Here is a 57,671-nt window from a genome sequence, read left to right as displayed (position 1 = left end):
ACGGTTTGTATTTCGATGATAGCAGGCCAGGTTGGTTGCGGGGCTTGTTGCTGCAGGCGGTCCGAGCGGATGGCATCCCCGGTGGTTCAGCTCGTGCGGCAGGTCTTGATTCTGAGGATGCTGTAAACGGGACAATTTCCGACCGCGGCCGTGAGTAGGAAAACAAGAGCAATCGCGATCATCAGCCAATGCAAGACATCGCTTGCGGCGAATGCCGATCCAAAGGCGATGCCCAAGAGAATGATTGCGGCAAATACGCGAATGCCGCGATCAATGGTTCCCATATTTCTTTGCATGTGGTGCTCCTTGATGGAAATCCGAGAAAGCAAACAGTCGCATGACCTGCGGCCGGTATTCGGTGACTTCGTCACCGTCCGGTGACATTGTTCTTGCGGTCGGGTCACACAGAGCGGACGAGTTGTTCCAAAGCCTCCCGTCCCAGCAGACGTAATTCGCCTCGTAACTGTTCGATCCAGCCGCGGCGATGGAACTCCGAGAGCGTTCGCGAGATCACCTCGCGTGCTGTTCCAAGTTCTGAGGCGAGAACCGCGTGAGTGGCATGAACAAGCCCGTCATTATCGGCAAGCTCCAGAAGCCGGGCCGCGAGGCGAACGTCCATGCGCTGAAACACGATGTCGTCAATCAGGGTGAACAGATCGGTGATCCGGCGGGAATAGGCGGTGAAGACGAATTCCCTGAAAATGGGCGAGCGCGCTACGAGCTCGTCGAAAACCTTTCGCGGGATTGCTGCCGCAGTCACTTCCGTTTCCGCAATTCCCTCGGCGGAATAGTTTTCGAATGCGAGCATGCAGGCGGTGGTCAACACGCAGCTTTCGCCGGCATGAACCCGGTAAAGAAGCACTTCGCGCCCGGTTGCCGAGTGATGCTGAACACGCACCGTGCCTTCCAGCAGCAAGAGGAGATTGTCTGCTGTCTGGCCAGGTTCGAAGATCCGGGTGCCGGCCGGAACCGAGACGATCCTGCTTCCGCTTGTCAGATCCGCCCGGATGTCAGCAGGAAGTCCCCTCAACCCCTGAAACCGGTCGATCCAGTTGTCTGCAAGATTGTTCATGATGCGTCGCCCTCTTCCTATACAGACATTTTGCACGGCGGTGCCGCCGCCGTGCAACTCCAATAGCAATCATTGCGAGCGGCTCGTTAGAGTGCGCGGGTCGAAAAATACCAGTCTTTGGTCTGAAAGCCCTCGGTCAGACGTGCTTCTGCCGCATCCGTCGTCTGGGGGGTGGGCACGATAACATCCTCGCCCGGCTTCCAGTTCTCGGGTGTCGCCACCTTGTGCACGTCGGAAGTCTGAAGCGCCTGGATCAGGCGGAAGAATTCATCGACGGAGCGGCCGTTGGTCATGGGGTAATAGACCATTGCCCGCAGAATTCCTTCCGGATCGATAATGAAGGTCGCCCGGACGGCCTGTGTGTCGGATGCGCCGGGCTGGATCATGCCGAACGCCTGCGCCACCTTCATGTCGAGATCGGCGATGATCGGAAACGGAATTGTGACGTCAAATGTTTCCTTGATCGAGCGGACCCAGGCGATGTGGGCGTAGTGACTGTCAATGGAAAGTCCCAACAACTCCGTGTTCAGATTGGCGAAGTCTTCAGCCCGGCGGGCGAAGGCGGTGAATTCGGTCGTGCATACCGGGGTGAAGTCGGCAGGGTGCGAGAAAAGGATCAGCCATTTGCCACGGTAGTCCGAGAGGGATTTCGTTCCGTGGGTCGTCAGAGCGCAGAAGTCGGGAGCCGGCTCGTTAAGGCGCGGCAGACCGACACTACGATCGTTCGAGGCAGGGGTTTCAGCAGACATCGATAGGCTCCTTGAGTGGTTGCCTGCCAAAAGTACGAACTTGATCGTTATATTGGAAATTGATTTACTGCTAACCTGTTATTCAAAAAAACGATCAGAGAATGACCACGATAAGACAACTTCGTTTCCTCGCGGCACTTGCCGAAACGAGAAATTTCTCCCGCGCGGCTGAACTGTGTCATGTCACGCAATCGACGCTTTCAAACGGCTTGAAGGAACTTGAAGACAGGCTGGGCGTGCAGGTGGCGGAGCGGAGCAAGCATTCTGTCATGATGACGGAGGTCGGCGAGGATCTCGCGGAGCGAGCGCGCGACGTGCTTACCCAGGTGAAAGATTTTGAAGACCGCGCCCGTCAAGAGGCCGATGCCGGAACGACGCAGCTACGGCTGGGTGTGATCCCGACCGTGGGGCCTTTTCTCATGCCTAGAGCCATGCCGCTGCTTCGCAAGGCGTATCCGCAAACGAGGCTATATTTGCGGGAGGAACTGACAGACTCGCTCGTCGCCGGACTGATCGATGGGCGGCTCGATCTGATCCTGATTGCACTTCCCTATGACCTGCCGCCTCAGGTCGCGACCAGAGAACTTTTTCAAGACGGCTATCGTCTCGCCGCCCCGTTGAGCCATCCCCTGGCGAACCGCAACACGCTCACAGGGGACGACTTGTCCGGACGGCAGCTGCTTCTTCTCGAACGCGGGCATTGCCTTCAGCGTCACGCGCTGTCCAGCTTTCCGGAAGTCCGGCTCGATGAAGATCAGAGTTTTGCGGCCACCAGCCTTCCGACGCTCGTGGCAATGGTGGAGGAAGGCCTGGGTATTACCCTGTTACCCCAGCTCGCCCTGGATGCCGGTGCTGCAAAGGGGCACGCACTGAGCCTGTCCGAGCTGCCCGGCGCGTGTCCGCGCCGGGTAACTTTGGCGTGGCGCAAATCCTCCGCACAGAGCGATCTTTATTGTCGGATAGGCGATCACCTGCGCGAAGCCAGGGACCATCTGCGAAAGGCCGCTTCAAGGTGAGGGAGCAGCGCCACCGGACAAACCTGCTTCAAAAGCTGAGTACGCGCGTACCGTCAGCCATCAACCGCGCTGCCATTTCGTCGGGCTTTGCCACACCGACACCTTCAAGCAGGACTGACGCGTCTTCCCCGCGGCCAGGCAGGTAAATCGCACAGACCTCGACCGAGGTCCCGGTTTTCTGACGGATTGCCTGCATGAGCCCCTGGGGGCTCATGTCTCGTGGGGGCTGGCCGGAGGTTGCGCTCTCCGGAGCGTTGCGCAGTGCAATGTCTCCCGCCGGTCCGCAGAGCAGGATGTGTGCTTCGGCACCCTGTTGCGCCGCCTGCATTGTCAGCACCATTGCCATCAGTTGGGTCTGAGGCTCGGCCGAGGTTACCACGGTCACGAGTTTCTTCGCCTCCTGCGCTGTAACGGCCGTTGTTGTTGCGACGCAGATTACGGCGACTGTGAGGGCACGGGTCAGGAACTTCATTGGGCTTCCTTTCAGGATCATTCGGGTTGGCAGATTTCCCGCGCCAGGGCGGCACGGATGGTTCGGACAATCAGCGCCGCGATGGTGAGAATCAGAAGCGTCAGCAAGGTCCAGCCGATCATGCGGTGTGGTGCGGAGCTATCGAGTGAAGCAAAGCGGAAGCTGGCTGTGGTCATTGCGGCCAGAGGGAATGACAGGGCCCAGAACGGCAGTGCAAACGGTAGCCTCAATAGCGCGGGGGCCTGGATCGCAACAAGTGCGGTAAAGAAGTAACCGATGTTCAGCAGCAGCCGGGCCGGCGCATCCACGGCGCCGTCCGACAGTTGGATCCAGGCGAGAAAGGCAACAGCGGGTGGAGCGATCAGGATCACGAGGGTCGGACGCAGTTTGCCGGGAAGCGGATCGTGAAAAATGAGCCGGTTGAAGACAAGTGTCAGCAACACGATCCAGAAGACAATTCCGACCGAGAAGAAGTACCAGCTCGCCTCGATATGGCCCAACGGGACACCGGCGAGCGGAACAACAACATTGCCCACCGCTGGTATGAACCAGGCCGGGGAGAGCTGGCCCGGGCCGAAGGCGCGATGAGAGATCCAGGTGGTCACCACAACAAGCGTCAAGACCGCCTGCGCCGACGCACCGACAATCCAGACGATGTTGGCTGCCGCGGGGTACAGGTCACGCAGGAAAGTCGCAAACAGCAGCAGCGAGATTGCAGTCGCCGGAAAAAAGGCGAGCCTTACCGGATGGTTCCACTCTGCGGCAACGGACTCAGGATGGCGCAGTGCCTTGAGCAGGTACATCGCCGCAAGAAACACCATGACCGCGAAAGCGGACCAGCCGACAGCCGAGGCCGCCCAGACAACGCCGCTGGCGCGCAACGCCAGAGCCAGACCGAACAGCCCCATCGTAACGCCGAAGATGCTGATCGGGAAATGTTCCAGTCGTGACGGCAGCGCCGTCTGTCCGGTATCGGCAGTCATGGTTTTCCAGCTCTGCGGTTATTCGGAATGATCTTCGCCAAAGTCGACCAGCTTGGCGCTGTAGGTTTTCTCGCCAAGCCGTTCGATCAGGTCGAGCTGGAGCTCGAGCCATCCCTTGTGACCTTCTTCGTCCAGCACGATCTTTTCAAAGAGAGTGCGTGTACCGATGTCTCCGGTCTCCCCGGCGAGCTGAGCTCCCCTTGTGTACCAGGCAATCGCTTCCTCCTCGTCGGCAAGGTCGGCCTTGAACATGTCCGGGAGGGTTTCGGCCTTTGCCGGGGTCTTGTCGAAGCCGAGTTCGGGGGTGGCCTTGAGATACATCAGTCGCTCGATGAAGAGGTCGGAATGGCCCAGCTCTTCCGTCATTTCTTCGCGCATCTGAGCCGCGAGCTTGGTCAGTCCCCAGTCTTCCAGCGTATGTGCGTGCAATTGGTATTGGTGGGCCGCGGTTAGTTCCATTTTCACCGCGCGTTGCAGGAATTCCACGATCTTGTCGTTCGACATGATGATCTCCGTTCAGTTTGCAGATGCCGCATGATGATGCATGTCATCGGTATTGGCAGGTTCTGGATGGGTGTTTCGAGTGCGGTCGCTTCCGACCAAGGCCTCAAGCGTGTAGACGAGAATGCCCATGCCAATTGCTCCGACCGCAGCGACGCAAAACAGTACGATCAAATCCACCGGTCCGCCAAGGTCGGACAAATGAGAGTGTGTCATGAACAGGATGAACCAGACTGCTGAGACCGCTCCAAAAGGCATGGAAATCTGAGCGAGCAAGAACTTTTTCCAGCTTACTGAACGGTCACGGATCAGCACGTAGAGGTAGGCGAGCGTTACCGCAACGGCGAGGGCTACCAGGGTCCAGAACAGGCCGCGGCCGAAGATTTCCTCGAACACCGCGATGAGGGTTAGGGGGGTAAGGTCTTTCATGATTGTTCTCCTCAGGCCTCTCCGCGGAGCATGGCGTTATAAGTCGCCTTGAGTGCCACCTCCTTCATCAGCCAGCTGATCCAGAGCTCTTCAAGCGGGGCGATTACACCTGGGAAGGACGGAACAAGATTGTCCTGATAGTCGAACTCAACCAGCATGGCGCGACCAATCCGGGTGATGAGTGGACAGGAGGTGTAGCCGTTGTAGGTTTCGGTTCCCTCGCGGCCCTCGATGGCGGCGGTGAGATGATCTTCGACCACCGGCACCTGCCACTTCACGCTGGCGGCGGTCTTGCCCTTCGGCACGCCGGCCACATCACCAAGCGCAAAGACCTCCGGGTATCTCAGGTGGCGCAAGGTTGCCTGATCGACTTCGACCCAGCCCTGGTCCGTCCACCGGTCTACCCACGAAAGCCCTGAGTTCCTGATGAAGTCTGGTGCCCTTTGCGGCGGAATGACGTGGATGTAGTCGTAGTCGATTTCCTGCTGCCCGGTTTCCGTTGCAAATACCGCGCGTTTTGAGCCAGGGTCGATCGCAGTCAGCGTGCTGTTGAGCAGCGTATCGACACCGCGATCCTCGAACAGCATGCGGACTTTTTCCGCCACGATCGGCACGCCGAACAGGGAGGATTGCGGGGCGGCATAGAGCATGTTGACCTTTCCAGCATTTCCCGCGCGGCGGGCAATGTCGTCGATCAGGAACGTGTGCTTCAGGGGAGCGCCTGCACATTTCATTTCCGTCGCAGGCCGCGTGAAGATGCCGGTGCCACCTTCTTCGGTAAAACGTTGCGCGGCCTTCCAGGTGCGTGCGGCATCAGCCGGTCCGCCATAGAGAGCCCCGATGCCGTTCTCGCCGATAAGATCGGCGGAAAAACCCTCGATGGCGCCGTAATCAAGCACGAGGCCCGGCGCGAGGATGAGCCAGTCGTAGCCGATGACCGTCCCGTTCTCGGTAGAGACGGTTTTTGCCTCACCGTCGACGGCGGCCACCCGTTCGCTAACCCACACGATGTTGTCCGGAAGCCAACGGGCTTCGTCCGACGCGACGTAATCCGCAGGCTTCAGCCCCGTCGCCACGAGCGTCAACCCGGGTTGATAAAGATGGGTGGTCCTTGGATCGATGATTGTAATATTTGCACCGTCCAACCGCCGCACCAGACGATTGGCGAGGGCAGTACCAGCTGCCCCGGCCCCGACGATGACGATGCGCGCCTTTGTTGCGATCGGTTTGGGGGCTGCTTCACTGCCGGCCAGCGGTGCGGCTGCCATGCCGCCCGAAAGGGCCGCAAGCGACAGGAATTCTCTCCGGTTCATCGTTTTCGCTCCCTTTTGAAGATGCCGAAACCAGCGCCTTCACTTGTCATTGCCATTTTACGCGACAGACGGAATGCATTTGGTTGGGTCTGTGGCGCTGGCGTTATTCGGCCGGAAGCTTGCTCGTCGCATTGCCGCTCAGGCGCTGCGGCAATGCAAATGCGACGACAACGAAAACTGCGCCAAGTGCAATACCCAGAAGATCGCCCTGAACCGACAAGATGCCTTCATAGGCAGAGCCGGGGACTGAGCCGAGCGTGACCTTGCCGCCAGCAATGTCATCAAGCAGTCCGGAGGCCTTCCATAGTGGATAGGTCAGCATGTAAGTGGCCGCACCGAACAGCCCGCCGGCTATATAAATCAGTGCATCCTTGCGACCGGTAGCAGCTGCACCGACGGCGGTGCCCGGACAATAACCGGCAGCGGCCCAACCAACACCGAGCAGCAGTCCGCCGATAAAGACGCCTGCATAGGCTGCCTTGACCGACATGTGGCCGACATCCACAAGCCCGAGCATCTGGCCGCCGAACATCAGGATCGAACCGGTTCCGATGGCCAGAAGGATGGTTTTCATAAGGTTCAGGCGCCGCAATGTCAGCATGCCGGTGATGACATTGGGATTGGTGGCCCCGATCCGGTCCAGGACGAAGCCGAACCCGGCGCCGATTGCAATGGCGAGCACGAGGGTCATCGGTCAATCCTCCCTGTACATGAAGAGTGCTGTGGGAACGGCTGCGAGAAAGGCGCCAAGAGCGAAGATGTAACCCGACAGAGCGGTCTGCATCATGCCACTCATCATGTGTCCGGAAGTGCAGCCACCGGCGAGCCGCGCGCCGTAAAGCACGATGAAGCCCCCGGCGAAGGCCACCGCGTAGCGCTTCCACGGCGTGTCGCCGAAGTTGGCCCGCCAGACTGCAGGCAGACGGCGCTCCTGCCTTCCGATGCCGCCCTTGAGCAGCGTGGAGACGAACGCGCCCGCTGCCATGGCCAGCACAAAAACAAAACTGTAATTCAACGGGTTTGCGGCATTGCCGGCATATTTACCGTTCGACTTGGCCATGTAGGCATTCGTCGATGTGTAGCCGTCTTCGGTTTTCGTGATGAAATCGGGCGAAACAGCATCAGCAACGATTGCGTCGAGGATCACGAACTGCGTGCTCACCCCGATGGGTTTCACCAGAAGCACAGCGGCAAAGAAGACCGCACCGAGCAGGACGCCACCTAGTCTCCAGTCCAAGGTCATACCGACAACTCCTTTGGTATCGAGCCCGCTATCAAAGCGGAGCGTTTCGCACACCTTGGCATGTCATGACTGGATCACACGGTGACTTCGTCACCAACGGACAAGAGATTCCTGTCTTCGAATGCTCTCTCCTTCGCATTGACAGCCGATGGAAGGGGCGGTGTGAAAGGCCGGCCTCCTCACCTTTACCCCTGAACGGCCGGCGGGCGTTCCTCGTGCTCGTCGGCAAGCACACGATCGCGCTGCAGTTCGAGCCACATCGCGTTCATCACGGCAAAAATAGCTGCGAGCGGCAGACCCAGTAGCCAGGCGAAGTACCACATGGTTTTTCTCCTTGTCTCAGTAGAGGGTGTCCGAGTTTCCAGTGACGTCCGCTTCGGTGACCTTGCCCCAGAGCACCTTGTAGACCCACGCGGTGTAGGCCAGGATCAGCGGCATGAAGATCACCGTGACCACCAGCATGATGAAAAGCGTCTGGTGCGAGGACGAACTGTCCCAGACCGTCAGCGAAGAGTTCGGATGCAGCGATGACGGCAGGATGAACGGAAACATCGTCAAGCCAACGGTCGAGATTGCTCCAAAAATACCGAGTTTAGACCAGAGCAGCGTCGAGATCTCGCGTTCGGAACGAAGACCGCGCACAGCCATGATCATGCCTGCGAACCCCAGCAAAGGAGCAACAGTGATCCACGGCCTTGCCAGATAGGCGGAAAGCCATGTTCCCGTCCGCTGAACTTCGGAATAGAGCGGATTCGACGGTCCGTCACGCACGATTTCCCCTGTGAGAGAATACCCCTCGATTTCAAGGAACAACCACAGCCCGGAAATCCCGAAGCCCGCAATCGTCATCACCCCGGTTCCCGAACCGATGTTTCGCGCCCGTTCGGCTACCTTGCCCTCCGCCTTCAACGACAGCCACGCTGCACCGTGGGTGATCAGCATGGTGAGCGACACGATGCCCGTGAGCAGTGCAAAGGGGTTCAAAAGTCCGAAGAACTTGCCGTAGTAACTGCCCTCGTAGCGAGAGAAGAGGTCGGGTGTCAGCTCGAACGGCACGCCTTGCAGGACGTTTCCGACCGCGACCCCAAAGATGAGGGCCGGCACCGTACCGCCAACGAACAAAGCCCAATCCCAGCTGTTTCGCCAGGTGGCGCTTTCACGTTTGGACCGGTACTTGAATGCTACGGGACGCAGGATGAGCGCTGCCAGAACCGCGAACATCGCTAGATAGAATCCGGAAAAGCTGACTGCATAAAGCGGTGGCCACGCGGCGAAAATCGCTCCACCGCCGAGAATGAACCAGACCTGATTTCCCTCCCAGACAGGGCCGACGGTGTTGATGACGATACGCCGTTCGACATCCGTTCTACCGACAAAGGGAAGCAGTGCGCCCACACCCATGTCGAAGCCGTCCGTAAGCGCGAAACCGATCAGCAGGACACCGAGAAGCAGCCACCAGATGAGGCGAAGCGTGTCGTAGGGCAGAAGTTCATATAGGATCATGACAGTCACTCCGCAGGGGTTGCAAACGGCACCTGGCCGTCATGAGTACGCAAGCGGTGTTCGTGGCGAGCGTCCCAGACTTCCGTCTCTTCGACGTCCTGATAAGGGCCTTTGCGGATGTATTTCAGCATCAGGCTCATCTCGATCACAAAGAGGATCGAGTAGAAGGTCACGAACCCGACCAGGGTCAGCAGCACGTCCTGAATGCTCAGGTGGCTGACGGAGAGCGCCGTTGGAAGAACGCCGTCCACCGTCCAGGGCTGGCGGCCATATTCGGCAACGAACCAACCGAGTTCGGCGGCAATCCAGGGTGCGGGGATGATCGCCACGGCGAGCCGCAGCGCCCAACGAGGATAGCTCTGCTGGCAGAAAGACGAGCGCCAGAAGAAGTAGACCATGACACCGATAAAGGCGAAGCCGAGACCGACCATGACGCGGAAGGACCAGAACAGCGGTGCAACGCCGGGAATGGTGTCTTCGGCTGCCCGGGCGATATCCTCGGGCATGGCGTCCCTCGGATCATCCATGTAGCGAAGCAGAAGGAATGCAAATCCCAGGTTACCGGAATTTTCCTCGAAGACCTCGCGCACCTGCGGGGCTGTCTCGGACCTTTGTTCGCGAATGGTCATGAGCGCATCATAGGCGGCAATTCCGCTCTCAATCCGCTTCGCGGCCTCGGCGACCAAGTCATTTATGCCCGGAATTTCCTCCGTGAGCGAACGGGTCCCGATGAGACCCATGACCCAGGGGATCTCGATGGCATAATGTGTTTCACGCGCTTCCTGGTCGGGCAATCCGATCAGATTGAAGGGGGCTGGCGCCTCATGGGTTTCCCACATGCCCTCCATCGCGGCGAGCTTCATGCGCTGCGTGTGACTGGCCGAATAGCCGGATTCGTCCCCGAGCACGACGACGGAGAGAGCCGATGCCAATCCGAAGGATGCCGCAACCGTGATCGAACGGCGCGCCATCGGCATGTACCTGCCCTTGAGCAGGTACCAAGCGGAAACGCCGAGCACGAAGACCGAAGCAGTGACATAGCCAGCGGAGACGGTGTGGACGAATTTTGCCTGGGCAACCTCGTTGAAGACCACTTCGAAAAACGAAGTCATTTCCATGCGCATTGTATCGGGATTGAACCGCGCCCCAACCGGGTTCTGCATCCAGCCATTGGCAATGAGGATCCAGAGAGCGGAGAAGTTGGACCCGATTGCAACCAGCCAGGTAACCGTCAGATGCCCGACCCTGGACAGCTTGTCCCATCCAAAGAAGAAGAGCCCGACGAAGGTGGCTTCCAGGAAGAAGGCCATGAGCCCCTCGATCGCGAGTGGTGCTCCGAAGATGTCCCCGACATAGTGGCTGTAATAGCTCCAGTTCATGCCGAACTGGAATTCCATGGTGATGCCGGTCGCGACGCCAAGGACGAAGTTGATACCGAACAAAGTTCCCCAGAATTTTGTCATCTGCCGCCAGATCGGTCGGCCGGTCATGACATAGACGGTCTCCATGATCGCGACCAGGATCGACAGCCCCAGCGTCAGCGGCACGAAGAGGAAGTGATACATCGCCGTCATCGCGAATTGCAGGCGTGACAGCTCGACGATATCGAGATCCATCTCGTGTTCTCCTCAGTTTACGCGCCTCCGCTCCGCAGAAATTTAAACGAGCAGAAGGCAGGTCTGAGGTTCGCTATCATGTGGGGCGCCGAGAGTTTAGTGACTTGGTCACCAAACCCGAGTGGATGGTTTGTTTCCTGCCGAATTTAGTGGCAAGCGAGAGGGGCCTGCGGCTTTAATACCCATGTGGAAGGGTTCCCAGTGACAAGGACAGAGAGCCTCGCATGCGCATAGCTGTTCTTAAGGTTTCAGCCGAAGCTGCAACAGCTCAGCAAAAGTGGTACTTCTTCCAGCCCAAATTTTCGAATTGGCCTATTTTGCCACTAAAACGCGCAACGTTACATTTGTCTGCTTTCAGAAACTTCATCTGAAGCCTTAAACGTCCAATTTCGAGGCGCGAAGCGGTCAATACGTCACCGCCTTGCGAATGACCGCTCTGGGCCGTTTGTTCCATTTGATCGAAAGTCCGAAAGGTCCGCACAGCCGTCGTTCGCATCTAAAGTGATCTGGGCCAGATGATTGCAATTCCGTTGCAAATAATCTGATTTCAGTCGCAGCCAATGTGAGTTTGCTGCCCCGGATAGATGCATCTAATTCGAGCGGGAATCCGGGATGTTTGCAATCCGAGCCGCGGATAAATGCAAGTCGCTACAGCTAACAGCTCCCCCCACATTCTGGATCTTTCAAAGCACGTTGACCTTCTCTCGTCGTGCCCCTTCCCCATTACTGACTCAAAGCGAAAACTATGAATATCACTGCCTTTCCGCGCCGCCCTAAAAGCCCCAAGCCCCCTGAAACAAAAACTTGGTGTGTGCCGGTAAACTTCGTCTTCGATGACGGCACCGAACTTTCCCTTCGCCTGGCTGAAAAGTCGGTCCAGTCTTTGGAAAACCGCCTTTGGTCCGAAGACAATGAGAGGCACTTTGTCATCTTCCAGACTGTCGAAGAGGTTGTTGCGCTCAATGCCCGGCGCTTGACGCATTGGACGCCCGATATGGAAGAACTCAGCATCGTTGAGTACGCGGAACGACAAGAAGAAGATGAGGACGAACCGGAGCCGGTTTCGGTTCACTGCGCCAACCTGGCCGGACCAATCCAACTCTGGTGTGTAGAGGAAAAGGAAGGCGACGAAAGGGAGCCGGTTCGAACCGCAATGATCGATCTGGACGATGCAGACAGCCTAGGCCAGCCGTTCTTGAGGGTCACGGATTCCAGCTTGCAGCCGCATTATTTCCGGACAAACAGCTTGCTCCTGTTTCGGGTTCCACAGTGGATCATTCCAGACTTCACCGACTGACCCGCCCATCCCGCAAGGGGGGCGATCCATCCGCGTAGCCCATTGCTAGGACCCACGCACGCTGACCCGGTTGAGGAAGACGGAACAAAGAAGGGTGAAAGTTGGACAGAGGACAACGAAATTGCGCTCTGTTCCGACTTCGGCTCAATCATTGCTGATGCACTGCGATTGAACGGACTCACAAACGCCTACAAACATGCCGTACACGCGCGACGTTGTGCATGCCGTCGCCCGTTTTCAATATTGTTTCATCTGTACGTCGCTTAAAGTGCGCGTCATGCGTTGCGCGATAGTTTTGGATATGTTTTTGCAAAACTTGCATTCGTCGTGCGCATGCTGCACGTTTAAATGCAGAGACGCCGGAAGTGCGAATTCCGACGTCTCCATTGATCAACTTAACCAGGTGATCGTGGTAGAGACGCTGATATGGATTGTGTATCCGTTCGGCGTCTTTTCCATTTTGAATTCCAGCTTAATCGGTAGCATCATTTGTCTACCTCCTTTCTAGTTAGCTGGATCTACAGTTCCTATTCCAAAGCACCTCCTTTCTTCTGACATGACAGCGCCTATTGTGGGGGGTCTTCTGTTTTTCTCAAAGCGGTTTGCCGTCGATGTCGACGATTTCCACCGCTTGCATAGAGCCAAAGTCCAAGATTTTTCCAAACCTTGGGGAAAAGTGCCCGCGATAATGAGCTTAGTATTGGGTTTTGGTGATTGTAACGGTCGAAAAACTTGCGCCACTACACATCGAGGCGTTCAACAGTTTTCATCCATGATCATTCTCATACAGAGCTTTGCTCTCACCAGAACAACGCAATCAGGAGTTTCCTGCCCTGTCGTGGCAGAATACGAGCAACGAGCGGCTTCAAGAGCTATTGTTTGAATCACCTATGACGGAATTAGCCGTGCGTTTTTCGGTGAGTGAAACCGCGATCCGCAAGCGCGTGAAAAGTGCCGGGCTCTCGGTACCGCCGCGCGGGCATTGGCTTAAAAAAGAATAGCGTTCAAACATGATCCCGGCACGGTGGTCGCACCGATCTGCGCGGCCCTCGTGCCAAACTCCCCGAAAAGAAAATCGAAACCGATGATCCGCATTCTAGTCGCCCTCGCCCTTTGCCTCGCTGTTGTCCCCGCCCATGCGGACGAGTGGACCAGTCCGGTTTCGCGCGTGATCGACGGCGATACTTTCTTGCTCTCGCGGCCGCTGGTTCGAATCCGCCTGTGCGGGGTCGATACACCAGAGCGCGGGCAGCGCGGCTACCGCGAAGCGACGCAGTATGTCAAAGCCCTTGTTGCCGATAGAAAGGTGCAGTGTCGAACGGTCGGCGACGGAACACCCTGCGACAGCCGTTCCCGCAAGAGGTCCTATGACCGCTTTGTGGCTCAATGCTTCGTTGACGGTCAGGACATTGCGATGAAGCTTGTTCAGTCCGGCCACGCCTGCGCCTGGCCGCGCTACTCCGGCAAGCATTATCTGCGGCAATCGAGCTGCGTCCGGTAGCTCACTCCAAGCGAAAAGCGCGTACCTCACGACACCAGGCCATGCAGGGATTTGTGGAGGTGCAATTTGCCCTCCCCTGCCCTGTCGATCATGGCGCGGAAGTATCCACCTGGGGATGCGATTTGTTCGGGATCGCGCAAGGCTTTTTCAGCAACGACGACAAGACAAGCGGCGGCCAGGAATTTTCCCTGTCGTTCGACGGCATTTTGATATCCGGCCGGACTGAGGCCGATCAAAATCCGCAGGTGATCCGCGGCCTGACACAGCCGTGACCAGTCGGAGAACGAAAGCCCGATTTCACTTTGCACCTGGGTACAGGCTGCCTGAATGAGACCGATGGAAACTCCATCGAGGTTCGTTTCCGGTAATTTGCCTCCCGCCGACCTTGCCGCTTGCGGTTTAGGCGGTTGCAGTTCTGTGCGCCCGCCGCAAGGCTCTCTTTCAAGAGCCATTTCAACGGCGAAGCCGTTGTCAGCTGATAGATTAGTGTCTTGCTCGTTAGAGCAAGTCCGCTTGTTATTACTTCTTTGAGAGTCGGTTTGGGTTGTAATAGATAATGGGCTGACATCAATGTCACCCGCGCATGACATGTTATCGTTTGATTTACCGGAGTTGGTTTCATGGAGGGCCAGAGCTTCTTCATAAAGGCTCCTCACCATCTCGGCCCGCTCTGCCAAGGTCACCTGATCGCGTTTGACGACACTCTGCGCACTCGTGAAAAAGTCGTGAAACGATGCAGGATCCGCTTCCGCCATGTCGGCGATAGCGCGTGAAAGCCGCGTGATGGTGCGCTTTGCTTCCTGCTCGGCCTTGAGACGGCGCTGAAAGGCATCTGCCTGTTGCTTGAAGGCCTCCAGATTGAAACACGCCGGGGTGAAGTCCAGGCCATAGGCTTGCTCGGCCTCTCCTGCCCGGCCGCGATATACGAAACGCCGCCCTGTAGGGCTGTCACGGTAAGCGAGGATTCCCGCCTCGACGAGTTTCTTCAGGCACCGTGTGACCGTGCGCGTGGTTTTTCGGGTGTAGTCTGCAAGTCGCTGGTTGGAGATCGCCACGACGGGACGCCGCCCGGCCTTGAAGTCATCGCCCTGGACGAGCCCCAAAAGGATATCGAGCACGTGGTAGGCTGTTCCGTCGATGCCAAGCGCCGGCGCAACGCGCTTGAGAACCAGCGAAACATCCTTTTTCAAAACTGCAGGTCTATCGTCCTGGGCGGCCAAATGAGCGCTTGCAAGGACTCCTGCAGAAACTTTGCGAAAGCTCGCAATCTGCTGAGCAGTGGACATAAGTCCCCCTTCCCCGGAAACGAACCAACGCAACCGGACCTATGGAATTTGGTTGGGAGACAGGCAAAAAGACGCAATAAATCGTGCTCTGTTACGAGACAGAACTTGCCTTGCGTCACAAGTGATTCTAAAATCTTAGCTGCTAGACCGAGATTTTAGGCACCTATGCCTATCTCAATTAGGACCCGCCCTTGTGGCGGGTTCTTTTCGTCTTAGACTTCCTCGTTGCTTTCCCCTCCCCTCTCCAAGTTCTCGAATTCGGTTATCAGCGCCGAAATTCTCTCTTCGACGAAATTCGCGAATTTCGGCTCGCTCTTGACGTTGATGGTAATTTTCATCGCAATCGAAGATCGCTCGATATTCCCGTAGGAACGAGTAGTCGACTGGATCGGCGTTTTCGATGGTTTGAGAGTAGCCGTTCTGGCTTTGTCCGCCTTTTCTGCAGCACGCATCGCCAAATCGAAGCGCTTGTTCGAGTCCGCGTTTATCCAGATTTCGTGACTTGGCAATCCCCGGACAGCCTCGACAATTGACGCCTTACGAGTGCCTTTTTCAATAAGCTGTCCGAACGATTCCCACCTGGTTCGCCCAATTTTTGGTGCCGGTCCGATGGAAATACAGATATCTCTCGGAACTTGTCCGGCAATCGCCGTCATCTTGGAGATAATCGTCTCGTTACCCACACCAACGGATTCAGCAATCACCTTCCGGCTGTAACCAGCTTGCGTTAGGGCCTGCGCATACATCGCTTGTTCAATGAAGCTAAGGTTCTTCCGCTCATTGTTCTCCAAACCCTGCGCGACGATAAGCTGTTCGTCCGAAAGGTCTTCAACAAACGCCCTGACTTTGCGGCCCAGAACTTTGGCCGCTTTGTTCCTTCTTGCACCGTATGCAAGCTGGTAGGCACCATCTACGTCGGGGTGTGGCCGAACCAGGATTGGCAGTTTCTGTCCGGAAGCCTCCATCGAGGCCACCAAACTTTGAAACTGAGGATCATCCTCGGTCCATTCCATTCGATCCGGAATCAAGGACGCTAGTACTAGATCAGGGTCTAACTCATGTACTTTTGATTTTTTGAGTTCTTCCTTGAGACTAAGGTTGTCCTTCTCAATACTCGCGAAGCTTGCCTGCAGCGCTTTGGTTGGAGCCGTTGTCATCGACTTTTCGGTCGATTTTTCGTTCGCCGCCTGCTTGGCGAGCGCTTCGGGATCAACCTGGCCGAACATGCCGGCCAGCTTCTTCGCCCTGGTGGAAGCTTTTGAGCTGGTCATTTGCGGCCCCAGACTTTCAGGATTTCACCGTAAATCTCTTTATTCGCTGCATTCACAGCTTCGATCGCACGAATATAGGTATCTCGGCTAACGGCCCCGCGTTCCAATTCATAAAGTGTCTTATTCTCAAGACCTGCGTTTGTTATAGCGGTCGTCTCCAGAACGGCAGACGTCAAAACGCTTTCGCCAAACAGTGAACGAAGCAAGGCGGCAATGTTAACTTGAGGCACGTCGTGAGGAACGTGTCGCGTCAGTAGAAATCGCAGGAAGTCATGATCAACTGACGCACCGAAGTGAGCCATCTGTTCGAGCATTTCGTCCAGCATATAGAGAAACTGGTTCATACTCGCGACGTCTATCATTGCTGATTGAACCGGTATGATGAGACCAGTTGCTGCATACACTGCGTTCAAGGTCAAATACGACAACTGCGGCGGAGCATCGATCACCACAACATCATACTTGTCTTCCACGCTTCGAAGCGATGTCGCAAGACGGCGTATAAAGTATTCGTCGCCTAGGAAGTTGTTGCTGACAATTGCTGCGGGTGTCTCATAGTCAAAGTACTGAAGCTCGCTCTGACCAGGAACGATATCCAATCCTGCGAAATACGTAGGGCGTATCACTTCCGGGAGAGTGCGTCGCTCTTCATCATACCGCAGCACCGCAAAGACCGTTTCATTGTCGCCCACCTCCAGAACAGGCTGCACGCCAAGCATCTCAGTCAGGCTAGCCTGCGTGTCCAGATCGATCGCCAACACTCTGAGGCCTTGCAACGCAAGAAACTGAGCCAGGTGCAGCGCGGTTGTTGTCTTGGCGCACCCACCCTTGAAGTTAGCAATAGCGACAACCTGCATCTTGTCGCCATCGCGGCGCTGTGGATCGAAAGACGTGGCCTGCGAGGGACGACGCTCCGCCAGGAACTTCCGCAATTCATTGATCTGCTCAAGAGAATATATGCGCCTGTTGCCTTCGGAGCGGTCCGGCATCGGCCCCTCCCCGTCCAATGACATTTGTCGTAGAGTTGCAGGCGAAATACCGACAAGATCGGCAACTTCGGACGATGAAAACGAGCGAAGCTGCTTTCGCGCTTCTGGTGGATAGTTAAGTTGCCAATTGTTTTTGATTTGCGTGCTTAGCAACGCTGAGAAACGAGAGATCTGCCCTCGCGTGCTGTTGGGGTCCAAAGTCTCCTCAACCTCGACGGTTTCGGTCATGTCTTTAAGCTCCGACGCAAAAAAGTGCGTTTTCTGGAAAAAAGTGTCGATTACGAAAAAGAATGAAATAACGATTCCTGTCAATGCGTTTTTGGTTAACGTCCATTAACTTTCTGAGTCAATTCAACCAGTTAAAATGCGCGTCATTAAAACAAAGGCCCATTCACAGACACACCCGCGGGTCACAAATTTCGATCCTCAGCAGCCTCTTCGCACGGCGTGACAGATGTCACGGACCTAACCAACTGAGAGACAACACACTTTTTTCCGACCTCGTTATGGACAGGTTTTCTGCGGCAAAAATTCTGCACAAAGCTTCGGCCAAATCCCGGAACATGAGCGCAGGAGACATGCCTCATTTTTCTGAGTTTTACGCATTCGAGATCGTGACCTTAGCTCCAAGAGCCCTGGCAAAAGGGCATCGCGCGCCGGACTGCAAGCCTAGAATGCGACGATTCGCACGATCTTCGTCCTCACTCGACACGTCGAAAACGTGTCCTCCGGCAGAGTCTCCATCGTTTCCGCGTTCTCATGTTCAAAGGTGATCGGCACGAGTGCAACGAGGGTCGCGGGGCCTGGATGGCCGTTTCTGCCGAGCAGCGAGCGCGCCGCCTTCATGTGCTTGCGCACCTGGGAAAACGGCGGGTTCATGATGATGCGCGGAAACTCAATTCGGCCCCTGACGCGCTCCGCATATTCCAAAAAGCATTCCTCAAATACGGCAACACCCAAGCGGCGAACAGTGCGGGCAAGTTTATGGTGGCGCTCCACTGCGCAGATCTCATTTGGACTATGGCCGCTGTCCAGCAGCGCGGATACGAGCGCGCCCGTGCCTGCGCTCGGCTCAAGCGTGCTTAAGTCGCCAGGTCGACCGAGATAGTCGACCATGCGGGCCGCGACATCTGTGGGCGTCACGTGGCATTCGCTGGCCCGATCAATCACAAGCGGATCTTGGATTTCACGGACTTCTGGAATTGCCCCACTGTTGCGACGCTGGACCGGAATAAACATGGGTTTGTTGGGGCGGCTATAGACTGACTTCTTCATGACTGGCCTGCATACGCGGAAGGTCGGGAGATATTGAGGGGGACACGCCCCCTCATGCGCTCAAATGGTCAAGCGGCGTTGGCTTGCTTCTCGAAACTTTCTGGTGCCGGGTGCTCCTTGGAGTCGGTCAGAAACACGGCCACCCAGGGACGCGAAAAATACGCTCCGGGCGCGGTCGGATCGATGCAGATCTTGAAACGGAACGTCCCGCAAACGCTGGTTCTGGTTCCGCGCTGGTCAGCCCAGACCTTGGCATACTCGGCCTTGGTCAATTCGATCTGCCGGAATGTCTGCGTTTCACCGGCATGGAAGCGGTTGGGTGCAACAAGCTCCCCTACCCTGAAATTCAGGATCGGCGGTTTAGCGTCTTTCTTCTCCGGCACCGTGTACCCGACCGACTGCATCAGATCGCGCCAGTCGTCTGCCGAAAGCGTCACAGCCTTTTCGCTCGCAATGTGGAGCGGCAGCGGTACGGCGCTTTCCAGGGCAAAGCCTTCCGGAACCGCCTTTGCGCTCGGTTTCATCGCGCCATGTTCACGGGCAAAAGCTTGCAGGATGACCGGCGACAGCTCGCCTTCATATCGCGCCATCGGTCCCAACAAGTCCCGCTCGTACGCAAGCCGGTTGAGAATGTGGTCAATCCAGCGGCGGCGCTTTGGACTATTGATAGCCCTCTTGGCGCTTTCAATGCAGCGTGTGCGGAAGTCCTGGGGGCTGATTTCGCCGTCTTCAAGCTCCTTCGCTCGCTCCCAACCGACGAGGGCATTACCGTTTACATGGGCACGGCTGAGCTTCCTGATCTGGTCTTCGGTTTCCGCCTTCTGCCAGATGGACAAGCACACTTGGGCATGATTGACGTCACGCTGAAGGTCACGCAGCTCGGCAAGCAGCGTCTTGATGCGATTGGCACGAACGCGTGGGCTGTTCTTCATGTTCGCGAAGCTTTCCACGCCTGCCGCTTTCCATTGCCAATACTGAACGGACTTTGCAGCCTTAACCGACTTGTCTATGGCGCTGTGCATCCGCTCTTGTGTCTTGCGGGCTTTCCGTTCTGAGTGGTGACCAACAAGGATGGGTTGGCCCATGTGGAACGCTTGCGAAAGGTCGTCAGCGGCTCGCATGAACGCACTCGACTGTGCCTGTCGCTTGTCCGCAAGAGCGTCCAGGCGCTCGGCCTTCGCCTCTGCGCGTTCGGCCAGCGTCGTAAATTCCGGCTCAATCTCGCCAGCAAGCTCAACGCACAAATCCTCACGGTCGGGCGTCCAGCGCGGCGCAACGAAAAGCTCCTGTTTCGGAGCCCATTTAAAGCCCATGCCTTTAACCCGGGCGTATGTCTCAGCGTCAAGCCTGCGGTCCGCGTAGAGGCGCAGCTTGTTGTCTTCCGGGCTGTAGGTGGCGGTAAAGGTTGCGGTCATTGGTTTGTTTCCTGTTTCCTGACTTGGCCGGGGTGGCTCGTTTCATTTTCCGCGTCGTCGGAAACGGGGGCGGCGGATCAAGGACCGTATGCGGGGAGGGGATCACCCGCGCGCACAAGGCGAGAGCCGCGGAGCGTGGGGACACCCCGCGGGAGGCCGCGCAGCGGTTCATCCTTGATCTGCCGGGGGGCGGAGCCCCTCCCCAGGATCAGCCCGGCCCGTCAGGGCTGGTCCGCCTCGACAGCGCCAATCTCGAAATTTCGATGGTTGAGCGGATTGGCTGGCAGCTCTCCCCGCCAGCCAATGCATTGCCCGTCAGGCTGCTGCTTTCAATCCCTTGAGCTCTGCCATTTTCTCCGAAAGAACCCAAAGCGCCTTGTTGAGTTTGATGTCCTGATCAATGCCGTTGACTGCCCGTGAGCTCGTGCGCCGGATGCGTCCGTGTTCATCCCGAAACGCTGCGCGAAGGCCACCACGTAGGCAATTTTCCTGGCACACGTTATAGACAGTCCAAAGATCGCTGGACACGTCCCCGGACCGGCGCGGGCTCAAGAGCTGGCTCGGCTTGATGCGGGTGTTTGTTTCACCTTCGCTGTTCCCGAAGCGGGCAATGTGGGCGGCTTCCGCAAAGATCTGTTTTTCGTCGCGGTCCATCTTCAAACCGCTCCAGTCGGCAGGCGCGACCAGTGCTTTTTCGGCTTCCTTCAGGACACGGTAGGTTCCATCAATGACCTTGCCGCCCACGTCGCCGCTGTGCCGGACCTTCACGCTGTCGATGGTTGAGCTGTGCGAGACAAGAGAGTTCATGCACCGGATGCGGAACAAGCCGGCCATGATGTCATAGGCGGATGTGCCGTCATTGGCATTCTTCAGAAGGATTTCACAGACGGTATCACCTACGGAATATTTTGCGTCCTCGTCGAGGCGGCGCAGCCGGATAAGGTGTTTTGTGAAATCGCGCTTGCTGTCATCGCGAGGGTTGCCCTGTTTGGCGCCCACCGGCATGAAGCCTTCGTCCATCAGGCCACGCAAGATGTCTATCGTCGCAATCGGCTGGAACCGTTCGGAACGGCTTTCATGAGCCGACGTTGCAAAGATCGACGGGGCCAAGCGGCGTAGTTCGTCCTCGCTCAAGGCGCGGCCGATATCAAAACGTGCTGTGCTTGCATAAACCGAGTTCATTGATTTGCTCCTGTTTCCCTGAAATCCACCGAATTGGCTCGTTTCATTTTCCGCGTCGTCGGAAACGGGGGAGCCGGGTCAAGGACCGGAAGCGGGGAGGGGTATCGCCTGCGCGCACAAGGCGAGAGCCGCGGAGCGTGGGGACACCCCGCTGGAGGCCGCGCAGCGGTTTATCCTTGACCTGGTTGGGGCGGAGCCCCGCACAACACTATCTGACCGGCAATCAGCTGGACATTATTCAATGGGGAGGGGAGCGGGGCTGGTTCGGAGAAGGAACGCGATCGCGTCGGCGCGATCCTATTGCTTCGGAGGATTTGGGCCGCTTCCCGTGGGGCAACGCCCCAACTTGAGGGTTCAGCCCGGCCCGTCAGGGCTGGTCCGCTTCAGCAGCTTCAATCTTGAATTTCTGGCGATAACTGTTACATTTATGTCCGAAGTGGGATGACAGGTTTCCCTGCCATCCCGTTTTCTAGAGATTGAATTGGACACGGAGGGTCATTTGCCAGGACTTCCGTGTCTTTTTCATAACTAGAGAAATGCTAATTGGTAAGTACCACATCGCATTTCCTTCGGTTTGAAGGCAAGGCTGTTGCCTCAGCCGGGCAAGCCAATCCTACCCGGTCGCGCCGCTGGCCCGGCGCTGCTGCTACTGCCCTCAAATCTCGTTAGCAGCCTTGTACCATATTGCCCCCGCGAAGTGGTTAAACAAACGTTAACCGCACCTCATAGCTCGTAGGTGCTGGTTCCGTCAGCCCGGTCAAGGCGGATATCAACATGCAGGCACTCAGGCGACATGATGTCCAGTTCGTCGGCGGTGTAAACACGATCACGGTGGGCGATAGCTTCGGCGTAGGTATCGAAGGCGCGGCAATCGCACTCACGTTCGTACCCGGCGTTCTCGACAATTGTGTAGCGGTCCTTGGTCAATGATTTGCTCCTGTTTCCCTGAAACCCACCGGATTGGTTCGTTTCATTTTCCGCGTCGCCGGAAACGGGGGAGCCGGGTCAAGGACCGGAAGCGGGGAGGGGTATCGCCTGCGCGCACAAGGCGAGAGCCGCGGAGCGTGGGGACACCCCGCTGGAGGCCGCGCAGCGGTTTATCCTTGACCTGGTTGGGGCGGAGCCCCGCTCAAGGGTCAGCCCGGCCCGTCAGGGCTGGTCCGCTCCCGAAACAGGGGGCAGCGGCATCCAATGCGTTGCCTCGGAGCCGTACACCTTGAGCATCTTGCAGCCGGTCTCGTTGCGCACCAGATCACTGACGATGATTGTTCCGATCCAGGTCGGCTTCATGGCTTCCCCGCGAACATTCACAAAGTCGGGCTCCGTCCCAAAATAAAAAAGGCCGATAATGTTGCCTTCCAAGAGCAGCACAGGAGTGCCGTCTTTAGGTGCTGTTTCAATAGGTTGCCATCCGTCGATGTGCAGTAGCGATTTGAGGCTGTCGATTATAGCAAGACTCTTTCGTTCAATGAGCTGGCCCGGTCAAGTGGGGTATGTACTTGACCGGGCCAGAGTGAAGCCCCTTATCAAACTTCAGCCGGTTCCTTTAGAGGGGTCCGCAACCGGCTGAAGTTTGATTGGGAGGCAAGGGGCTCCGTATTCGATGACGAGGTTTCCCCGAAGGGGAAAGGCCGCCCTGCGGGAGCTTTCGCAGGGCAGCCCTTCAATGAGCAGCGTTACGCTGCCTCTTGAATGACTTCCTCGGACGCAGGAGCTTCGTCTGTGAAAGTCATGATGTTCGGTACCCAACGCTTCCCGGCGACTTTTTCGGCAGCATAGGCTGCGGCTTCCTTTTTCTTCATTTTGAGAACGGGCGCGGCAGCTTCCTCGCCGCAGGCCTGCACGAGACTGTCATGGATGACATCGAGCTTGACGCGGGCGAAGTAGGTTTCGGCGGTCGGCTGGAAGTGATCCGCCATGTCAAGGTCTAGGGCCGCGCCGATCCGGTTGCCATGATCCACGCCCGCGCCGTTGAAGCCGTCGCCATGGCTGATAGCGTTGATTGTCTGGGCGACAAGGAAAGCTTGCAGCCGAAGCAATTCCTCCTGCGACACCCCCATGCACCAATCCCAAAGGTCGGCCGGATTGACGGGCAAAACCGATTTCCAACTTTCACGGACGCGTTCAATGGCATCGAGGTCGGCGCACTGGCCCGCGTCTTTGATGTCTGTTTCAAGGCATGCGCTGTCGAGCGACACTTCAACCGCCCCATGAGTCCATGCCGCCCGGTGCTCGTACAGCGTCTTGATCGCCATGGAGTGAACGCTAACAACAAGGGCCAGGTTCGGGTTCCGGGCAAGCTCAAGACGGAGCGCTGCGGTCTTGCGAGCGGTCAACTCGGCGACCAGTGCTTTCGAGTGATCGGAACCGACCTTTTCGTCTGACGCTGTATCAGAGCTAGCTTGTGCAGCCACTTTCACGTCCTTCGGATCGATCAAGCCCCGTTCAATGCGCAGATCGCCATGATAGCCAAGCGACAGGATTGCCCCGGCCTTTGCCTTCTGCTCGTCGCTGAACTCCGGTTTCCACGCGGCGCGGAAGTCCTCAAGAGCGTTTTCCGCTGCTTCGAAGGCAAGCCGGTCGTCTTCGTCTCCGGACTGGTCGTAAACATCGCCAGTTGTCTCAACCGCGTTTTCCAGTGTTTCGAGATGCTTCTGTTCCTCGTCGGACAGATCGCGAGCCATGGGATAGACACGACCGTATTTCTGCATGTCCGTGTAGTCGATTTCCGGCTGATAGCGGCACCACTTCCAGCCTTCGCCAGCAACCTCAAGGGTGAGTGCGTCGATCTTTTCGGCCACGAGTTTATCAATCAGCGCCCCGTCTTCGGCATATCCGCCATCTGTATTAAAGAGGTCACAGATCACCGTGGCGCCCGCTTCGCGGACAGCATCGAGGCCGTCAAGGAACTTGATGCGTTTGTCGGATGCGGGAATTTTGCCATCGGTCAACGCCTGACGAATTTCGCGGCTGCTGCGATAATACGGCGAAAGGTTATCCCAAACCCGTTCCTGCTTTTCATGATCCTCGCTGACGGTGAACGCCTGCAATTGGGCAAGTTCCATGTCTCCCTTTTCGAACATCTCGAACAGACGAGGGGAGACGCGGGCCAGCTTGAGGCGCTTCGTCACGACAAGCTCGGTTTCGCCGAAACGGGTTGCGATTTCACTGATGGTCTTGCCATCGTCGGCCATCTGTTTGAAAGCCCGGTATTCATCGGCAGGGGTCATGCCCTCGCGCATGATGTTTTCGGCAAGGCTGATTTCGGTCGCGTCGGCCTCGTCGCTTAGAACGCACGTCACCTTGACGGATGCGGGCATTCTCTTGTTGGAAATCAAGTGTTCAATTGCCCGGAACCGACGCCCGCCTGCGGTCACAAGGTAGGTTCCCTTTTTCTCGCCTGGGCGAACGACAAGGTTCTGCAGGACGCCAACTGAGGCGATGCTTTCAGCAAGCTCAAGGATGCCTGCCTGCGTGTAGGTCTTGCGGACGTTCTTCGGATCAAGCGCCAGCTTCGAGAAAGAAATTTCAAGGCGGTTTGTGTCGGTCTTGGTCATTTGGTTTGCTCCTGTTTCCATGAAACTTGACCGTTGCGGCTCGTTTCATTTTCCGCGTCGTCGGAAACGGGGGAGGGCGGTCAGGGACCGGAAAGGCGGAGGGGTGTCCCCGTGCGCACAAGGTGCAGCCGCGGAGCATGGGGAGACCGCCGTTCCGGCCGCGCAGCGGTTTATCCTTGACCGGCCCGGGGGCGGAGCCCCGCTAGCAAATCAATGTCTGGCGCAGCCAGGCAGATATCTGCAAAGCAGATCCAGCGCGAACGATCGTTCCCCGAATGGGCCGAGACAAAGACGGTTTCCGTCGCTGGACGGTCTTGTCGGCGGGAGGCTCTTTGAGACTTTTGCCGGCATTAGACAAGTCCCGGCAGAAATCGTGTTTGGCTCGGTGGAGGTCGCGAAGCGGCCGGAAGAGAGCGTGGTCCGGTAGGACGCGACCGCTAACCACAGGATTTTCGACAAATGAAGGTCACACCGCTCTCTTTGGTAATAAACTCAGAAAATACCTTTGTTTTGGTCACATTGCAGAAATAATAAATGGCACGTAAGACGTTTCATCGTAGTGTTATCTGAACAACTATCGACCTCCTTTTTCGTAAAACGCCCTGCCCATAGGAATAACCATGACCAATAAACCAGAGAACGACATCGCGCTGGATGCAGCCTGCATTGAACTCACCAGCGATATCGTTTCGTCCTATGTGTCCAATAACACCGTTGCCGCCCCTGATTTGGCGGGCCTGATAGCTTCCGTGCACAAAGCGCTCGTCTCGGCCGCGCAGAAGACCCAGGAGCCGAAAGTTTTGGAATTGGTGCCTGCTGTGCCAGTCAAGAAGTCCGTCGGAAACGATTTCCTTATCTGTCTGGAGGACGGCAAGAAGTTCAAATCGCTAAAGCGGCATCTTCGGACCCACTACGACCTGACGCCGGAAGAATACCGGGCCAAATGGAACCTTCCGGCGGATTATCCGATGGTTGCGCCAAACTATGCTGCTGCGCGCTCTGTACTTGCCAAGAAAATGGGCCTAGGGCAACAACGGGGTAAACAGACGCGAAGGCCCCGTAACAAGTAGGGTGGGCAGCTGAAAAGCTACTTGATGAGCGCCTTCCTTGTGCGCCTGATTGCGGCGGTCAACCTTGCCGACAAACCGCTCGTGAACCACATAGCACTCCCGTTGTGGCACATGAGTTACGACGCCAGAGCGGCAGGGAACCGGACTCCGGATCGGCGCAGCTTTGAGATAGGTCAGTATATGTGGGCTTTAGGCATTTACGCTGAGGGCAAGAATATCCGGGAGCTTCTGCCGCTCTAACAAGCTCGAGCGCTTACCGCAATCGGTTGCTGGTAGCGGATCAAACTGGAGTGTAGCGCGCCGCGACATTCGGACATGGAGTCGCCGATTAGGCTCCGCCGCAAGCCGATACAAACGGATGGTTCGCTCGAACTGTGATAGCTGATGACCTAGAACTACCCCGCAGATATCTATTGGGGGGGATGCTATTAGGTCTCAAAGTGACGGTCTATTTTTTAAGGAGCAAAGCAAATTTCTACTGACCTCCCACCCACAAAGACCCTCTTCGCCTGACTTCCTAATCGCCAGCCGTCTTGGAACCCTGAACCCGTGATCTGCACGATGCGAATATCGGGTACTTGCCGGACCTAGTGGTCTAATCCCGACCCTTCGTTCCCCACCCGAGTAATGTTTGTATGACCACACTGGATAATGCGGACTTCTGCTCGGAGCGCTGCGGTAACTAACCTCGCATGTGCCTCACCAAACGTCGCTCCGATTCAATGCGGATACGCAGGTCGAAAGCCCTCGGAGGACCGGTATCTGTTCTTCCGTCAAACACTGTCCTATCCACCCATGAGGGTAACTTAGCGGCAGGGGCGCTCGGGCCTGATCTTCCGTGATCGGCAGGAATCCGATTCGTCCGTAATAGTTTGGATCGCCGTAGGTGATAGCAATCTGGATTCCCTCGGAGCGCAGTGCCCCCAGGGCGTAGGAGAGAAGGGCTTGGCCAATGCCTTGTCGCTGACACCCAGGCACCACCGCCATCGGAGATAGTAGGAAAACGATATGTGGGTCGTCCGAGTAGGTCAGACGGGTGAAGATTGCCGCACCAATGGCATCGCCTTCACCTTCGGCGCAGAATACGCGGATGTCGTCCGTTGGCGTTTCCGTAAGTAGATCGCGAACCAAGTCGCCAATCAGCGCCCCTTCATCGGCCCCCTCCGAAGCCGTGAAGGTCGTAGCGAATAGTTCAATGAGCGCTTGCTCACGTCCAACAAAGCCGTTCGTGATCTTCAAGGTCAGCTCCCTGTTTTGATCGGACTTACTGCACTTCGGACATTTTCCGCAACTGCTGCCTCTTTCGAAGAGCCCACTCCTTGAAAAGGTCTGCGTTGAGTTCGAAGCCGACTGTGTCCGTATTCCCTACAGGTGTCCAAGTCGCGCCGCTTGATACTTAGCCGGGAACCCCAAGCGCCTGAAAGCCTCGGTTTCGGCTGGCGATTATTGCACCTGGATCCGCGCGCCAGACGAAGGGCTTTGCCTCCACTTTCCCGTGAAGGTCATGATCGCCTGCGTACCGACACTTTCGACGGTTAGCAGGACAATTCGCACCCGCCAGACGTGCTTCTAGTCCGCATTCCGATCAGAGGCGATTGCTCCGAACCTTCGGCGGTCCGAAGCCGAAACAGCGATAAAAATGTCCGATCGCCTAGCGCAGATTTGCCCAAATGCAATCAGACGTGACTCTAAAATCGGACTCTTCCGTCTGGTCATTCCACTGGCCAAATTCTTTAATGAAAAGTTACTTCTGAAAGTTTTCGTGTTGTCCAAATAAGTACTAAACTTGACATTTTACGCCATTCGAAACGTGATCACGCTCAACACTACGTAGCAGTACGTATTAAATCTCATTAGTTGTATTTATTCTCTATCTTAACAACTGTTCGTTGAATATTTCTATGATTTCTTGGCATTTTTCGGGTTTGATATGCGATTTTAGTAGCATATTATCAATTATATACTGGCTACGTTCACCTAAAGTAATTTTTGTTTAACTTGATCAAGCATAAAAATTTGCAACGCCTGTATCTCTGGGGGGATCAAAGGAATGTTGAGAATTTTAGACGGCGCAGCTCAAGCGACCCTGGACGCAATCAGCCAGTCCCAAGCGATGATCGAATTCAAACCCGACGGCACGATCCTGACGGCGAATGAGAATTTTCTTCGCCTCATGGGCTATACGCTTGAAGAAATCCGGAACAAGCATCACAAGATCTTTGTCGACGCAGAGTATTCAAACAGCTCTGACTATCGAGATTTCTGGAACAAACTTGCAAGCGGCGAATCCTGGTCATCGGAATTCTTGCGGTTTTCGAAGAGCGGCGATGAAGTGTGGATCCAAGGCTCCTATAACCCGGTCAAGAACCGGGCTGGCCGCGTTGTCAAGGTGGTGAAGGTTGCCACCGATATTACTGATGAAAAGCTCAGGAACGCGGATTACCTTGGACAGGTCAACGCGATCAGCCGGTCTCAGGCAGTCATTCAATTCGACTTGACCGGCAAGATCCTGGACGCGAACGACAACTTTCTGTCCGTGGTGGGTTACTCGCTCGACGAAATAAGGGGCCAGCACCACAGCCTGTTCGTTGAGGCCGAATTCCGCTCGAGCCCGGAATACAAGCGCTTCTGGCAGGACCTTGGCAACGGCGAGTTCAAGGCGGACGAATTCAAGCGTATCGGCAAAGGCGGCAAGGAAGTTTATATCCGTGCAACCTATAACCCGATCATGGATGCAGCGGGCCGCCCCTACAAGGTGGTGAAATTTGCCACCGACGTCACGGCCCAGGTGCGCGAGCGTCACAGACGCATCAACACGCAGCGCGAAATCGATGCGGACCTTATAGAGATCGCGCGGGCAATTGCCGAGACGACCCAGCAGGCCAGCAGTTCAGCCTCCGCATCCGAGCAGACGTCTTCCAGTGTTCAGACTGTTGCAGCAGCTTCAGAAGAGTTGGTGGCGTCTATTCAGGAGATCAGCCGTCAGGTTCAGGTCGCGCTTGATGTATCCCACAAGGCCGTTGGCGAAGCCGAACGCTCCAGCCAGATCATGTCTGGGCTCTCGGAAGACGCCAAGACGATCGGCTCGGTGATCGAACTGATCGATGGAATCGCAAACCAGACCAACCTTCTGGCGTTGAATGCGACCATCGAGGCCGCGCGAGCGGGAGAAGCCGGCAAGGGCTTTGCGGTCGTCGCGTCCGAAGTCAAAAGCCTGGCCTCGCAAACAAGCAAGGCGACAGAAGAAATCTCGGCACAGGTGAATTCCGTGCAGCAAACCACGGATGATGCTGTGACCGCGATTTCGAACATCATGGAAGTGATCAACAGCATCGGTGAGATTGCTGCCAGCATTTCGTCGGCGGTCGAGCAACAGGCGGCTGTTACGAACGACATTTCATCGAACATGCAGGCAGCAGCTCAAGGGGTTGAGTTGATCACCAACAACATGCAGGCCATCTCTTCGGCAACAGCGCAGATCGACGCTTCTACTCAGAACGTGAGGCAGGCGTCCCAGTCTCTGCTGTAGCATCGATCTGGTTTCGCCAAGGCAGAATTGAAGTGTCTTGGCGAACACAGATAGTTTGGTCGTCCTTCTCGACCTCTTTAAGTTTAGTACATGAGACGTATGCGACCTGACTATAAAAGGTTGATGACAATGCAAAACAAACCCGCAGATCCTGCCGCCTTTGCTTTGCTCAACCTGCGAAGCCTTCGGGTTCGTCTTGCAGTCGTTTCGGGGCTGTTTGTGTTATTAGCAGTTGGATTAATACTTATAGTTTCATCAAAAACTACAAGTGCGGATGCTTCATCGCACATACTATTTTTAACGTTGATTTCATTGCCGCTATTCAGCTCCGCAATCGTTTACTTTCTGCTGGGACGAGTGACGCGACCTATTATGGAGCTCAAGAAGTGCGTGGAAGCGTTCGGACAAGGATCTCAAGAAACAACACCAGCATTAGACTGCGATTGCGAAATAGGTGAACTTGCTGACGCATATCGCACGATGGTGACCAAGCTAAACGAGCATAGCAACCGACTTCAAGAATTAGCTTTCATTGATCCCCTCACAGGGGCACAAAATCGTCTGAAGCTAAGCAAAGATATTACAAATAAGATCAAGGGAGGATTAATTCTTGCTATCGAAATAGAAAACTACAAAAATCTAATTGACCGGCTTGGTTTTCATTTAGCCGATGAATTCTTGCTTGAAATTGTTAATAAGTTACGCTGCTTTTTTGAAGAACAAGGCTTCAAAAGGACACTTAGCGCGAACTTCGATGACTGCAAGCATTTCCAACTTTATCGTTTCTCGGATCAAAAATTCATAATCATCCTTTTCGATGACGCGCCGAACACTGCTCACTCTCGCGAACTTATTCGTGATTTATTCGATATACTCGAAAACTCCATATCTATCAGAAACCAGCGTATCTCTCTCAAAACCTCGCTTGGAGCTGTCGAGGTTGAGGGGAGTCAGTTGTTAAATTTGAACCACATCCAAAATGTCAAATATTCGCTAATCAAAGCAAAAAAACTTGAGAAACGTTTCTACTTCTCTCGCAACGCGGAAATAGAAGCTGAGATAAAACAAAGAGACACTCTTGAGGCTTCTTTATCAAATGCTTTTGAACGACACGAGTTCGAGGTCCACTATCAGCCTAAGTACTCTTTGGCGGATGACAGCTTGTGTGGCTTAGAGGCGCTGGTGCGGTGGAACCACCCTGAGCTTGGCTTGCTGTTTCCGGGCAGTTTTCTGCCAATAGTTGAAAGTTCGGGGAACCTGGGACGTATCGCTGAAGAGGTCCTTAGGATCACGTCCAAAGACATTTCCAATAACGCAAATACAGCGTTAATAAGTCAAAAGATTTCCATCAACATCTGCCCTTCGCAGTTTTTGGATGAGAATTTTTCGAAGAAATTCTTAGACCAATTAAATGGGTTAGGAGTCGCTCCCGCTAATTACGAATTGGAGTTAACCGAAACCGTCGCGCTGCGAGATACAGACATAGCTGAGCGCCACATGTCTGAACTAAAAAACGCCGGCTTTTCGATTTCGATCGATGATTTCGGAATGGGCTTTTCTAATCTGTCACAGTTATCAAGATTACCATTCGATTGTCTAAAGATAGACAAGTCGCTCGTTGATGGACTTGTCGATAAGAAAAACAATCGGACGATCATCGGATCGATTATTAGGATGGCACATGGCCTAGAGCACTACGTCGTTGCGGAAGGCGTTGAGAACCCAGAACAACTAAAAATCTTAAGGGAACTCGGGTGCGACGCTGTTCAAGGTTACTACGTGGGCCGACCCGCCTCCCTTTCGGACTTGCTTTCACCGAATGACACTCGCCAATCGGCTCACCTTGCTTTTGGCGCTTATGGATTGGCTTGAATTGGTCTTCTGCGGATAGTGTGGTCAATGCGAGGCGTGTTGCGAGACTAGGATATTGTGGAACTCGTGCCCGCTGTGCCTGTCAAAAAGTCCGTCGGAGACGATTTCCTTATCTGTCTGGAGGAAGTCAAGAAGTTCAAATCGCTGAAGCGGCATCTTCGGACCCACTACGGGCTGACGCCGGAAGCATACCGGTCCAAATGGAACCTGGCTGCCGACTACCCGATGGGCGCGCCAAATTATGCAGCGGCCCGCTCTCAACTCGCCAAGCAAATGGGACTGGGTCAGAAATGAGCTCAAAACGGCTGGAAACCGGCTAAAAAGTAGCTCTTGAAGACAAGACCTCGAACCGAAGCGCCTGAACCCGATGCAGGTTCGGTCAAACAATGCATGTGTCGAGGATCTTGACTTTAATGCCACTGGGTAGCACCTTCTTGGGGAAGGAGACTACCCGTGAGCAAAAAATCCTCGATTTCGTTGACCGAACAACAGGATGCCTTTGCGCGCTCTCTTGTTGAATCCGGCCAATATTCAAGCCTAAGTTCGGTTCTGCAACAGGGCCTGGAACTATTGCGCCAGAAAACCGAGATGGAGTCCCTCGAAACACAGGCTCTCCGCGAGCTCATCGGGCAGAGGATGAACGGTCCTGCTGTGTCTGCGACAGACATGGAGACTCGCGTGGAAGCCATGATCGAGCGAAAGCGGCGTGGCCTGCGTGTGGACCCTTGAGTATTCGAGCGCCGCTGAGCGCGACTTTGAGCTGATCTTCGATCACCTGTTTGAAACCTATACCGATCTCGGGGAGGACCGGGCGTCGGCATTCGAATGCGCGGCCGAGCGCGTAAGATCTATCCGGTCCTCCATCGATCGGCTCGCGGAAACGCCGTTCATAGGCACGCTTCGACCGGACATCTTGCCGGGCCTGCGTTTCGTGCGCCGCGATCAGGCCGCAGTGTGGTTTCTTGCCGATTCCTCCGACAACAAGATCTTTGTTGCCGCCATTTTCTACGGGGGTCAGGACCACATCAGGAAAATGCTGACCCGCCTGCTGTCTGACTGACCGCCGATCTTGTGCCTGTCCACGCCCGGTCACCCGAACATTCAGATGGACCAAGGTCTGCTCCGACCCGAACCGTTGTAACCGCCGGAGGCCTGGGCGAGGGAGCGGAACAGGAGGCCGCCCACCTGATCAAGCCCACTCAGAGCATTGCCTGAAGCAATTTTGCTGTGGTTGGCATTCGCTGCAAACTCGCCAAGATCCTTGTTCTCCACGCTGAACCGGACTCAATCGCCAGCTGGTAAGCTTCTACCAGATCGTCGGGTCTGGTTTCGCTCAAGGCTTCGATCAGGAATGCCGCCTGTGCCCGATCCTTGTGTGCTTTGAGCGCGTCCGGTCTGCCTTGTCTTCGGTCAGCGACAATCAGCTTGTGAACTGCGAAGCGTTCCGGTTTCGGGATTTGCACCAACACTCCGGATCTATACAGAAAGGGTACTCGAATTGGGTCGGCAGTCAGGTAATTGAGAAAATGCAGACTTTGAGCGTTCACCCCAAGGGTGGGAAGATCGCGGATGCCTTCGTTTTCTTCAAATGAAGGCGTCAGGAATTCCACCAACGTCTGGCGATTTGACTGCCGCCAACGCCAGGTTTTGCCGCTCTCAAGCGTTGGCAGCGGATCGAAGTGAAGTTCGGAAAAGACCTCTTGCAACGGCAGTTCTACTGTATCGGCGAGAGCCAGGGACAAGCGCTCAAAACTCGCGATGTCGATATCGTCTGTTGTTGCCGATTGATCGAAACCAATCCGGACGCCAAGCTCTCCTTCATAACAGCGAAAGGCATGCGTGCCGACGATCGTACCTCCCAGCCGAAAGACACCGGCTTTCGCCATTGCCGAGACAACCTGACCGGATCCTACATCCGCGAACAGATACCCTTCGGCTCGCAGCACACGCATCAACCTGGCGCGCTCGAGATTTGCCAGCTTGGCAGCATCTGCGTTTTCAGTTTGCCGGTTCAATCGGTTGCGCAGCTTGGGGGTGTCTTCACCGTTGTAACGATCGACGATTTTGTTGCCGATGCGAAAGTGGTCATACCAGTAGGTTTTCGTGCCGATGATTTTCGATCGAGGCACTCCTCGGAGGTCAGAAACAGCACGGCCAATCAAAGATTGTCGCACGTCAGTCCAAGCTGCAATACCGATTGCGCTATGATAGCTCACGGACACACTTACCCCACAAAATTTTTTCTGTGGGGTATTGTTCAGTGGCTGTTCTAAAATGAAAAAGCAGCGTGCTCGATTGTCAGGCGACCATCCTAAGAGCACGCTGCAGTCACAATGCACTTGATCAAAGGTGCCGTGAAATAATATCTAATTTCTGCCCAAGTCGAAATTCCGTATTTTTACCAAAATAAGAAGTGAAAATTTGCTTCAGTATTTTTTATATAGAATTTTACGCACTTCTTTTTGCAGTTTACTAGCTCTAACGATCATTAATCAAATGCTCTAGTCCATTTCCAAGTTTGCTAAGATTGCGTTTCTGAACACCCTTGGAACCGATTTTGAAAGATTTTTTTGCTTTTCCTACATAGACTTATGTGGTCACAAGGAAAAAACGAATTCGTTTTTTCATCTCAACCACCAGTCGCTTGCTTTCCGCAGGGTTATATATCAATCATTAAGCATTGTTAGCACGTTATTAATGATCAAATGTTGCGTGCATTCATTGCAAAGAATAGATCTGGTCGGATATCGGAAGATGCCCGACCAGATCGACTTGGACTTTTACTATCACCCATCCTCCTGACAGACCGTCGCGTGTTTCAGCCGGCATCACTGTATGCCTGGGTCAGGGACCTGTGCCGGGACTGCAGCAGGGCATCCTGGATCGGAATGTCCCTATTGGCCGCTGCAGTCAGAAAGACCAACCGCAAACCGTGAGCGGAAAAAATTTGCGCAAGCGGACTGGGAAACGCGCAGCCGAAACCTACATAACATCATTATTTAGACGCAATACCCGAACGGTTTCACAGCAAGGAATAACCGTTATGTCGATGATTGCCGAAATGTGGGTGTGATTAGGCATGGAATAAGGACCCCGCATTTGGGGTGATCGGCGTCCAAACGGGACCCCCCATTTGCGATGGGGTTACAACAGCCTCCGGTTTCATCGGAGGCTTTTTATTTGGATGCTTGTTGTGGAGACAATTCTAAAGATACGACGGCTTTCCCGTGTGCAGGGCAAGTCGATCAAGGCGATCTGCCGGGAGCTTGGCATATCGCGCAAGGTGGTGCGGAAGGTTCTGCGCAGCGATGAGACGGAGTTCAAATACGAGCGGACCCGTCAACCTCAGCCGAAGCTCGGCACCTGGCGCGATCAGCTTGATGGAATGCTGCTCGCCAATGAGGCCAAGTCCTCTCGCGAGCGGCTGACACTGATCCGGCTGTACGAGGACTTGCGCGACCTCGGCTACGAGGGCGGTTACGACACAGTCCGGCGCTACGCCCGCACCTGGGCGAAGGAGCGCGGGTCCGTAACGGCGGAAGCCTACGTGCCGCTCTATTATGCGCCGGGCGAGGCTTACCAGTTTGACTGGAGCCACGAGATCGTCGTGCTGAACGGCGTGACGACGACGGTGAAGGTGGCGCATGTCCGGCTCTGCCACAGCCGGATGATGTATGTGAGAGCCTATCCGCGCGAGACGCAGGAGATGGTCTTCGATGCTCATGACCGGGCGTTCGCATTCTTCGGCGGAGCCTGCACCCGCGGCATCTACGATAACATGAAGACCGCGGTGGAAACGGTCTTCGTCGGCAAGGAACGGCAATACAATCGCCGTTTTCTCCAGTTGTGCAGCCATTACCTAATCGAGCCGGTGGCCTGTACGCCGGCTTCGGGCTGGGAGAAGGGCCAGGTCGAGAACCAGGTCAATCTGGTGCGGGAACGCTTCTTCACGCCGCGGCTGCGCTTCAAATCCTACGACGAGCTGAATGGCTGGCTGCTGGACAAGTGCATCAGCTATGCCCGCGCCCATAAGCATGTCGATCAGACGGTGCGCACGATCTGGGAGGTGTTCGATGCGGAGCGGCCGCACCTGATCGGCTATCCCGGTAAATTCGACGGCTTCCACGCGGTACAGGCCTCGATCGGCAAGACCTGCCTCGTGCGTTTCGACAACAACAAATACTCGGTGCTGTCGACAGCAGTCGGTCGCCCGGCCGAGATACATGCCTATGCCGATCGCATCGTCATCCGGCAGGACGGCGTAGAGATCGGCCAACACGAACGCTGCTTCGGCCGTGGCGAGACGATCTATAATCCCTGGCATTACGTGCCGGTCCTGACCCGCAAACCGGGAGCGCTGCGCAACGGTGCGCCGTTCCACAACTGGGTTTTGCCCGCCGCCATGGAGAAGGTGCGCCGCCGGCTGAAGGCCATGCATGACGGCGACCGGCAGATGGTGTCGATCCTCGAATGCGTGGGCCTGGACGGTCTCCCCGCCGTCGAGGCGGCCTGCCAGGAGGCGCTCGATCAGAGCGTGTTCTCGGCCGCTGTCATCATCAACATTCTGGCTCGCAAGCGTGATCCGCAGCCGGCCGCCATCCTTTCCATCCCCGACGCGCTTCGCCTGACCCACGAGCCTCTGGCCGATTGCGCACGTTACGACAGCCTCAGGAGAGCAAGCTGATATGGAACGATCCCAAATCCTCGACATGATGGGCACGCTGAAGCTGTTCGGCATGCGCAGCGCCTATGACGAGATCATGGCCTCCGGCATCAAGCGCCAGCACGAGCCGCCGCGCATTGTCGGTGACCTGCTGCAGTCGGAGATCGCCGAGAAGCAGGCACGCTCCATCAAATACCAGATCACCGTCGCCAAGCTGCCTCTGGCCAAGGACATCGACGACTTCGACTTCACCGACACGCCGGTCAACGAAGGCCTGGTGCGCCAGCTTGCGACAGGAGCCTTCCTCGCCGAGCAGCACAATATCGTTCTGGTCGGCGGAACCAGCACGGGGAAGTCCCACCTGTCCATCGCGCTTGCCCGTGCTTTGATCCGCAACGGAGCACGAGGCCGCTTCTTCAACGTCGTTGACCTCGTCAATCGGCTCGAGACGGAGGCACGTAGCGGAAAACAGGGGCGGCTGGCCGACTTCATCACCAGGCTCGACTTCGTCATCATGGACGAACTCGGCTATCTCCCATTCGCCCAGGCCGGTGGCCAGCTCCTCTTCCATCTCATCAGCAGGCTTTACGAGCGCAGCTCGATCATCGTCACGACGAACCTGGCGTTCGGCGAGTGGCCGGCCGTGTTCGGCGACGCCAAGATGACCGCCGCCCTGCTCGACAGGCTCACCCACCATTGCGAGATCGTTGAGACCGGTAATGAATCCTGGCGCTTCAAAAACCGCTCTCAAAGCTAAAGCCGAAAAGACAAACAACCCGCGCCCGCAGGCCACTGCGCTAAATGGAAAGCTCCGGGCCTACGCGCGCTGACCCTATGCAACCAGAGGCAGGGGTCCCTTTTGGGAGCCGATAAGGGGTCCCGTTACAACGCCGATTGACAATGTGGGGTTTTCTGCGCGAAAGGCGAAAATTCTGGCTTTTGCCCATCTTCATCGTGCTGGAAACTTTCGGGACGCTGATCGTTCTCAGCCTATAACGACGACCGGATCGCGGCGAATCTGACAGCGGTGGTGGCCAGCTTTACCCAGCTGGACAAGGGTAAGATCCTGCCTCACTGTGCACTGGCACAGGTAGATGCTAGAGCCGTGGGCCGGCTGCAAGGTCAGATGGAACTCGGTCCAGTGTACCGGTCAATAAGTCACGAAACCGGCCCAAAATAGGTTTTAAAGACAAGGCTTCGAACCAGGGCCATGAACTCGATCCAGGTTTGATCAAACAATGGATGTGTCGAGAATCTTGACATCAATGCTACTGGGTAGCACCTCCTGGTGGAAGGAGAATTCCTGTGGGCATTAAATCCTCCATTTCATTTACCGAACAGCAGGATGCCTTTGCGCGCTCTCTTGTTGAATCCGGTCAGTACTCAAGCCTGAGTTCGGTTCTGAAACAGGGTCTGGAACTTTTGCGCCAGAAAACCGAGCTGGAGTCCCTCGAAATGCAGGCTCTCCGCGAGCTCATCCGGCAGAGGATAAATGGTCCTGCTGTGTCTGCAGCAGAAATGGGGAACCGCGTGGATGCCATGATCGAGCGAAAGCGGCGTGGCCTGCTTATGGGCCCTTGAGTATTCACGCGCCGCTGAACGCGACTTTGAGCTGATCTTCGATCTCCTGTTTGTAACCTTTTTCGATCTCGGGGAAGACCGCGCGGTGGCCTTTGAGCGCGCGGCCGAGCGCATCAGATCCATCCGGTCTGCTATCGATCGGCTTACGGAAACGCCGTTCATAGGGACGCTTCGGCCGGAGATCATGCCAAACCTGCGTTTCGTGCGTTGCGATCAGGCTGCAGTAAGGCTTCTTGCCGATTCATCCGACAACAAGATCTTTGTTGCCGCCATTTTCTTCGGTGCACAGGACCACATCAGGAAAATGCTGATCCGCCTGCTGTCTGACTGACCGCTAATCTTCTGCAGGCCCACGCCTGGTCTCGCCGACATTCTGGGACGCATTGGCGTTTTCGCAATAAATGCTATATATTGTGAATTTGTGCACAAATCAGCAAGCGAGTAAATCATGCCGGATCCACAAACCGCCTACCTGTCTGCTCGCGTACCAACGCCGCTGAAAAACCGCTTCAAATCGCTGGCTGCGCGTCGCGGACTGAAGGTGCAGGACCTCCTCAACCAGCTGGTGGCAGACTATGTAGCGGAAGAAGACAAGCAAGCCCCCATCGCGACCGACATCGTGCGTCGCCTTCGTCGACACCAGGCCGCGATGGCTGAAAAGGGACTGAAGCATCTTTACCTGTTCGGCTCGGTTGCGCGGGGCGATGCCCGTCCCGATAGCGACATAGATTTGGCCTACGAATTGCGACCAGGCACAAAGCTGTCCCTCTTCGAAATCGGCAGGATAGAAGATCTGATCCGGGAGGTACTGGAAACGGACGCCAAGATTGACCTCGTCTCCCGAACAAGCCTTCGTGACCATGTCACCGAAACAGCGTCACTGGATGAGATCCAGGTGTTCTGATGCCGCGAAGTTCACTTCATCGCCTCCAGGACATGAGAGAGGCCATCAAGGAAATCTATGAGTTTGTCGATGGTATGGATCGCGCGGCGTTTCTTGCAACGCCGACCGACGACCGGAAGACGTTTCGGGCAGTCTCCGCCTCGTTCATCGTGGTCGGCGAGTCTGCCAAGGCACTGCCCGAAGACCTCACGTCCCGACGCCCCGAAGTTCCCTGGCGCGCCATTGCCGGGTTTCGGGACAGGGTGGTGCACGAGTACTTCCGGATTGATGTCGAAACTGTCTGGGAGACGATCGAGAGTGGCGAGCTACAGCATTTGCTCGACGTCATCGAAGAGGAAATCCAGATCCTCGGCGGCGAAGCGCCTTACTAGATTTCAAGACCGCAGATCTCACCCCAACAATCTGGCCGATCGCCGTCTGCTGCGCCCGGCATCGCTGTAATAGCTGGACGCCTGGGCGAGGGACCTGTGCCGGGACTGCAGCATGGCATCCTGGATCGGAATGTCCCTGTTGGCCGCTTCTGTCAGAAAGCCTGAGCGCAAGCCATGCGCGGAAAAGTCCTGCGGGTCCAGACCGGCAAGTGCACAGCGTTTCTTGACGATGGCATTCACCGATTGCGGGGTGAGGGCACGGGTTTTCAGGTTGCCCCACTGATCGATCGCGCGGAAGACGGCCCCTTCCTGAATCTGGGCTGCTTCTAGCCAGGTCTTCAGCGCATCGACACTCCGTCCGATCAAAAGAACCGAATTGTCGTCCGAAGATTCTTCCGTCTTGGTGCGCCCCAGTCGCAGGCTGGCAGCAGGCAGGAGGTCGCTATCCGGATCACGCGGGTCCAGAGGCAAGAAGTCCTCCCAGGTGATCTGACCAAACCGCATTCTGGATAACTCGGAGCGCCGGCGGCCACCGGAGGCAAACCCGACCAGCAGCAAGGCCCTGTCTCGAATGTCCGTCAGGCTTGGTGCGGCGTAGTCCGTGCCGTCACATGTCGCGAGTAGCAGCTCCAGACAATCGGCCGTGATCGCCTTGCGGCTTTTCCGCGCGCGCGGCCGATCGGCGACACGAACAGCCAGACGCATGGCGGAGCGCACTTCCGCCGCGGAGAAGTCTCCCGTCAGACCCCGCCAGCGATGCAAGGTCGACCAGGAGGCCAACCGCCGCTGCACAGTCGCCGGTGCATGCGGGGGCCGTTGGCCCGCTGTGTTTTTCGCGCTGCGGAGCAATCCTTGCGCCTCAAGTTGCCTCGCAATGTCTTCAGGCATCCCGTGACCGGGATCAGACATCTTCTTGTCCGGATCCCACAGGTGATGGGCGATGAACTTGAGAATGAGCGGCGCCGGTGCGGGCCAGGGCAGGGGGCTTCCGGTTGCCGCCAGGCACCAGCCTTCCAGATAGGAAAAGTCGGAGGTCAGAGCCCTCAGCGAATTCTCGCCCATGCCTTCCCTGGCAAGGTGGCGCAGGGTGTCGATGTCCTCATCGGTCAGAAGCCGGGCCAGCTGCTCTGCCCGGTCTGACCCGGCAAGGGCCGGCAGAATGGCGGACAACGTGTCGAGGGTTTCTACCTTGTCGCGCATCGCCTGATCCGCAGCCTCGTTCCGTGCGGGCTGCGACGAGAGACGGGGCGCGGGGAGGGGGCTTTCGGGCATGGCTGACAGGCTTTTGCGGGTCGGGACAGGGGCCAATGTTTAGCATGAGGTCGCCGAAAAGTCTAACTATCGATAAGCATTACTTATCATTGCTTATGATCCTTAGTTGACTGATATCCATGTGATGAACCTTTTTTGCTTGTTGATTATCGTTAATGAAATATTATCAGCCGATGTCAATGGTTTACGATCTCCACAAGTCCCTGAAATCACTGGATTGGCTCGATCTGGCCGTCCCGCTCGATCGCGCCAGCCGGTCACTGACCCGAGCCGACGAGAGATTGCGCCGGACACAAGCGCTGGAAGACGGCGTGCGCAGCCGGTCCCACCTGTTTGAGACATGTGCCTCCATGGCCCTCGATGGAGACCTTGTTCATCTGGAGGACCTTGTCCTGCACGACGCCGGCACCGACAGACGCGCGCCCACCCACGAATTGACCCGGGCCGCCAGGTTCCTGGCGCTCCGCAGACGGGTCGACCGGCAAACCCCGGGCACTGTCTTGAGCCGCGACGGTCTACTGGCACTTGTGGGCCGGCCGACAGATGACGCCGAGTTCGAGACAACGACGATCAGAAGCTCGGGGGAGGGGAGGGGACGTGCCGCTTCAACCTCGATCCAACAGGACACTGCCGACACGGAAAAAAATCTCCTTGCCGAGATCGACGCCGTGCTTGAACGCTCCAGACACCTGGCGCAGGGAACCGTCCCGGAAAGACCTGTCTCTTCCCGCCAATCCGGAGACATACCTTCCGCGCACTTCTCTCGGTTTGCCGAACGGGGCGATCGACTGGACGACTGGCTCACTATCAAAAAGGAAACTGAAGCCCTGAAATTGCCGCCGGTTCTGGCGGCTGCCATTTTGCTTGATGCATGGCAGGTGCTGCAGCCGCTGGACGGATGGCCGGAACTTGGCCGCCTGTTGTCGGCGGTCTTCCTGAAAGCGCAGGTGACCACGTCTCATTTGCCGAGCCTGTCAGCGGGATTGCGAAAGTCGCCCTTTCGCTGGCGCCGCAAGGACACGTTCCAGGTGCGTATTTCCGGCTTCCTGTCGGGTTTTGAAAAAGCCGCCCAGGAAACCATGGATCAGCTGGACCGGTTATCAATTGCCCAGGAGCAATTGGCACGCCATTGCCAGTCTTGCCGAAGCCACTCCAGGCTGCCGGAGTTTGCCCGGATGTTCCTGTCCCGGCCCCTGGTGACCATTCCCATGGCCCGCCAGGACCTTGGTGTCACCGCCGCCGCCGTCGACCGCATGATCCGCCAACTCGGCCCCGCGCTCCCCCGCGAGCTTACAGGCCGAGACAGATACAGGGCCTGGGGTATCCTGTGACGTCTGATTGAGTGATCTGCCCGAGGAAGATCCCATGGAACAGGGATCAGGCACAACGCCACAGCCTCATTCCGGAAGATACCCGCGCCTGTGCTTTTGTGCCGCCAGCTTCTGCTGATGGGCCAGAGCCGATGACACATCCGCAAACAGATCAAGCCGCGTTCGACCCCAGGTGCCCAGGCGTCCCCATGTCCGGCGAACGGCAAATCCGCCGAACAGGGTGGGCTCGACCGACAGGTGGTAGAACCGGTTCATGTTCCGGCCGGGGTCCACGCGTTTGAGGAGAAGGAGATCGTCATCTGGTTCCATGACCGCAGTGTCGAAGATCTCCGAACAGCGGTCCAATGAATGATTGGAATCGATGCGAAGGAACGGATTCAAATGGATGATAAGTGGCTGGGACGAACAAAAAAATATTTTAGCCCTCAGATCGCCAATTTCGGTCACAATATTTGCTGCACTAGAAAATTTACATTCAACGTGAGAACACGTTCTACACGAATACTGACACACAGCACCAACACGCTCCCATGAATCATTAGAATTCTATTATTTCCTAGAGAATATGCATGTTAATAAGATCTACTTTTAGCTTTCTCTGCCTCACCGCCCTTAGCATAGCGAGCGCAAATTCTAGCAAGATTAAATATTGGCACTCGCAACACTACAGAGGATTCGAGCGCAGCAACGTTCGCCAACTAGCAGATGACAATTCTAAAACTGATATAACGGAAATAAGACTATGCTTCGACAATCGTCCATTGTCAGAAAATCAGTCAGGCCTTCCTACGAGAAAGGACAAGGTAGCAGATTTCTGTCAGCATTTCAGAGATGATCCGCTCTTAGAAAATTCAATTGATCCATCAGTCAGCAAACAAATCCGCACGGGCGTAACGATCAAAAAGAACGAAGACAAAATCTATACCTGCGAAGCGGTCTTCACATCCCTGTCCATGCTTTCATTGTTGGAGCATATATCCAGAGACGCCAATTTAGGCGAAACCGAAGTCAGACCCTATTTTTCGTCAGGCAATATGCTGAGCATCGTTCAAAAGGTGCAAAAAGTGTTGCTGGGAGACGATTATATAAATCTTTATTGGAACTATGCTGGAAAGCCTCGTGTTTCGTCAGCATCTATTCCAGAGACTAGCCAATGTTTTCAAAAGGCCTTCTTATTTTATTGGGAAAAGCTCGAAAATGGCTGTATTGACGGCGTTCTTTCTATGAGTAAAAAAGAATCCGGCAGCATCGAATACCGACCCGTTCTAAAGGAAAATTACAGCGACCTAAGAGACATGTTAAAATTTTGCAAGAAAACATGAATAGTCCAATACCTTTATAGATCTTCTCATCTCACGAGATGCCAATACAGGATTTGCGTTTTCGGTAGCCTGACCAGCAAACACCTCGCGGCCTTCGTATTGCGCCGGCTTTGAACGATTTTGTCGAGAAAATAATCGTCTTGGTCAACCGCACGCCAGAGCCAGTGTTTGCGGCAAGCGATGGAAACCACCACCTCGTCCAGGTGCCAGACGTCCCGGCGCGAAGGGCGCCGGCGACGGATTTGCTTCGCGTAGAGCTCTAGTAATTCTGTAAGCATTGTCCCAACGGCACCCTGACAGCGATACTTTGATCGAGTGGGCAATCCCTTGACGGATCAAAGAACCTCGGCAAGAACTTGCGAAGGATATTTTGCTTCGTGAGGTGCGTGTTGATAAGCGTGCGACCCGCTCGACCGGAAGAAATCCATGAGCTTTCCGCCATTGGCTTGGCCTCCTGGAAAAAGGGTATCATGCCTCTTGTTCCGGTTGAGGTTGCATCTCGAATAGAGAAGGAAAACCCTTTCGTCCCGTTCTTGAAAGACCAAGGCGGGAACATCCTTGTTGCTGAAGCCGATGGAGCTTTGGCTGGAATCGGTGCTTCAGAGCACTCTGACAATTACATCAGCGATATCTGGGTCGCGCCAGAGCATGAAGGAAAGGGTATAGGTACTGCGCTTATTTCGGCGCTGGAGGCGCAATTCCGTGACCGGGATTTCAGAGAAGCGTCCATTCGGGTAGCCGCCGATAATTTGAGGGCTCTCGGCCTATATCTACATCTCGGATATCACGAAACCTGGCGAGGTTTCGACTATGATCCGATACTGTGTGTCACACTTGAAAAGGTCGCGCTTTTGAAATTTTTCGACGCCTGATCAAGGATATTTGGCCGCCTAATTAGGCACTTGAAGCAAGGCCTAACAGTTACCAACAGCATCCGATCCTAACAGATCATTCACAGATCATTCACTCGCTGATGCATTGCCGCGGTGTAGTCCGCCGAAGCCGTCATTTCTTTGTATTTGCCAAAACGGGTGGTCGCTAGATGCCGACACAGCAGTCATCGCCGCCATTAAAAAGTGAACTCGGAGGTCAGCTGGCAGATTTAATCGACCAGTCTTGCGCTTTGACTTCAAGGGTTTCATCCCTCAGATAAAAATGAAAATGCCGTACGCCACGCCCATCCATCTTGGTCCAAGGCGTGGGGTCCATTTCGTCTCGGCTATCACCTGAAATTTCGTAGAATTCACCCCAAGACGGTGCAAGTCCACTGAAACGGCACTGGCCACCAAACCAACCCTTGTCATTTACTGGTGTGACACGATACCTGGCGCAGCCATCAAAGCGGACTGTAATTTCGGGTGTTTTTTCGTAATTACAGTTGAGATAGGGGTTTGGCCTCATGCGGGCCAACAGCGTCTGTCCAAGGTTTTCAATCTTGAGATCGACATGGTTTGGGTGTGCGTTCCAATCTTCATTGAGGCGCGTGAAAGTCGGCAGATCGTTAGCTTGAAAGTGCCAAGGCAATTGGTTTCTTGGGGTCCAAGTGATCCAAAGACGATTGGGATCCTGTGCCGAGGGTCTTAGATCGCCAGCAGATTTGTTGACCAAGACAGCAACACTGCCAAGACCAGCCATCTTCCAACCAGTCAGACAATCTCGTATCCGGCGACCGTCGACTTGAACAATTGGCACATTATTGCCTGCAATCTGCAATATGTCACCTGTTTCGGGAACGTGCGTGAGCCGGTCCAACATCAGAACAGTTCGCGGCTTCCCAGATTCATCTTCTGGCAGGCTGAAAATGTCAGTCAGGCGACCTTGTGGCTTGCGCACTTTCTTTATCCCAATGCCGTGTCTCGTTCGCAGGACTTCACTGTACCCCGGCAAACTTAACTTAAAAGCAACCGCTATATTAATACGCAGCCTTGGCAATTATGGGCTCTTGGCGGTGTGGTGCTCCAATCCTGATCTGGAAGGTGTCTAGTCTCCCCGAAAGGCGAAATCTGACACCCGGATCAACCTCAATGCGGCTGTGCTGCGCGGCTTTCACCGACGCCGCCATGTATACAAGATGCAGAATTCTAAACGGTTGAGTGACTGCTACGGGAGACTGACCTGCCGTAGACATCTCCAATGGAGGTTATTTGTTTGGGCTCGAAGACGAAGGATGATGATTAATGCGTGCACTCGGACTGGTGTCGGCGGGCGTGCTGCTTGGTGGGGTAATAATGTATGTTCTCACGGAAGGGGCAGATCAGTTGGACAGAGGCATTTCGCACACCTATCGCTGCGACCAACTGGCTCGAGAGGCTGATGCCCTGAAAAGTTCCGAGAAGCTTTTAGAGCAATTCCTGCGTGATAAGCCTTTGTCGGATTTGGAAGCCATGATCTCAGCTTCCGGACTGCACAGGAGCGACTTCGAAAAAGGTGACAACACGGTCGTCGTCGTCGGCAGTGGCCCTCAGACAAGGGCATTAGAATTCGAAGTGTCCCAGACAGGAGAAATAGCACTCCGCCCAATCCCCGGAAGTAAGCCATGTGCTCCAAAATGAACCTGGTGGCCTGCTGACCACTCCGGGCTACAGGTGGTGACACCTGTCCCAACCCTGAACTAAGCTGGTGTCTGGTCGATACAAACAGCCCATTCCTGTCATTGAACTGCGGCAAAACTCAAGGCACATTCAGCTTCTGACTAAGCTACTAAAGATGAATTCAGAGGATGGTACCGCATGGTGAGACTGGTGATGTATAGCGACCAAATCATTCCAGAAAATGATAAGGTTGATGCACATCTGCTCTACCTTTTGGCGGGCCGTGGGCACCGTATCGGATACGTCGCATCAGGGCCGGAACCAGATCGACGGTTTTACCGCCAAAGGCGAGACTACTACGCAAAGCTGGATCTCGATCTGTCGGTCTTCTTCGTCACGTCGGGACCTCTCGATGAGGCCTGTGTAGCGTCTCTGCTGGGCTGTGACGCAATCCATCTGTCAGGCGGGAATACCAGGGCATTCCTGCAACTTTTAAAAGCTAGCAGTCTCTTGGGTGCCCTTGCCGAATGGACCCGGAATGACGGCCTTTTGATTGGGACAAGCGCCGGTGCGATCCTAATGACGCCTTCCGTGGCCCTTGATGCCATGTTCAATGGCGAAGACCCCAGAGCCGTTTGCGATAGCAAGGCGCTGGACCTTGTTCCCTTCGAATTCTTTCCTCACTTGAACAAAAGCGCGGACTATCTGCCGCAGCTCTTGGCGTACTCCACCGGAACCTCAAGGAAAATAGCGGCCTGTAGGGATGGGGATGGTGTCGTCGTGAATGGCGATGTCGTCGAAGGCGTTGGTGATATCGTCTGGATATCGAACGGAGCAATTTGCGAACCGTTGGTAATGGACCGCTGAGAGCCCCAAGCTGCCTTGCCGGTCCCCGCGAGCTTATAGGCCGAGACAGATACAGGGCTTGGGGTATCTTTTGAAGTCTGACTGAGTGATCTGTCCGAGGAAGACCCCATGGATCAGGGATCAGAGATCAGGCACAACGCCACAGCCTCATTCCGGGCGATACCCGCGCCTGTGTTTTTGTGCCGCCAGCTTCTGCTGATGGGCCAGAGCCGATGAAACATCTGCAAAGAGATCAAGCCGCGTTCGACCCCAGGTGCCCAGGCGTCCCCATGTCCGGCGAACCGCAAATCCGCCGAACAGGGTGGGTTCGACCGACAGGTGGTAGAACCGGTTCATGTTCCGGCCGGTGTCCACGCGCTTGAAGAGAAGGAGATCGTCACCGAGTTCCATGACCTCAATCTCGAAGACCTCAGAAAGCGGTCCAATGAATGATTGGAATCGATCCGTAGGAGCGGAATCACACAGTTGATAAGTGGCCGGGAAGAACACCGCCAAAGGTGGAGGCTTCTAAGCCACTTCCTGACGGTGTCCAACATGCTTTAACTTGGTCAAGCGGGACATTGCGACACCTGGGACGCGCTCATAAAAACCCGACAACGTTGCTCGCAACAATATCTTTCAACCAAGAAGAGCATTTAAGAGCTTGTCAAAAGTAACCAAGGTGTTAACTATGGCCGTGCAACCAGAAAGAGGCGTCTGGTTGCGCATATAACAAATCAGAGGCGAGGCTTCTGATCGGGGAGACAACGCGGTGCACGTTGGTTAGGGGCATTCAAGTGAGGGAAGAAGATACTCTTTCCACGCGTGTAGAAGGTTACTCAGCAAATCGGGGAAGCATCGACCCAAAGGAATGGGCTGATTACGGTCGTGCAGGGGAGACCGCGAACGCGAGTGATATCACTCAAGAGCGAACGAGCATCAAACTCCGACTGGCGGACGGTTCGGAAACCGATTGCCGCGCCGGCATTCATTTGGCGCGTGAAGCACATCTCCGAACAATCTTTCGCGATATTCCGTTCTCCGAAACCAAGGCCCGGGCGATCTTTAACAAGGCCATGTCCGAGCCGGAGCGTTTCGGGCTGATTTATGCTGTGCCGGGGGGGGACGAGCCGCTGGCCGAGGATGGTCTTTTCGGCTTTGCTTCGGTGCAAGCGGGCGAGCATTTTCTGGGCACTGGTACGTTAATCGCGACGGTGCAGACGTTGAACGTCTCCCTAAAACTCACCGGCACACTGCTTGGTGGCAAGGTCGCGCTGCGCCTCGTTCAAGCGGTGCGCCATTGGGCTAATACGCGAGGTTGCGCCCATGTGATGGTGCATGTCACCAATGGTGACAACGCAGAAGATGCGGATAAATTCTTCCGGCGCTGCCGCATGGTAACTGTCGGGGGGAATTATATTTTATAGCGCCATTACTAAGACTGTTCTACCAAAAAAAGAACTTCAATACACTAAAAATATTTATCTAAAGGATGTTATGGGTGCCTGTTCTGTGTGAATACTTCGACAGCGCGCGAGACGCGAGTGGAGCTCTAGTGCTAATCGTATCCGTTATAGTAATTCTTTTTATTTTATTAGTTAAGTTAAAATACTTTGGGTTAAATAATAAAAAAGCAAATTATACTGAATTGTTTTTGTTTTTGCTGCTGTTCGCAAATTTATTAGTTGGCTCTTTTGTTTGGGTGCCAATATGGGAAAACTCTTGTTTATAAGTACAAAGGGACAGCTAAATGTCTGGATTTGAAAAAGCCCGAAGCGGCAACGTAGACTTCAATCTTAGCGATAATTCTCTGAAATCAATGCTTCTGGAACTGCAACGATCGGTCCCGCCAAATATCTCAGTGGGAGCAGCTGTTGCTGTCGAAGTGGGGCCTCCATTCGGCGGTCCTTTTGGTTTTGGTGTGGAAGGTACCCAAGGTGGTTTCCTTGATTCCTCTCAAAAATACACGAACTTTACTTCAGGAGCTATTTTTGCTGATATCTCCCCCCCAGCTAGCGCTCCAATCGAGGTAGGATCGGAAATATTCTTTTCAAATTCTGATTTTTCTCATTTTTCGGGAGCCGCTACGGCCCTAGAGGTCGGATTGTTTGGAGGTATCGGTCTGACGGTGCCAACCGATAAAGTCTCGGAAGTTCCGGAGGCGCTCGCTGAGGCAATCGCAAACTCAAGTAATTTCTCCGAATTTGCCGAAATATTCTTAAGTCTAGCGCCCCGTGGTTCTGCAATTTATCCTTCAGTCGGTACTTGGGGTTTGGGCGTTGAGCAGCAGTATACAATTGAAACGAGCGATATTGATGTCAAATTTGGTGCGAATGTTGTTGGAAGCGCAATGTCGTGGCCTGGGATTGCAGGACATTTAATGCACTGTTTTAGTGCTGGGACCTTGATTACAACATTTCAGCAAAACAAGCCTGCTTCTTATGTACCGATTGAGGATCTTAACAAAGGTGATCTTGTACTTTGCTTTGATCCTACAGCTCAAAATGGTCGAGGAGTACTATTACCAAAAAAAATTGTCCGTACATTTGAAAATATTACAGAAGAGTGGATTCGCTTAACTTGGAAGGAGAATGGTGAAAGCAGAGAGCTTATTACTACACCAAGTCATAATTTTTTGACCAAAAATGGTGATTTTTGCAAGATTGAAGACATAATACCTGAAGGAACGGGAATAGTTATACTTTCTGACGGGTCCGAAACTGAAGTTACTTCGGAGCGCATTATCTATTCTGTCGAAACCGCTGAAATGTTCGAGCAAGCGGAAGGTATCGTTTATCCTGAAAACGGCAACGTTTTTCTTAAACCAATTTATAAAAAGGGTTGGAAAACTTATAACTTTGAGGTTGAGGATTATCATACCTATGTTGCAGGCGGAGTACGTGTACATAACGATTCCTGGAACGATGGAAAAGGATTTGAATTTCAGAAAGACAAATTTGCTTCGGGAAACGCTTACGCTATTACGCAAGCAGAAGGGGTTGTGCCAGTAAACGGACACGCTGTAATTTCGTACCGCTTTGAGCAAGCTTCGACTTATGATTCGCTCCCGCAAGGTCGAGCCGAAGCCGTTGCGTTCGGTGCTGCGTTTGAAGGTGGTAGCAATCGTGAAGTTAGTGCTGCCGCGTGGAGTGAAGTTAAAGCAATAAGTGGCGATGATTGGAGCTCCGCTTCTTGGGGTGGAAAGCAATTTTCACAATTCGAAGCATCAATCAGGTACGCTCGTGAAAAGGGGCGTGAATACACCACAGCCTCTTCGGGCGCTGACAAAGCTTCTGGCCGCGACAACGAAGGTGCCCGCGCAGACACCAGTAAAACGCAAAAGTCCAGCGACCGCGGCATCGGCCGGGGCGACTATAATAATGACGGCGAGGTGGATGCCCGCGAGTTTCGCCAAGCTGAAAACAATGGCGAGTTTAAAAACAACAATTCGTCTCAAAAAAACAACAGCGACGGTAATTCCGGAAGCAAAGGCAATTCTGGCTCCAAACCTGTCCTGATCGATCTAGATGGTGATGGCCTTGAGGTCACCGCGCTTGATCGCTCTACAGTATTTATGGATACGGGTGGCGACGGCTTTTTGCGTCGCACAGCCTGGGCTGGTGAAGGCGACGGGGTTTTGTATTTCGACCCGGATGGGCGCAACGAGATTACCGAAAAGCGTCAGTTCGTCTTCACCGAGTGGGACCCGACCTCGACCAGCGACCTTGAAGCACTGGCGTCGGTGTTCGACAGCAATGGCGACGGCGTCCTGAACGCAAGCGACACGGATTTCCAAAAGTTCAAGGTGATGGTTACCCTGGCGGATGGCTCGACGGTTTCCAAGACGCTCGCAGAACTCGGCATAACCGAGATCGACCTGACGGCCGATGCCAGTGACGTTGAGCTTTCCGACGGTTCGGTCATCACCGGCAAAAGTACGTTCACCCGGGCCGACGGTTCGACCGGCACGGTCGGCGACATGCTGCTGGCTTCTGAGAAACAAGGCCACCGGGTAGTCCAAGCGGAATCCGTCGATGGTTCCGGTATGCGCAGCTTGACCACCACCGCCTATGCCGCCGACGGCAGTAAGGCCTATGAGATCTTCTCGGAGGTTAGTTCCGACGGGCTGTCCGTCACGAACCGCTACGACGATGATGGTGATGGGGTGATCGACCGGATCCAGACCATCGAAACGGTAGTGAACGGCGACGGAAGCCGCACCGAGACTGAACGCAATTTCTCCGGCTCCGACCTCGCAACGGCCGTTCTAACCTCCCGAGAAGTCACCACCAAATCTGCCGACCACAAGGTCGAGATCATCGACCGGGATTCTATGGGCGGCGGCTGGTTCGACCAGCGTGAGACCCGCACGGAAGCCGTCGATGGTGGTCTGACAATTGAACTCGAAAATCTCGCCCAAGACGGCACGGTAATCACCAGCACCACTGAAACCGTCTCTCTGGACGGCTCTGAGCGCATTGATGGCCTGGATTCCGACGGCGATGGCAATGCCGACACCATAGAGACCCATCTGGTCGACAAACACGCCGATGAAAGCCGAACGGAAACCGTGACGGTGACCAACCAGGACGGCTCGTTGCGTTCGAAAACCGTAGAGGAAGTCGAGTCAGATAATCGCTCCAAGGTGATCACTAGGGATTTCGATGGCGACGGGCAGACCGACCAGAGCGAGATCCTCGACATCACAGTGTCGCCGGACGGAGGCAGCACGTCACGGCTGGAAATTCGAAACGGCGACGGGTCCCTGAAATCGTCTTCCGTGACCGTGACTTCCGACGACGCGCTCACTAAGATTACCGAACTTGACCGGGACGGCGATGGCGACATCGATCTGACGACCGTGGATGCGACCACGGTCAACGCCGATGGCAGTCGTGAGCGAATAGTCACGGAAACAAACGGCGACGGCTCGATCCGGGCAATGCGCAAGGAAAGCCTCGACGCGGACAAGGTCGGCCAAGAGGTCTTTGTTGATCTCGATCAGAACGGGAGTTTTGAGGTTGACGAACTAATGTCTTCCGTCATGGTTGATGTCACCACCCTGGAGCGAACTGCGACCCAGTGGACACGTTCTGCGGACGGATCAACCCTGGCAAAAACGACAAGCGTCACATCCTCCGACGGTTTGACCAGAACCACCGAGAGCGATCTCGATGGCGACGGCGACATCGATCTGAAGGTCAGTGATGTCACGGTGCAGAACGGTGATGGTTCTTCCAGTCGAACGGTGACGACGAAGAACCAAGACAACTCGCTTCGCACAATCAAAGTCACCGAGACCAGCGCGGACGGTCTTACAAAAACAGTGCGTGAGGATGTCGACGGAGACGGCGCGTTCGAGAAAAAAAGCGTCAACACGCTAGTGCTGGAATCCGATGGCGGCACCACTCGGACCGCATCGGCTTATGCCGGCGACGAGACCACACTGCTTTCCCGGACAGTTACCTCGGAAAGCGCTGACCGGCGGACCAGAACGGTCACTGTGGATCGGGACGGCGATGGCACCGTCGACAGCACGTCGATTAAGGTCAAAGGCACAGACGGTGCCATCACGCAGACAGTCACCGAAACGGCTGCAGATGGCACGATCCTAGGAGAGCTCGTCAGCACCACCAGCGCCAACGGTTTGGTTACGGCTACCGCTACGGATCTCGACGGCGACCAGGTTGCAGATGTCATCACCCGCAACAGCACGACACTGAATGCGGACGGTAGCAAGACGACAGTCCAGACGACGGAAAACGCCGACGGCTCGCTCAGAAATACATCGATAGTCACAGTCAGCGACGACGGTCTCAACACGGTGAGTAAAACCGACGCCGACGGCAACGGTACCTTTGAGCGTACTATCGCCGATGAAACAGTTCTGGGTACCGACGGTGGCGCTACGCGCACAGTCGAGACACGAGCGCAATCCGGTCAGTTGTTGAGCCGTACGCAGATCGAGACCAGCGACGACGGTCTGGTAACGGTCCAGAAAACCGACCGAGACGGCGACGGATCTTTTGACGTCGTTGAAACCACGGCCACGGTTCTGGAGGCCAATGGCGACACCGTAACGACGACAGAAACTCGTGAAGAGGGCGTTCTGCGCTCCAGCACGACCCAAACCGTCTCTGACGATGGCCGCTCCAGGATGACGGACACCGACCTCAACGGCGACGGCAAGACGGATGTTCGGATCACACAGACAATTGCCGACACGGGCGTTGCAACAACTCTGACCCAGTCGTTCAACACGAGCGGCGCTGTTCAGACCCAGAGTCGGTCAGTTACCAGCGCTAACGGCCTGTCGGTCACGACTTCACAGGACGTTGACGGTAATGGCGCTTACGAGATCCGCTCGGAATCCGTTCGGGTTCTGAACGCCGATGGCTCGGCGACCACCACCACCAGCGCCAAGGCGCAGAACGGCACTCTGCAAAGCCGTGTTGTCGAGACTGTGAGCGCAGACGGTCTGACCACCACCCGCGCACAGGATTTTGACGGCGACGGCCACACGGACGAGAGCGTCGTGCGTAAAGCAGTTATTGCCCCTGACGGCACCATCACTACCACGGGGACCGTAACCGCCCGCAACGGCGATGTGCTGAGCAATTCCGTCGAGACTGTCACCGGCGACGGTCGCTCTTCGACCCTTGCGACAGATGTCGATGGTAATGGCGAAAATGACAGGGTGATCACCACCACGGTTGGCGATGACGGTACCACCACCACAACCACTTCAAGCTATTCTGTAATTGGCGACTTGATAGCCCGAACCACGTCCACGGAGAGTGGCAACGGACAGGCAAGAACCGTTTCCTTCGACCTGGACGGCAATGGCTCTGTCGAGCGTACGTTTCAAGAAACTATGGAGATCGCCGCCGACGGCACCACGATTCGCACATCAACGCACGAGGCCGGTTCTGGCGAGCTGCTCGCGAGCGAACAGGTCGTCAGGTCCAGTGACGGTCTCACGGTGACCACCGCGCTCGATCTGGACGGCGTAGGTGGCGACGATTTCGTCACCACAAAGACGACAGAGTTCGGGGCCGATGGTTCAACGTTGGAGACTTGGACGACGCAGGGTTCAAACGGGCAGGCAGGTGGCGCCACCCGCACCACCAGCGGCGACGGACTTGATGTCACGACCAATCGTGATTTTGACGGCGACGGCGATACCGACCGTGTGTCGACGCTTGAACTCGGCGCCGCAGGTGGGCGCACGCAAACAACGATCGAATATGGAACTGGGACAACGGTTCAACGCAGCGAAACTTTCACGCTCAGTGCAGATGGTCGGCAAAGTGAAACAATTGTCGACGACGACGGGGATGGCAAGACCGACCTGCGCATAACAACTCAAGTTGATCTCAGTGGTAACGAGACGACGTCCTGGAAGGATTTAGCCACCAACGGTTCCACACCTGAGGCGATAATTACGAAGACAGCTGCAGCCAACGGCTCCAGCGAAACCTATACCTTCGACACGGATGCTGACGGAAATAAAGACATCTCGCGTACAACACGCGTTAGCCACGATACAGCCGGTAACGAAATCAGTGTCTTTGAGGAAAAAGAAGGCTCAGCCGGTGTACTCACCTTCCGCAGCACAACGACGACTTCTGCCAATGGTCTGACATCAACTACGGCGATTGACAGTGATGGCGACGGTGTAATCGACACACGATCGCAGACCAAAACCGTCTACAACGCTGATGGTAGCGTCACGACGACTAGCCGCGACTGGCATGAAGCGGACGGTGCGGCTCGGTCCAGCTACTCGGAGACGATTAGTGCAGACGGACGCAAAGTTGCCGAACGCTATGACTTTGATGGAAACGGCACTACCGACAAGTTGCGAGTGAGTATCGAAGGGGCTGATGGAAGCCTGGTCGTCACCGAAACAGGGTTCGGCAACAATGGTGCTCAAAAACGCGCTGTCACTACAACCTCTTCTGACGGACTAACCACAACCGTTTTGCGAGACGGTGTTACTCAGACGTTTACACGTTCCGAACTCGACAACGGTAGTTACGACTGGGACAACGGTGTGATCTCAACTGGATCGCGCGCGCACATCAAAGTCTCTCACCGGATTGATGCAGAGGGCGTAGAGACATGGGAAATGGTCTCGAGAACCGACGGCTCAACGACAACCTATCTCCAGCGCTTCGATGCAGAGGCCAAGGCACGGCTTCTTACAGAAGCTGCGAGGATTTACGATACGGTTCTCGACCGGGATATGGATGCATCCGAAATTGAAGTCCTTGTCAGGTACACAGCCAATAGCCAACTCAACTTGACAAGCTTGGCAGATGCGTTGCTCGCCTCAAGTGAATTCAGCACCCGGTATAGCAACTTGAGCGATACCGGCTACATTGCGCAACTTTATCAAAACACATTTGGTCGGGAGCCTAGTCTTGATGAACTCGCCGATCATTTAGCCGCTCTGAAGTCAGGTGCAGCTACGCGCGCCGCAACCGCAGCGACATTAACGCAGACGGCAGAGCATATTGTTGTCGGAAATGGCCACGGCAAGACCAACAATTATGACGTCCACTTGTTGCCGGTGGTTGCAGAAGATGACCTCCGGGCGTCTTTCGGTGTTGGCGCCATTAACATGGTCACCGACAAAGCCAAGGTTCAGGCAGGAAGTACCGGGAACGATACCCTCCATGGAGATAGCGGAGGCCTTGTTTTTGGCCGGGCGGGTCACGACACGCTTCATGGAACGTCGGGCAGTGAAATTCTTGTTGGCGGCACAGGCAACGATACGCTTCGTGGTGGCACAGGCAACGACACTTATGTCTTTAACCGTGGAGACGGGAACGACGTTATCATCGACGACGGCAGCGGCTCAAACGGAGATACCTTGCTCTTCGGCCCGGGCATCAAAATCGAGGATTTAACGTTCAACCGATCTGGCGATCATCTGGTAATCGGCTTTTATCCAGAAAGCGCTGCTGAGGCTTCTGCCGCCGCCCAACAAGGCCTCGGTCCGCTGAATGGTTCAGTTACCATCCGTTACTGGTTTTCAGATGGCAACAAACGCATTGAACGTTTCGCCTTCGAGGACGGTGACAGCTATTGGTTTGCCCACATTTCATCATTCTGGTCGGAGCCAGGCGTCAACATCAACATGTTCCGTCGCCAAGGCACTGGCAACGATACCTTTAGTGCAGATCCTGGTAGCGACATTATTGTCGGAGCCGAAGGGAATGACACTCTACACGGCAACGACGGCAATGATGTTCTGCTCGGCGGAGAAGGCAATGATCAATTATTTGGTAATAATGGAAATGACGTTCTAGATGCAGGCCAAGGAACTCGCGGAACTTGGCAAATGTTACGTGGCGGTTCTGGCGATGATACTTACATTGTCAGGGCCAATTCAGGCGACGTTCTCATTGATTTTGTATCTGAAAACGAATTCAGTGGGACTGACACTATAGTCTTTTCCGATCTTAATCTTTCGGATATTACCGCGACCTTGATTCCAACTACTGGCAGTGCTCAGAACGGGGTTATTCTAAAACTCTTTTGGAATAGCCATGGCACAACCGGTCAAATTCAGCTTGGTTTTCAAGGTAAGTATATCGAACGGTACGAATTTGCTGACGGCACTACACTTGGAAAAATCGGCATCCACGCAATTCACAATTGGCTGGAATTAGTAGGTACCTCCGGCAATGACTATATCAAGGTAGGAGGAAATACTCCCGGAGGGGCCGATGGCCGACATTCCGATGACTATCATGTATTCGGGGGGGGCGGAAATGACACGCTTGTGTCCGGAAAAAGTGACTGGCGAGATTGGCAGCAACTAGCAGGACAAGCCGGGAACGATACTTACATTATCGGCTCCGACGGTGGTTCTATGATGATCGATCATGCAGCTGAAGTAGCCAATGGCGGCATTGACACGGTTCGCTTCAAAGATCTTACGCTTTCAAATCTAATAGTTTCCTATTTTGATCATAACAGTGTTTACGGCGTGGCTTTGAGTCTTCGGTGGACACAAGACGAAACGCGGTCAGCTGGAGATTTGGATATCGCTAACCGCGGACAATACATCGAGCGTTACGAATTCGCAGATGGGACTACGCTCGGGAAAATCCGTATTAATGCCGTCAATAACTGGCTGGAATTAGTAGGTACTGCTGGCAATGACTATATCAAAGCAGGTGGTATCACGCCCGGTGGAACAGACGGTCGACACTCTGACGACTATCACGTTTTCGGAGGAGACGGTAATGACACTCTAGAGTCCGGAAAAAGCGACTTGCAAGATTGGCAGCAACTAGCAGGTCAAGCCGGGAACGACACCTATGTTATTGGTTCCGATGGTGGATCTATTATGATCGATCATGTGGCCGAGGTGGCAAATGGCGGAACAGATACTGTTCGTTTCAAGGATCTGGCATTTTCAGACTTAGTGATCTCGAATTTCGACCACAATAGCGTTTACGGCGTGGCGTTGAGATTTAGATGGACAGAAAACGAAGAACGCCTTGCTGGCGATTTGGACATCGCAAACAATGCTGAGCATATAGAAAGATATGAATTTGCTGATGGAATGACGGTCTCAAAAATCACTGTGCTTAGCGAAGGCGGGCTGTTACTGCAGGGCACAGCTGGGACGGATAAGATATTCGGACAAGATGAATCTGATGAACTCCGCGGCGAGGGGGGCAATGATGTCTTGCTCGGTAAGAGCGGCGATGACAGGCTTTTTGGCGGGATGGGTAACGATGTCCTCGAAGGTGGTTTGGGCAACGATACACTAACCGGTGGAGCCGGAGACGATACGCTCAACGGCGGTGAAGGCCAGGACACCTACGTCTATAAACTTGGCGACGGCAACGACATTCTCATAAATCGAGATATCAGACAAAACACACTGATCTTGAATGGTATCGACCCTGAAGAAGTCGCCATCTCACAAACAACAGACGGTGTCAAATATAGCTTTGCTGACGGTGGCTCTCTACTTCTACGCCAAGAAGCAGTAGATGCTTCAGTAGGCTTGGACCGTGTTGTCTTTGATGACGGAACTGTCTGGAGAGGTAACTACATCACGGGAACAGGTATTTCGCCGGTTATCTTTGTCGAAATTGAAGACCAGTTGCTCACAGAAGACGCGATTTGGACTTTCACAGTACCCGCAGATACATTTAACGACGCTGACGGCGATGTTTTGAGCTTCAGTGCGACACTCTCCGATGGTTCGCCGCTTCCGTCTTGGTTGAGCTTCGATGCGTCAACGAAAACCTTCTCCGGCACCCCCCCGCAAAATACCGCCGGAACCCTGTCGCTCAAAGTCATCGCTTTTGACGGGACCACGTCCGTCGCTGACGAATTCAGCCTTGTAATTGAGCCTGCAGATTTGACTCCGGTCACCCTGACCGGGACGAGTGGGGATGATGACTTCACCTATAACCTGGGTGACGGCAACGTCGCGATCGTCGAAGGTGCAAACATGGGCGGCGGTGACAGGCTGCTGCTCGGTGCGGGCATTACAGTTGCCAGTGTGACCGTGTCGCGGTCCGGTTCGGACGGCAACAACGCAATGTTGCACTTTGCTGATGGTGGCCAGGTGGAACTCATCGGCCAGTTTGCCGAGGGATGGCTCCGCGGTATCGAGCAGGTCGTGTTTGAAGACGGCACCATCTGGGACACTCATTCACTTGCCAATCTGATCTT

General features: G+C 55.1%; 49 protein-coding genes and 3 pseudogenes. 23 read left to right on the top strand and 29 right to left on the bottom strand.

Translation table 11 applies throughout. From position 1 onward, the window contains the following. Positions 1-86: 86 nt before the first annotated feature. The 3 genes from ACYQ6M_RS28280 to ACYQ6M_RS28270 all read right to left on the bottom strand — a co-directional run bounded on the left by ACYQ6M_RS28280 (position 87) and on the right by ACYQ6M_RS28270 (position 1,821). Positions 87-284: a YgaP family membrane protein gene (locus ACYQ6M_RS28280; RefSeq protein ID WP_460077095.1), complete on the bottom strand. Its 198-nt coding sequence runs from the start codon at positions 282-284 to the stop codon at positions 87-89. A 116-nt stretch (positions 285-400) separates the two neighbouring features. After that, positions 401-1,072, bottom strand: coding sequence for a Crp/Fnr family transcriptional regulator (locus ACYQ6M_RS28275; RefSeq protein ID WP_460077093.1), 672 nt, complete (start codon positions 1,070-1,072; stop codon positions 401-403). Positions 1,073-1,158: 86 nt separating this feature from the next. Continuing rightward, positions 1,159-1,821, bottom strand: a complete 663-nt coding sequence (locus tag ACYQ6M_RS28270; protein ID WP_460077091.1) for a peroxiredoxin — start codon at positions 1,819-1,821, stop codon at positions 1,159-1,161. 101 nt (positions 1,822-1,922) lie between these two features. Here ACYQ6M_RS28270 and ACYQ6M_RS28265 point away from each other — a divergent pair, with 101 nt between their 5' ends. Further along, positions 1,923-2,837: a LysR substrate-binding domain-containing protein gene (locus ACYQ6M_RS28265; RefSeq protein WP_460077089.1), complete on the top strand. Its 915-nt coding sequence runs from the start codon at positions 1,923-1,925 to the stop codon at positions 2,835-2,837. 28 nt (positions 2,838-2,865) lie between these two features. Here ACYQ6M_RS28265 and ACYQ6M_RS28260 read toward each other — a convergent pair whose 3' ends face one another. From ACYQ6M_RS28260 to ACYQ6M_RS28215, 10 genes are all read right to left on the bottom strand, one after another. Beyond that, on the bottom strand, positions 2,866-3,309 hold the full coding sequence (locus ACYQ6M_RS28260) for a hypothetical protein (protein WP_460077087.1): 444 nt from the start codon (positions 3,307-3,309) through the stop codon (positions 2,866-2,868). Positions 3,310-3,326: 17 nt separating this feature from the next. Then, positions 3,327-4,292, bottom strand: coding sequence for an SLAC1 anion channel family protein (locus ACYQ6M_RS28255; protein ID WP_460077084.1), 966 nt, complete (start codon positions 4,290-4,292; stop codon positions 3,327-3,329). Between the two features lie 18 nt (positions 4,293-4,310). Then, positions 4,311-4,796 (bottom strand): bacterioferritin, encoded by a 486-nt coding sequence (locus ACYQ6M_RS28250; RefSeq protein WP_460077081.1) that lies wholly within the window; start codon positions 4,794-4,796, stop codon positions 4,311-4,313. Positions 4,797-4,808: 12 nt separating this feature from the next. Further along, on the bottom strand, positions 4,809-5,222 hold the full coding sequence (locus ACYQ6M_RS28245; RefSeq protein WP_460077079.1) for a DUF5368 domain-containing protein: 414 nt from the start codon (positions 5,220-5,222) through the stop codon (positions 4,809-4,811). A gap of 11 nt (positions 5,223-5,233) precedes the next feature. After that, positions 5,234-6,535 carry an NAD(P)/FAD-dependent oxidoreductase gene (locus ACYQ6M_RS28240; RefSeq protein WP_460077076.1) on the bottom strand — a complete coding sequence of 434 codons (1,302 nt, stop codon included), beginning with the start codon at positions 6,533-6,535 and terminating at the stop codon, positions 5,234-5,236. Positions 6,536-6,638: 103 nt separating this feature from the next. Then, entirely contained in the window at positions 6,639-7,226 is a 588-nt protein-coding gene (locus ACYQ6M_RS28235) for a DUF6691 family protein (protein ID WP_460077073.1), read from the bottom strand. Positions 7,227-7,229: 3 nt separating this feature from the next. Next, positions 7,230-7,778, bottom strand: coding sequence for a YeeE/YedE thiosulfate transporter family protein (locus tag ACYQ6M_RS28230; RefSeq protein ID WP_460077070.1), 549 nt, complete (start codon positions 7,776-7,778; stop codon positions 7,230-7,232). A gap of 185 nt (positions 7,779-7,963) precedes the next feature. Then, the gene (gene cydX, locus ACYQ6M_RS28225) at positions 7,964-8,101 is read right to left on the bottom strand and encodes a cytochrome bd-I oxidase subunit CydX (RefSeq protein WP_330563917.1); all 138 of its coding nucleotides are present in this window, start codon (positions 8,099-8,101) and stop codon (positions 7,964-7,966) included. Between the two features lie 16 nt (positions 8,102-8,117). Then, positions 8,118-9,281: a cytochrome d ubiquinol oxidase subunit II gene (gene cydB / locus ACYQ6M_RS28220; protein WP_460077065.1), complete on the bottom strand. Its 1,164-nt coding sequence runs from the start codon at positions 9,279-9,281 to the stop codon at positions 8,118-8,120. 5 nt (positions 9,282-9,286) lie between these two features. Beyond that, the gene (locus ACYQ6M_RS28215; protein WP_460077062.1) at positions 9,287-10,897 is read right to left on the bottom strand and encodes a cytochrome ubiquinol oxidase subunit I; all 1,611 of its coding nucleotides are present in this window, start codon (positions 10,895-10,897) and stop codon (positions 9,287-9,289) included. An 811-nt stretch (positions 10,898-11,708) separates the two neighbouring features. On the opposite strand from ACYQ6M_RS28215, the gene ACYQ6M_RS28210 reads away from it, so the two are divergent. Next, positions 11,709-12,194, top strand: coding sequence for a hypothetical protein (locus ACYQ6M_RS28210; protein ID WP_460077060.1), 486 nt, complete (start codon positions 11,709-11,711; stop codon positions 12,192-12,194). Between the two features lie 1,084 nt (positions 12,195-13,278). Continuing rightward, positions 13,279-13,695: a thermonuclease family protein gene (locus tag ACYQ6M_RS28205; RefSeq protein ID WP_460077057.1), complete on the top strand. Its 417-nt coding sequence runs from the start codon at positions 13,279-13,281 to the stop codon at positions 13,693-13,695. 26 nt (positions 13,696-13,721) lie between these two features. On the opposite strand, the gene repC is transcribed toward ACYQ6M_RS28205, so the two are convergent. The 9 genes from repC to ACYQ6M_RS28160 form a co-directional block, all read right to left on the bottom strand. Then, complete coding sequence (repC, locus tag ACYQ6M_RS28200; protein WP_460077055.1) at positions 13,722-14,981, bottom strand: plasmid replication protein RepC; 1,260 nt, start codon at positions 14,979-14,981, stop codon at positions 13,722-13,724. Between the two features lie 212 nt (positions 14,982-15,193). Further along, positions 15,194-16,252, bottom strand: a complete 1,059-nt coding sequence (gene repB, locus ACYQ6M_RS28195; RefSeq protein ID WP_460077052.1) for a plasmid partitioning protein RepB — start codon at positions 16,250-16,252, stop codon at positions 15,194-15,196. Next, entirely contained in the window at positions 16,249-17,469 is a 1,221-nt protein-coding gene (gene repA, locus ACYQ6M_RS28190) for a plasmid partitioning protein RepA (protein WP_417712564.1), read from the bottom strand. Before repA ends, repB begins: the two co-directional genes overlap by 4 nt. 441 nt (positions 17,470-17,910) lie before the next feature. Continuing rightward, positions 17,911-18,516 (bottom strand): methyltransferase type 11, encoded by a 606-nt coding sequence (locus tag ACYQ6M_RS28185; protein ID WP_460077049.1) that lies wholly within the window; start codon positions 18,514-18,516, stop codon positions 17,911-17,913. A 68-nt stretch (positions 18,517-18,584) separates the two neighbouring features. Further along, positions 18,585-19,931 (bottom strand): DUF3560 domain-containing protein, encoded by a 1,347-nt coding sequence (locus tag ACYQ6M_RS28180; protein WP_460077046.1) that lies wholly within the window; start codon positions 19,929-19,931, stop codon positions 18,585-18,587. A 315-nt stretch (positions 19,932-20,246) separates the two neighbouring features. Next, complete coding sequence (locus tag ACYQ6M_RS28175; protein WP_460077043.1) at positions 20,247-21,113, bottom strand: DUF932 domain-containing protein; 867 nt, start codon at positions 21,111-21,113, stop codon at positions 20,247-20,249. Positions 21,114-21,836: 723 nt separating this feature from the next. Then, positions 21,837-22,040, bottom strand: a complete 204-nt coding sequence (locus tag ACYQ6M_RS28170) for a hypothetical protein (protein ID WP_460077040.1) — start codon at positions 22,038-22,040, stop codon at positions 21,837-21,839. 222 nt (positions 22,041-22,262) lie between these two features. Next, positions 22,263-22,403 carry a hypothetical protein gene (locus ACYQ6M_RS28165; protein WP_460077037.1) on the bottom strand — a complete coding sequence of 47 codons (141 nt, stop codon included), beginning with the start codon at positions 22,401-22,403 and terminating at the stop codon, positions 22,263-22,265. Between the two features lie 386 nt (positions 22,404-22,789). Beyond that, entirely contained in the window at positions 22,790-24,670 is a 1,881-nt protein-coding gene (locus tag ACYQ6M_RS28160) for a ParB/RepB/Spo0J family partition protein (RefSeq protein WP_460077035.1), read from the bottom strand. Between the two features lie 620 nt (positions 24,671-25,290). Between ACYQ6M_RS28160 and ACYQ6M_RS28155 the strand changes: the two genes are divergently transcribed. Continuing rightward, positions 25,291-25,740, top strand: coding sequence for a Ros/MucR family transcriptional regulator (locus tag ACYQ6M_RS28155; RefSeq protein WP_460077032.1), 450 nt, complete (start codon positions 25,291-25,293; stop codon positions 25,738-25,740). A gap of 699 nt (positions 25,741-26,439) precedes the next feature. Here ACYQ6M_RS28155 and ACYQ6M_RS28150 read toward each other — a convergent pair. Beyond that, on the bottom strand, positions 26,440-26,979 hold the full coding sequence (locus tag ACYQ6M_RS28150; RefSeq protein ID WP_460077029.1) for a GNAT family N-acetyltransferase: 540 nt from the start codon (positions 26,977-26,979) through the stop codon (positions 26,440-26,442). An 811-nt stretch (positions 26,980-27,790) separates the two neighbouring features. Between ACYQ6M_RS28150 and ACYQ6M_RS28145 the strand changes: the two genes are divergently transcribed. From ACYQ6M_RS28145 to ACYQ6M_RS28125, 5 genes and pseudogenes are all read left to right on the top strand, one after another. Further along, complete coding sequence (locus ACYQ6M_RS28145) at positions 27,791-29,269, top strand: methyl-accepting chemotaxis protein (RefSeq protein WP_460077027.1); 1,479 nt, start codon at positions 27,791-27,793, stop codon at positions 29,267-29,269. Between the two features lie 129 nt (positions 29,270-29,398). After that, positions 29,399-31,141 carry a putative bifunctional diguanylate cyclase/phosphodiesterase gene (locus ACYQ6M_RS28140; RefSeq protein WP_460077024.1) on the top strand — a complete coding sequence of 581 codons (1,743 nt, stop codon included), beginning with the start codon at positions 29,399-29,401 and terminating at the stop codon, positions 31,139-31,141. Between the two features lie 63 nt (positions 31,142-31,204). Continuing rightward, positions 31,205-31,435, top strand: a pseudogene (locus ACYQ6M_RS28135) (Ros/MucR family transcriptional regulator); the annotation flags it as partial. Positions 31,436-31,594: 159 nt separating this feature from the next. Continuing rightward, a complete protein-coding gene (locus tag ACYQ6M_RS28130) occupies positions 31,595-31,870 on the top strand; it encodes a ribbon-helix-helix domain-containing protein (protein ID WP_460077022.1) in 276 nt (91 codons plus the stop codon). Continuing rightward, complete coding sequence (locus tag ACYQ6M_RS28125) at positions 31,857-32,201, top strand: type II toxin-antitoxin system RelE/ParE family toxin (protein WP_460077148.1); 345 nt, start codon at positions 31,857-31,859, stop codon at positions 32,199-32,201. The genes ACYQ6M_RS28130 and ACYQ6M_RS28125 overlap by 14 nt, the downstream gene beginning before the upstream one ends. A gap of 139 nt (positions 32,202-32,340) precedes the next feature. On the opposite strand, the gene ACYQ6M_RS28120 is transcribed toward ACYQ6M_RS28125, so the two are convergent. Then, positions 32,341-33,357, bottom strand: coding sequence for a nucleotidyltransferase family protein (locus ACYQ6M_RS28120; RefSeq protein WP_460077020.1), 1,017 nt, complete (start codon positions 33,355-33,357; stop codon positions 32,341-32,343). 968 nt (positions 33,358-34,325) lie between these two features. Here ACYQ6M_RS28120 and istA point away from each other — a divergent pair. The 7 genes and pseudogenes from istA (at position 34,326) to ACYQ6M_RS28085 (ending at position 38,660) form a co-directional block, all read left to right on the top strand. Next, positions 34,326-35,894, top strand: a pseudogene (istA, locus tag ACYQ6M_RS28115) (IS21 family transposase). Then, a complete protein-coding gene (gene istB / locus ACYQ6M_RS28110) occupies positions 35,827-36,561 on the top strand; it encodes an IS21-like element helper ATPase IstB (protein WP_460077018.1) in 735 nt (244 codons plus the stop codon). Before istA ends, istB begins: the two are co-directional and overlap by 68 nt. A 143-nt stretch (positions 36,562-36,704) precedes the next feature. Next, positions 36,705-36,800: a DUF5989 family protein gene (locus ACYQ6M_RS28105; RefSeq protein WP_460077016.1), complete on the top strand. Its 96-nt coding sequence runs from the start codon at positions 36,705-36,707 to the stop codon at positions 36,798-36,800. A gap of 309 nt (positions 36,801-37,109) precedes the next feature. Next, positions 37,110-37,385 carry a ribbon-helix-helix domain-containing protein gene (locus ACYQ6M_RS28100; protein ID WP_460077014.1) on the top strand — a complete coding sequence of 92 codons (276 nt, stop codon included), beginning with the start codon at positions 37,110-37,112 and terminating at the stop codon, positions 37,383-37,385. Continuing rightward, entirely contained in the window at positions 37,363-37,716 is a 354-nt protein-coding gene (locus ACYQ6M_RS28095; protein ID WP_460077012.1) for a type II toxin-antitoxin system RelE/ParE family toxin, read from the top strand. The genes ACYQ6M_RS28100 and ACYQ6M_RS28095 overlap by 23 nt, the downstream gene beginning before the upstream one ends. A gap of 117 nt (positions 37,717-37,833) precedes the next feature. Next, positions 37,834-38,289, top strand: a complete 456-nt coding sequence (locus tag ACYQ6M_RS28090; protein ID WP_460077010.1) for a nucleotidyltransferase domain-containing protein — start codon at positions 37,834-37,836, stop codon at positions 38,287-38,289. Beyond that, positions 38,289-38,660, top strand: a complete 372-nt coding sequence (locus ACYQ6M_RS28085) for a HepT-like ribonuclease domain-containing protein (RefSeq protein WP_460077008.1) — start codon at positions 38,289-38,291, stop codon at positions 38,658-38,660. Before ACYQ6M_RS28090 ends, ACYQ6M_RS28085 begins: the two co-directional genes overlap by 1 nt. Before the next feature lie 18 nt (positions 38,661-38,678). On the opposite strand, the gene ACYQ6M_RS28080 is transcribed toward ACYQ6M_RS28085, so the two are convergent. Continuing rightward, entirely contained in the window at positions 38,679-39,860 is a 1,182-nt protein-coding gene (locus ACYQ6M_RS28080) for a tyrosine-type recombinase/integrase (protein WP_460077006.1), read from the bottom strand. A 251-nt stretch (positions 39,861-40,111) separates the two neighbouring features. Between ACYQ6M_RS28080 and ACYQ6M_RS28075 the strand changes: the two genes are divergently transcribed. Then, positions 40,112-41,263: an RHE_PE00001 family protein gene (locus tag ACYQ6M_RS28075; RefSeq protein ID WP_460077005.1), complete on the top strand. Its 1,152-nt coding sequence runs from the start codon at positions 40,112-40,114 to the stop codon at positions 41,261-41,263. Positions 41,264-41,329: 66 nt separating this feature from the next. Here the strand turns inward: ACYQ6M_RS28075 and ACYQ6M_RS28070 are convergent, their stop codons facing one another. Continuing rightward, positions 41,330-41,572 (bottom strand): WGR domain-containing protein, encoded by a 243-nt coding sequence (locus ACYQ6M_RS28070; RefSeq protein ID WP_460077003.1) that lies wholly within the window; start codon positions 41,570-41,572, stop codon positions 41,330-41,332. A gap of 260 nt (positions 41,573-41,832) precedes the next feature. Between ACYQ6M_RS28070 and ACYQ6M_RS28065 the strand changes: the two genes are divergently transcribed. Further along, a complete protein-coding gene (locus ACYQ6M_RS28065) occupies positions 41,833-42,585 on the top strand; it encodes a hypothetical protein (RefSeq protein WP_460077001.1) in 753 nt (250 codons plus the stop codon). Between the two features lie 53 nt (positions 42,586-42,638). Here the strand turns inward: ACYQ6M_RS28065 and ACYQ6M_RS28060 are convergent. Next, positions 42,639-42,839: pseudogene (locus ACYQ6M_RS28060) on the bottom strand (DDE-type integrase/transposase/recombinase); the annotation flags it as partial. A gap of 216 nt (positions 42,840-43,055) precedes the next feature. On the opposite strand from ACYQ6M_RS28060, the gene ACYQ6M_RS28055 reads away from it, so the two are divergent. Next, on the top strand, positions 43,056-43,457 hold the full coding sequence (locus ACYQ6M_RS28055) for a GNAT family N-acetyltransferase (protein WP_460076999.1): 402 nt from the start codon (positions 43,056-43,058) through the stop codon (positions 43,455-43,457). Between the two features lie 217 nt (positions 43,458-43,674). Here ACYQ6M_RS28055 and ACYQ6M_RS28050 read toward each other — a convergent pair whose 3' ends face one another. Beyond that, positions 43,675-44,418 carry a hypothetical protein gene (locus ACYQ6M_RS28050; RefSeq protein WP_460076996.1) on the bottom strand — a complete coding sequence of 248 codons (744 nt, stop codon included), beginning with the start codon at positions 44,416-44,418 and terminating at the stop codon, positions 43,675-43,677. A 344-nt stretch (positions 44,419-44,762) separates the two neighbouring features. On the opposite strand from ACYQ6M_RS28050, the gene ACYQ6M_RS28045 reads away from it, so the two are divergent. Beyond that, a complete protein-coding gene (locus tag ACYQ6M_RS28045) occupies positions 44,763-45,137 on the top strand; it encodes a hypothetical protein (protein ID WP_460076994.1) in 375 nt (124 codons plus the stop codon). Between the two features lie 177 nt (positions 45,138-45,314). Then, complete coding sequence (locus tag ACYQ6M_RS28040) at positions 45,315-45,983, top strand: Type 1 glutamine amidotransferase-like domain-containing protein (RefSeq protein ID WP_460076992.1); 669 nt, start codon at positions 45,315-45,317, stop codon at positions 45,981-45,983. 147 nt (positions 45,984-46,130) lie between these two features. Here ACYQ6M_RS28040 and ACYQ6M_RS28035 read toward each other — a convergent pair whose 3' ends face one another. Further along, a complete protein-coding gene (locus tag ACYQ6M_RS28035; RefSeq protein WP_460076990.1) occupies positions 46,131-46,373 on the bottom strand; it encodes a WGR domain-containing protein in 243 nt (80 codons plus the stop codon). A 386-nt stretch (positions 46,374-46,759) separates the two neighbouring features. Here ACYQ6M_RS28035 and ACYQ6M_RS28030 point away from each other — a divergent pair, with 386 nt between their 5' ends. Beyond that, complete coding sequence (locus ACYQ6M_RS28030) at positions 46,760-47,389, top strand: hypothetical protein (RefSeq protein WP_460076988.1); 630 nt, start codon at positions 46,760-46,762, stop codon at positions 47,387-47,389. Positions 47,390-47,712: 323 nt separating this feature from the next. Continuing rightward, on the top strand, positions 47,713-57,671 hold a 9,959-nt coding region (locus ACYQ6M_RS28025), incomplete at its 3' end, for a putative Ig domain-containing protein (RefSeq protein ID WP_460076986.1).

This window comes from Roseibium sp. ROS1, assembly GCF_054658215.1.
This window is presented reverse-complemented; position numbering and strand designations above follow the sequence as displayed.

Bases quoted from the DNA above. Each gene is read 5' to 3' on its own strand.
- ACYQ6M_RS28185 (WP_460077049.1), bottom strand. From the start codon at position 18,516: ATGAAGAAGTCAGTCTATAGCCGCCCCAACAAACCCATGTTTATTCCG.
- ACYQ6M_RS28040 (WP_460076992.1), top strand. From the start codon at position 45,315: ATGGTGAGACTGGTGATGTATAGCGACCAAATCATTCCAGAAAATGAT.
- ACYQ6M_RS28045 (WP_460076994.1), top strand. From the start codon at position 44,763: ATGCGTGCACTCGGACTGGTGTCGGCGGGCGTGCTGCTTGGTGGGGTA.
- ACYQ6M_RS28090 (WP_460077010.1), top strand. From the start codon at position 37,834: ATGCCGGATCCACAAACCGCCTACCTGTCTGCTCGCGTACCAACGCCG.
- ACYQ6M_RS28065 (WP_460077001.1), top strand. From the start codon at position 41,833: ATGTTAATAAGATCTACTTTTAGCTTTCTCTGCCTCACCGCCCTTAGC.
- ACYQ6M_RS28275 (WP_460077093.1), bottom strand. From the start codon at position 1,072: ATGAACAATCTTGCAGACAACTGGATCGACCGGTTTCAGGGGTTGAGG.
- ACYQ6M_RS28255 (WP_460077084.1), bottom strand. From the start codon at position 4,292: ATGACTGCCGATACCGGACAGACGGCGCTGCCGTCACGACTGGAACAT.
- ACYQ6M_RS28160 (WP_460077035.1), bottom strand. From the start codon at position 24,670: ATGACCAAGACCGACACAAACCGCCTTGAAATTTCTTTCTCGAAGCTG.
- ACYQ6M_RS28240 (WP_460077076.1), bottom strand. From the start codon at position 6,535: ATGAACCGGAGAGAATTCCTGTCGCTTGCGGCCCTTTCGGGCGGCATG.
- repA (WP_417712564.1), bottom strand. From the start codon at position 17,469: ATGACCGAAACCGTCGAGGTTGAGGAGACTTTGGACCCCAACAGCACG.
- istB (WP_460077018.1), top strand. From the start codon at position 35,827: ATGGAACGATCCCAAATCCTCGACATGATGGGCACGCTGAAGCTGTTC.
- ACYQ6M_RS28215 (WP_460077062.1), bottom strand. From the start codon at position 10,897: ATGGATCTCGATATCGTCGAGCTGTCACGCCTGCAATTCGCGATGACG.
- ACYQ6M_RS28245 (WP_460077079.1), bottom strand. From the start codon at position 5,222: ATGAAAGACCTTACCCCCCTAACCCTCATCGCGGTGTTCGAGGAAATC.
- ACYQ6M_RS28070 (WP_460077003.1), bottom strand. From the start codon at position 41,572: ATGGAACCAGATGACGATCTCCTTCTCCTCAAACGCGTGGACCCCGGC.
- ACYQ6M_RS28145 (WP_460077027.1), top strand. From the start codon at position 27,791: ATGTTGAGAATTTTAGACGGCGCAGCTCAAGCGACCCTGGACGCAATC.
- ACYQ6M_RS28055 (WP_460076999.1), top strand. From the start codon at position 43,056: ATGCCTCTTGTTCCGGTTGAGGTTGCATCTCGAATAGAGAAGGAAAAC.
- repC (WP_460077055.1), bottom strand. From the start codon at position 14,981: ATGTCCACTGCTCAGCAGATTGCGAGCTTTCGCAAAGTTTCTGCAGGA.
- ACYQ6M_RS28080 (WP_460077006.1), bottom strand. From the start codon at position 39,860: ATGCGCGACAAGGTAGAAACCCTCGACACGTTGTCCGCCATTCTGCCG.
- ACYQ6M_RS28270 (WP_460077091.1), bottom strand. From the start codon at position 1,821: ATGTCTGCTGAAACCCCTGCCTCGAACGATCGTAGTGTCGGTCTGCCG.
- ACYQ6M_RS28140 (WP_460077024.1), top strand. From the start codon at position 29,399: ATGCAAAACAAACCCGCAGATCCTGCCGCCTTTGCTTTGCTCAACCTG.
- ACYQ6M_RS28180 (WP_460077046.1), bottom strand. From the start codon at position 19,931: ATGACCGCAACCTTTACCGCCACCTACAGCCCGGAAGACAACAAGCTG.
- ACYQ6M_RS28175 (WP_460077043.1), bottom strand. From the start codon at position 21,113: ATGAACTCGGTTTATGCAAGCACAGCACGTTTTGATATCGGCCGCGCC.
- repB (WP_460077052.1), bottom strand. From the start codon at position 16,252: ATGACCAGCTCAAAAGCTTCCACCAGGGCGAAGAAGCTGGCCGGCATG.
- ACYQ6M_RS28165 (WP_460077037.1), bottom strand. From the start codon at position 22,403: ATGAAGCCGACCTGGATCGGAACAATCATCGTCAGTGATCTGGTGCGC.
- cydB (WP_460077065.1), bottom strand. From the start codon at position 9,281: ATGATCCTATATGAACTTCTGCCCTACGACACGCTTCGCCTCATCTGG.
- ACYQ6M_RS28105 (WP_460077016.1), top strand. From the start codon at position 36,705: ATGTGGGGTTTTCTGCGCGAAAGGCGAAAATTCTGGCTTTTGCCCATC.
- ACYQ6M_RS28085 (WP_460077008.1), top strand. From the start codon at position 38,289: ATGCCGCGAAGTTCACTTCATCGCCTCCAGGACATGAGAGAGGCCATC.
- ACYQ6M_RS28260 (WP_460077087.1), bottom strand. From the start codon at position 3,309: ATGAAGTTCCTGACCCGTGCCCTCACAGTCGCCGTAATCTGCGTCGCA.
- cydX (WP_330563917.1), bottom strand. From the start codon at position 8,101: ATGTGGTACTTCGCCTGGCTACTGGGTCTGCCGCTCGCAGCTATTTTT.
- ACYQ6M_RS28075 (WP_460077005.1), top strand. From the start codon at position 40,112: ATGGTTTACGATCTCCACAAGTCCCTGAAATCACTGGATTGGCTCGAT.
- ACYQ6M_RS28265 (WP_460077089.1), top strand. From the start codon at position 1,923: ATGACCACGATAAGACAACTTCGTTTCCTCGCGGCACTTGCCGAAACG.
- ACYQ6M_RS28035 (WP_460076990.1), bottom strand. From the start codon at position 46,373: ATGGAACTCGGTGACGATCTCCTTCTCTTCAAGCGCGTGGACACCGGC.
- ACYQ6M_RS28235 (WP_460077073.1), bottom strand. From the start codon at position 7,226: ATGACCCTCGTGCTCGCCATTGCAATCGGCGCCGGGTTCGGCTTCGTC.
- ACYQ6M_RS28155 (WP_460077032.1), top strand. From the start codon at position 25,291: ATGACCAATAAACCAGAGAACGACATCGCGCTGGATGCAGCCTGCATT.
- ACYQ6M_RS28230 (WP_460077070.1), bottom strand. From the start codon at position 7,778: ATGACCTTGGACTGGAGACTAGGTGGCGTCCTGCTCGGTGCGGTCTTC.
- ACYQ6M_RS28205 (WP_460077057.1), top strand. From the start codon at position 13,279: ATGATCCGCATTCTAGTCGCCCTCGCCCTTTGCCTCGCTGTTGTCCCC.
- ACYQ6M_RS28280 (WP_460077095.1), bottom strand. From the start codon at position 284: ATGGGAACCATTGATCGCGGCATTCGCGTATTTGCCGCAATCATTCTC.
- ACYQ6M_RS28250 (WP_460077081.1), bottom strand. From the start codon at position 4,796: ATGTCGAACGACAAGATCGTGGAATTCCTGCAACGCGCGGTGAAAATG.